The organism is Ensifer sp. LC163, from assembly GCF_001695855.1.
In the GTDB taxonomy this organism is placed as follows: domain Bacteria; phylum Pseudomonadota; class Alphaproteobacteria; order Rhizobiales; family Rhizobiaceae; genus Ensifer.
The window spans coordinates 168,415-222,059 of sequence record NZ_MBSS01000034.1; the positions used below are offsets into that span (position 1 = coordinate 168,415).

Consider the following 53,645-nt stretch of genomic DNA (forward strand, 5'->3'; position numbering starts at 1 on the left):
CGACAGCAATTCGTCCTGGCGTTCGCGCGGCGTCTGGTGACGGCTCTTCTCCACGCCGATATTGGTCTTGGCGCGCGACACCAGCTTGCGTGCGGCCGCCTCCTGCATGTCGAGCGTTTCGGCGACCTCCTCATAGGGCTGGCCGAAGATTTCGTGCAGCAGATAGGCGGCCCGCTCCTTCGGCGTCAGCCGCTCCAGCATCAAGAGGAAGGCGGTGGTGAGCGACGAGGTCAGCGCCAGCTTTTCCTCGGCATTGTCCTCGCTTGCCGTGTGGATCGGCTCCGGCAGCCAGGCGCCGACATAATCGACGCGCTTGCGGTGCGCCGCCTTCAACAGATCGAGGCAGCGGCGGGTGCAGGCGGTCGTCAGCCAGGCGGCCGGGCTTTCGATCACCCTCTGATCGGCCTCCTGCCACTTAACGAACGTGTCCTGCACCGCGTCTTCCGCGTCCGCGCGCGAACCAAGGATCCGGTAGGCGAGACCGAGAAGGCGGGGACGCGCCTCCTCGAAAATTGCCGTGCTGCGGACGCCTTTCGTATCGGTCATGTCTCGGCTCCATTGGGGTGTCGATCGTTGCTCATGACCATCTGACGATTGGCTTGCTGCACCTGTGACGCCGTCTTGAAATTTTTCTCAGATTTTTGGCGGGTAGGCGTGCTGCTCGCCGCGGAAGTCGGTGACCGTGTAGCAACCCCCGCCGTCCGCGGCGATCGATGCTGCGCTGATCACAGCCTTGCCGTGCCCGCCGGGAATGTCGAGGATATAGGCCGGCTGGCAGAGGCCGGAGACGCGGCCGCGCAACGATGCGACCAGCGCCTGACCTTCCTCGATCGACAGCCGGAAATGGCTGGTGCCCGGCGCCAGATCCGGGTGGTGCAGGTAGTAGGGCTTGATCCGGGTCTCGACGAAAGCGCGCATCAACGCGGCAAGCACGTCCGCATCGTCATTGATGCCTTTCAGCAGCACCGACTGGCTGACCATGACGACACCGGCATCGATCAGCCGGGCCGAGGCGTCGCGCGCTTCCGGGGTCAGTTCACGCGGATGGTTGGCATGCAGCGCCACATAGGTTGCCTTGCCGCTCGCCTTGAGGGCCGCGATCAGGTCGGCGTTGATGCGCTCGGGCTCGACCACCGGCACGCGCGTGTGAAAGCGCACGATCTTGACGTGAGCGATCGGTTTCAGCCGCTCCATGATTTCGGTGAGCCGGCGCGGCGACAGCACCAGCGGGTCGCCGCCGGTGAGGATGACCTCCCAGATCTCCTCATGTTCGGCGATATAGGCGATCGCCGCATCGAGTTCGGCAGGTGTCAGCGTGCCAAGGCCTTGCGGCCCGACCATTTCGCGGCGGAAGCAGAAGCGGCAATAGACCGGGCAGACATGCACGGCTTTCAGGAGCACCCGGTCGGGATAGCGGTGGACGATGCCTGTCACCGGGCTGTGCGGCCTGTCCCCGATCGGATCCTCGCGCTCTTCCGGCAACAACGTCAGCTCGGCCGCATCGGGCACGAACTGGCGGGCGATCGGATCGTTCGGATCGTTACGGTCGATAAGCTTTGCGATCGTCGGGCTGATGGCGACGGCATAGCGCTCGGCGACCCGCGAAACGGCGTCTTGCTGCGACGGTTTGATAAGGCCGGCCTCGACGAGGTCGCCGGCCGTCTTGATCGGGCGATGAACGTTCATAACTGCGTCTCCGCTACCGGTGCCCAGAGCACCTGGTCGATGCGCGATGCACCCGTTGCCAGCATCGCCAGCCGGTCGAAGCCAAGCGCGATGCCGCTGGCTTCCGGCATGATCGTCAGCGCCGCCAGAAAGTCCTCGTCCAGCGGGTAGGTCTCGCCGTAGACGCGGGCCTTTTCCGCCATTTCCATCTCGAAACGGCGGCGCTGCTCGGCGGCGTCGGTCAGTTCGCCGAAGGCATTGGCGAGTTCGACGCCGCAGGCATAGAGCTCGAAGCGTTCGGCAACGCGATGGTCGCGCGCCGTCGGCCGGGCAAGGGCAGCTTCGGCGGCCGGGTATTCGTCAAGGATTGTCGCGCGGCCAAAGCCGAGATGCGGTTCGATTTTTTCGACAAGCACGCGGCTGAACAGGTCGGCCCAGGTGTCGTCGGCGGCAACCCGCAACCCGACCGCTGCCATCGCGCTGGCAAGCGCGTTCCGGTCCGTTTCGCCGTTGGAGGCGATCGAGGCGAGCAGGTCGATGCCCGCAAAGCGCGCGAAGGCTTCGGCCACTGCCAGGCGTTCCGGCTCGGCGAAGGGGTCGCAGGTGCGGCCCTGGAAGGTGAACTGGCCGGTGCCGGTCGTCTGTGCCGCGAGTGCAAGGATATCGGCACAGTCGCGCATCAGCGTCTCATAGGTCTCGCCGGCGCGGTACCACTCGAGCATGGTGAATTCCGGATGATGCAGCGGCCCGCGCTCGCGGTTGCGGTAGACATGGGCGAAGCAGGCGATGCGTTTTTCGCCGGCAGCAACCAGCTTCTTGCAGGCAAATTCCGGTGAGGTGTGCAGATAGAGCGGGTGGGCGGAGCCGTCATGGTTGAGCGCCTCTGTGCCAAAGGCGTGCAGATGAGCCTCGTTGCCCGGCGAGACCTGCAGCGTCGCGGTATCGACCTCGATGAAGTCGCGCTCGTCGAAGAACCGGCGCAGCGCCGACTGGATCCGGTTGCGCCCGAGGAGAAACGGGCGCCGGTCGGCATGGACGTGCGGCGTCCACCAGGGTGAGGCATGCGACATGGTCGTTCGATCCAGGCTTTCTTCGCGCCCCAGGCTTTCTTCGCACCAATGCCGGCGCAGGCTGGCTATTTGCACGAAATTAGGGTAGTGGCGGCGCGATATCATAATTTTCGCGTCTTTCGGGGCCGGCTTTCCCGGCGCGCCGTGTCGCGCATACCTCTGTTACAAGGAAGACTAATGGTCAAGGTCATCGCTTCATCAGTCCGCAAGGGCAACGTTCTCGACGTTGACGGCAAGCTCTATGTCGTTCTTACCGCGCAGAACTTCCATCCGGGCAAGGGCACGCCGGTCACCCAGGTCGACATGCGCCGCATTGCCGACGGCGTGAAGGTCTCCGAACGCTACCGCACGACCGAGCAGGTCGAGCGCGCCTTCGTCGAAGACCGCGAGCACACTTTCCTTTATGAAGATGGCGAAGGCTTCCACTTCATGAACCCGGAAAGCTACGACCAGCTGGTCATGACCACCGACGACATCGGCGACCTCAAGGCCTACCTGCAGGAAGGCATGGCCTGCATTCTTTCGATCCACGAAGGCCTGGCGATCGCCATCGACCTGCCGCGCCACGTGACGCTCGAAATCACCGAGACCGAACCGGTCGTCAAGGGCCAGACGGCATCGTCGTCCTATAAGCCGGCTGTTCTGTCGAACGGCGTTCGCACGCTCGTTCCGCCGCATATCCAGGCCGGCACCCGAGTCGTCATCGCGACCGAAGACGGCTCCTATGTCGAGCGCGCCAAGGACTGACACGATCAGGGACTGGCACGATCGAGTGATCGCATCGAACGGGGACGGCGGGTTCAACCTGCCGTCCCCGTTGTCGTTTCTGCCGCATGTTTCCCTAGATCGGAATCGATTTAGGGACCAAATTATCCAGCAGATCGAAAATACGACAGCGTCCCTTGCGTGCCATGTTTGACGCTTGGCGTCGTACAGCCTGCAAGCGGCGGCTGCGGCTCGATCAGCAACCGCAAATTTAGGGGGAGCATTTCGAAAAACGGGTGCTAGGATGCCGGCGCCACGACGTTGCTGTCACGAGAGGGTCTGCATGTTTCCATTGTCGCACATGATGAAGTCGTTCATTCGCAAGGGTCGCCTGACGGTGATCGACGCCGATGGCAAAAGACACATTTTCTCCGGCGTGCCGGGACCCGAAGTCACGATGCGGCTCACCGACAAGAAGCTCTATCGCAGCCTTGTCTTCAATGCGGAGCTGGCGGCTGGCGAAGCCTACATGGACGGCACCATGCGGTTCGAGGAAGGCTCGACGCTCAAGGACTTCCTGACGCTGTTTTCGATCAACCGGCTCTCGCTCGGCTCCTATCCGATCCAGAAGGTGCTGCGCGCAGTGAAGATGCGCTTTCGCAAGCGCCAGCAGGCAAATCCCAAGGGCAAGGCGCAAGAGAACGTTGCGCATCACTACGACCTCGGCAACGACTTCTACAAGTTGTTCCTCGACGACAACATGCTCTATTCCTGCGCCTATTTCCGTGAGCCGAATGAGAGCCTGGAGAAGGCCCAGCGCAACAAGCTGCGGCTGCTCGCCTCCAAGCTTTGCCTGGAGCCGGGCATGAAGGTGCTCGATATCGGCTCCGGCTGGGGCGATCTGGCGATGTACCTGGCGAAGCTCGAAAATGTCGAAGTGCTGGGCGTGACGCTTTCGAAGGAGCAGCAGGCGCTGTCCTCGCAAAGGGCCGAGGCCGCCGGGCTCGCCGATCGCGTTCGCTTCGAGCTCAAGGATTATCGCGACGTGCAGGGGCCGTTCGACCGTATCGTTTCGGTCGGCATGTTCGAGCATGTCGGCGTGCATCACTACGATGAGTTTTTCAAGAAACTCAATGCGCTGATGCGGGATGACGGCCTTGCCGTGCTGCATTCGATCGGCCACATGAGCCCGCCCGGCATGGCGAGCGCATGGCTGCGGAAATACATCTTCCCCGGCGCCTATTCGCCGGCACTCTCGGAGGTCTTCGACGTCGTCGAGCGCAACAGTCTCTGGGTCACCGATCTGGAGTTCCTGCGCGTGCACTACGCCACGACGCTGGCGCATTGGGGCGAGCGGTTCGAGGCCAACCGCGACAAGGTGATCGCGATGTATGACGAGCGTTTCGCTCGCATGTGGGAGTTCTATCTGATCAGTGCCGAGATGATGTTCCGCACCGGCAGCCAGCTCGTCTTCCACATGCAGCTGTCGCGCTCACGTGACGCGGCGCCGATCGTGCGCGATTACATCACCGACCGGCAGCGCGACTTCATGGCCCGCGAGCACGCACTCGACCTCAATATCTGACCGGCCCCATCTGACCGGCCCCATCTGACCGGCTTCGTGCCGGTCAGTCTCCGTTCCAGCGCAGCCGCTTGTAGTCGAAGCCGAACTCGAGCGTCGGCTTGACGATCGAGAAGAACGGCGAAAGGTCGAAGTCGCGTGGCGTGTAGAGCGAATGGTGGCGGATATGCAGGATCTCTTCGCGTGAATAGGTGGAGGTGGCCGACGCGTGCCCGGGCGCGCGCGTGACCCCCGGCAGGATCGGATAGCGGATCTGCTGGAAGGCTTCGGCAATCAGCGTCGAGCAGATCGCCCGCGTCGGATCACCCGAGCCAAGCGCCAGCAGGCGCCGGCGCCAGCGTACCGGCACCGGCGGTGCCGGCATGAAATAGCGCAGCATGTCCAGAATGTTCTTCAGGTCGTATTTCATGCCGAGCCGGGAGATCATGAAGCCGACCAGCGCGGTGCGATCGTCGGGCGTCAGCGCCACCGGCCGGCAGATGCGCGTGTTGAACGATGCATATTTCTTTAAAGGCACGGCGATGCAGCCTTCGCCGATATTCACCTCGATCAGCTGTGGCCTTTCGATTACCGGCAGGGTCGCCTGGTCGAGCGTCAGCGGCATCTGGTCGCCGGCGAAAAATGCAGCATGCGACCAGGTCGATTGGGTCAAATATTTGATCGCAGCGGAAACCCTCTGGTTGCCTTCGATCAACAGGACGTCGCCCGGGCGCAGCGTGCGCGCCAGGGTTTCCTGATCGGATGGCGTGTAGGGTTCATAGCCAAGGGTCTGTGTCTGCAGCCTTGCGGCCATGCGGGCGCCGAGCCGGTCCAGAAATGTATCCTTGCTTTCGGAAAGCGGGTAGATGGTCTTCATGGAGGCGGCCGCTCCAACGACGGGAATGGGGATAAGCATGCGCCTGCATGGTGGCCGAGCCGCGACACTCTGTCGAGTGATTGTCTCGTGATTGCATGGCTTTGGCCTTGACGCACATTCCCAGGGTTTCTATTTTAGAATTATTCTAAAGAAGGTTTTCGCTGATGTTTTCCCGCCTCTTCTCCCGCTCCAAGCGTTCGTTTCTTTCTCTCACCGAACAGGAAATCCTGGCCCTGGCGATCTCGTCGGAGGAAGACGACGGCCGCATCTATCTCGCCTATGCGGATGCGCTGAGAGAAAAATATCCACACTCGGCAAAAGTGTTCGAGGAAATGGCGGAGGAGGAGAGCCACCACCGGCAGTGGCTGATCGACATGCATGTCCAGCGCTTCGGCAACCGGATCCCGCTGGTCCGCCGTGAGCATGTGCGCGACTTTCCCGATCGCAAGCCCGACTGGCTGATCGCTGAAATGCCGATCGAGAAGGCGCGCGCGGAGGCAGAGGCGATGGAGGAGACGGCGCACCGCTTCTATGTCGAGGCGGCAGCACGAACCCAGGATGCCGCGACGCGCAAGCTGCTGGGCGACCTGGCGATTGCGGAAAAATCGCATGAATCGCTTGCCCGCAGGCTCGGTGAAAAACACACGCCGGACGATGTCCGCGAGGAAGAGGATCAGACGGCGCGCCGACAGTTCATCCTGACTTACGTTCAGCCGGGACTGGCAGGGCTGATGGACGGCTCGGTGTCAACGCTGGCGCCGATCTTCGCGGCCGCCTTTGCGACGCAGGATACCTGGCAGACCTTCCTCGTCGGCCTTTCCGCTTCTGTCGGCGCCGGTATTTCCATGGGTTTCACCGAGGCTGCGCACGACGACGGCAAGCTTTCCGGGCGCGGCTCGCCGATCAAGCGTGGCCTCGCCTCGGGCATCATGACCGCCCTCGGCGGCCTCGGGCACGCGCTGCCCTATCTTATTCCGCATTTCTGGACGGCGACCATCACGGCCGCTGTCATCGTCTTCTTCGAGCTTTGGGCGATCGCGTTCATTCAGAATCGCTACATGGAAACGCCGTTCCTGCGTGCCGCATTCCAGGTTGTGCTCGGCGGCGGCCTCGTGTTGGCGGCGGGCATCCTGATCGGCAACGCCTGATCAGCCCCCCGCTTGAAACGAAAAATGGGCCGGTCTGACCGGCCCATTTTTGTAAAGCGATGATGTTGCGGTATCAGTTGCCGACCGAGCCGACGACCACTTCCGCGCCATTGTCGATGGTGACCCAGCGACCGCTGTTGAAAGACGCCTGACGCTTGAGGTAACGGTAGGGCGTCTGGGTCCAGAGCTTCACGCCGTTCTCAAGATTGTCGAGGACGAAATCGCCCTGGGCGGTGCGCACGGTCAGGACCGCATGGCCCTCGCCATCAGGCTTGCGCACAACGGTGACCAGGAGGTCGCTTGCCGGGAAGCCTTTGCGCATCAGGCGCTTGCGCTTCTCGAGAACGAAGTCTTCGCAATCGCCTGCATCCTGCGGATAGGTCCAGACTTCATCCCTGCCGAAGAGTTCCTGATCGGTCACCGGTGTGATTTCGCGGTTCACGGAAGCGTTGACCTGGCGGATCGTCGCCCAGCCGCGCTCGGTGACACGCGGCGCCACGCTCGTCTTCGATTTGACGCTGCATTCGCCCTTGTGCTTCTGACAGAACTCGTAATGTCCGATCGGCTGCGAGGTAACCGAGCCGGTCTGCATCCAAGGAGAGGATCCCGCCTGTGCGGGAATTGCCGTGTTCGCTGAAATGAAAAGTGCGCAAAACGCCGCGATACTTCCCTTAACCCCAGTCCAAGACGCCATACAAATCCCCTGCGTGACGCGGTATTCCGGGCTCTTGCCGTCCGGACGTATTCGCGCAATCTTGAGTTGAGGGCAGCTTGTTCAGGTCTTCCGCCTCACGCTGCTCTAATCGTTAACAAAGAGTTAATAGAGTTGGGACGGGAGAGTCAATCTACTGATTCGGGCATTGGACTTTATGGTTAAGGCCGATGTCGAAATGCAGCGCAAAGCCTTGCGTAGCAGGCGGTCTGCCGCGCATGGGGTCGAAAAATTGGGGTAGAAGGGGCTTCGAACGCAGGCTTATCGGCTTAGGCCGAAGGCAGCATATTTCCGATCGCCTGTTTCATTTTAGCAATGTCTTCCTCGCGCGAAAGACGATGGTCGCCGTCACGGATGAGCGTCATGACGACGTCGTCGGCGAGAAGGTGCTCCATCAGTTTCAGCGCGTGCGTGTAGGGCACATCCGGGTCACGCATGCCCTGGAGAATGTGAACCGGGCAGCCCGTAGTGATCGTGCCGACGAGCACGCGGTTGTCGCGGCCGTCCTCGATCAGGGCGCGCGTATAGATGTTGGGTTCGGGGCTGTATTCGGACGGTTCCTCGAAATAGCCGCGTTCCGCAAGCGAGCGCTGCTCGATCTCCGTCAGGTTGGGTTCGATCAGTTCGGCGGTAAAGTCGGGGGCGGGCGCGATCAGCACCAGCCCGGCGATGCGTTCGCCCATGCCGCGCAGGCGCAATTCCTGGATCAGCCGCAGCGCGATCCAGCCACCCATCGAAGAGCCGATCAGGATCAGGCGCTGCCCGGGGGCGGCATGCTCGATCACGGCAAGGCTTTCTTCCAGCCAACGCGAGATCGTGCCGTCCTTGAAGGCGCCGCCGGAGGCACCATGGCCGGAATAGTCGAACCGGATGCAGTCGGTTGCCCGCTCGCGGGCAAGGCGCTCGACCTCGATGGCCTTCGTGCCGGTCATGTCCGAGCGGTAGCCGCCGAGCCACGCAAGCGTCGGCCGATCGCAAGGCTTTTGCGCCCGCAGGATCTTCATGGCGATGCGGCGACGGGCGGCATCCTTGCCAACCTCGATGAAGGTTGTTTCGGTTTCGGCTGGCGTCGTTTGCATCTCAATTCTCTCCAAATGCCCGGATTGGCGGCGAATTTCTTTCTAAAACAGATTCGTCTTGGCTTCGACAGGTGGTGATTTTCCTTGTGAGCCATGCTATTGACTCTCCCGTCGCAATTCACACATTGCCGTCGGCGGCAGATTGAAGCATTTCGGCTGAGGCCGCGCCGACTATTAATTGAAACCGCATTTCGGAAACAGCTCGAGGAGAGTACGACCATTCGCAGACCGTTCAAAACGGACGCCCCCGTCAAGGAGGGACCGCGCTCAAACAAGGAAATCCGGGTTCCCCGGGTTCAGCTTATCGATGCCGAAGGCCAGAATATCGGTGCCGTCCCGATCGACCAGGCGCTCCGCATGGCGGAAGAGGCCGGTCTTGATCTGGTAGAGATCGCGCCGAACTCCGAACCGCCGGTGTGCAAGATCCTCGATCTCGGCAAGCTGAAGTACGCCAACCAGAAGAAGGCGGCCGAAGCGCGCAAGAAGCAGAAGATCGTCGAGATCAAAGAGATCAAGATGCGTCCCAACATCGACACGCATGATTATGAAGTGAAGATGCGGGCGATGAATCGCTTCTTCGAGGAAGGCGACAAGGTCAAGGTGACCCTGAAGTTCCGCGGTCGCGAAATGGCGCACCAGGAACTCGGCATGAAGCTCCTGCTTCAGGTCAAGGACGACACCCAGACGATCGCCAAGGTCGAAGCCGAGCCGAAGCTCGAAGGCCGCCAGATGATGATGGTCCTCGCTCCGCGTTGACCGCCGCTGACGGACGGGTCGTCCGTGCGACGTATCAGGTAGGAAGCCGCCCTCGGGGCGGCTTCTTGCGTTTGAGGGCGCCCCGACTTCCTCCGCAGCGCCTTTGCGCCTCTGCTGACAGAATGCTGACAGCCGGCCTCAGCGAGCTGTCAGTGGCGGCATGTCATTCTCCCGTGATCGAAATCAGGAGAAGGACGAAAGTCATGTACGTCACGCTTCGAAAAGCTTTGCTTGTTTCCACCATGGGTGTTTGTGGGCTCGTGTCCGCACCCGTTGGGTTCTCGCTGATCGCGACCGGTCCGGCGCATCCGTTCGCCACCGCCGCGCTTGCCGACGATGGCGACAGCAGCGGTCACGGCGGCAGCGATGATGGCGGCCATGACGACCGCGACAACGACGACCGGGATGATGATGACGATCGCGGCGATAACCGCGGCCCCGGCAACGATCACGATGACGACGACGATGATGATGACAACCGCGGTCCCGGCAACCGAGACGACGATGACGATGACGATGACGATGATGATCGCGTTGACAACCGCGGTCCAGGCAACCGGGACGACGTTGACCGGCCTGAGGTTGCGCTGAGTGTTTCTGAGGAGAGCCTGAGGGGTCTGCTCAACGGATCGCTGATCGCCGTTGACGATCTTGGCCGGGTTCTGGAGGTCGAGATCGAAATCGAGGATGGGGTTCGCGTCGTGACCGTGAAGCCGGGTGGTGGCGATGCCCGCCGCAATCCGGGTCCAATTACCAGCGTTTCGATCAGGCCCGCATCGGCGCTTTGATCCAAACTGATGTCCGGTGCATCCGCCCCCGTAGTGCACCGGAATGATGGGCTCATTCCGCTTAACGCCCGCCCAGCGGATTGGCCCAAGGAACGCATGACCCCCTGCGCCGGAACCGACGCAGGGGGTCATGTGCTTTTCCATGTCGGGCCCGGCGCGCGCGACCTCTTGCGCTTGACAGCGCGGGGGATCAATCTGCTGGGAGGCGGGCGAGAGGAATTTGCAAGCGCATGTCGGGTATGCGCCTTGGGGAAGCATGGCGCCGGACAATGTCGGGAATGACGCGGCGCCTTCGCAAGGCTTGAAAATGTGGAACTGGACGAAACCATGCCGATGACACGACGAAATCTGCTCGCACTGTTTTGCTGTTCTATGCTGCTTTCGCTTGCGCCGCAGGTGGGCGGCTTTTCCGCCTTTGCCAAGGACGGCGACGACGACAGCAGCAGCAGCAGCAGCAGCAGCAGCGGTAGCGGTAGCAGCGGGTCGAGTGGCCATGGCGGCGGCGATTCCGGTGACGACGACAACAGCGGTCGCGGCGGGGACGATGATGACGGCGACGACAATAGCGGCCCCGGCGGTGGCGATGATGACGGCAACTCCGGCAGCGGCCGCCGCAGCGATCAGGAGCGGGCCCGCGACGGCGTGGAGAAGGGACGCATCCTGGCGCTGAAGGATGTGCTTCGCCTCGTCGACGAGGACAAATATGGTGCGGTCATTGCCGTGGACCTGAGGCGATATGACGATGCCGAAGTCTACAGGCTGCGCACGCGTGACCAGCAGGGCACGATCCGAAATCTGCGCATCAACGCGCGCACTGGGAAATTCATGAACATCTTCGGATTCTGAGGGCAGAATGCGCATTCTTCTCGCCGAGGACGATCGTAACATTGCCACCCATGTGGTGACGAAGCTCGAGGCCGAAGGCTACGGCGTCGACACGCTGGCCCACGGCCCGGACGTCTGGGAGCAGGGCGAAAACGGTGCTTACGCCGCGATCATCCTCGATTTGGGCCTGCCCGGCATGGACGGCCTGTCGATCCTCAAGCGTTGGCGCCAGGCGGGGCTGGAAACGCCGGTGCTGGTGCTGACGGCGCGCGGCTCCTGGATGGAGCGCGTCGACGGTTTCGACGCCGGCGCCGACGACTATCTGCCAAAACCGTTTCGTGCCGAGGAACTGGTCGCAAGATTGCGTGCGCTGCTCCGGCGCGCAGGCCCGCGGCTGCAGTCTGTGCGCTCGGCGGGGCGCTTCACCATCGACGAAACGACGCGGCGCGTCACGTTCGATGGTCAGGTTCTTGAATTGAGCCCGCTCGAATATCGCATGATCGCGCTGTTCGTGGAGCGCAAGGGCCAGGTTCTGACGCAGCTCGAGCTGGCAAGCCATGTGCAGGGTCGTGAGGATGACGCCGCCAAGAATGCCGTCGAGGCGATGATTGCGCGACTGCGCAAGAAGACCGAGAGTTCGGCGATCGAGACGCGGCGCGGCTTCGGTTACCTGCTTCCGGACGATAGCAGATGATCCGTTCGCTTCGGCTGCGATTGGCGATTGGCGCGCTGATCGCCGTCGGCGTGGTGTTGCTGGTGGTCTGGTTCTCGCTGTCGCGGCTTTTTACCGATTACGTCGTCAGCCGTTATCGCGCCGAAATGGTGACCGTCGTCGACACGGTCGCCGCCCAGGTGGTCGTCAGGAACGGCGAACTTGCTCTGCCGCGCGAGCCGGCGGATCCTCGTTTTTCGCTGCCGGCCGGCGGTCGCTACTGGCAGCTCACGCCGAAAGCGGGCACGCCGATCCGATCCCGATCCCTTTGGGATACCGTCATCGATACCACGGCTCGATCCGCGCGCCGTTACGAAGGCTTTGTGGAACTCGAAGGTCCCGACGGCGCGCCGATGCTTGTTCATGCCCAGACGCTGGCGCTCGGTGACGGCCCCAACGCCGAGCGCTTTTCCGTTCAGGCCGGCTTCGCTCGCCAGGAGCTCGACGATGCGCTCTCTTCTTTTCACGGGCGGATGCGGCTGATGCTGCTTGCAACCGCCGCCGTGCTCGCCGGCGCTGCCTTCCTGCAGGGCGCTCTCGGCCTTGCGCCGCTTAGAAGGCTGCGCGAGCGGGCGGCGCTGGTGCGCGCCGGCAGCGAACGGGACTTCGGTTCGGCCGGCCCGAGCGAGGTCGGGCCTGTCATCAACGAGATCAACCTGCTTCTGGCCGAGCGCGAAACCGCCGTGGAGCGCGCCCGAGCCCGCGCCAGCGATCTCGCCCATGGCCTGAAGACGCCGTTGACCGTGCTCGCCCAGCTTGCCGAAAGCCTGCCCGATGCCGAGCGCCGGATGGCGCTGCAGCAGGTCGATCTTGTGCGCCAGCGTGCCGACCGCCAGCTCCAGGCCGCCCGAATGGGTGTCGAGCGCATGGCGACGACATCGGTTGCCAGCATGGCGGGCAAGCTCGTCAACGTGTTGCGGCCGGTCACCGCCGAGCGCGGCATCGTCTGGGAGAAGACGATCGATCCGTCCTTGTCTCTCGATATGGATCCGGCCGATCTGGCCGAATGCCTCGGCAATCTGCTCGACAACGCCGCCAAATGGGCGCGTTCGCGCATCCGCGTTTCCGCAGCGCGCAACGAGGATCGATTGCGCATCGTTGTCGGCGACGACGGTCCGGGCATTGCCGACGGAGATCGCGAAAGGGTGCTGCAACGGGGCGGCCGCGTCGCGGATGGCGAAGCGGGCCAGGTGCCGGGCACCGGGCTTGGACTTGCCATCAGCGCCGATATCGCCGATGCCTATGGCGCGACGCTGACCCTCGGCCAGTCGCCGCTCGGCGGGCTGGAGGCGGTTCTTACCTTCGAAACGGCCGGCGGGCGCAAGCGCCCGCGCGATCCGGTTTGAGGCTCCCTGTCGCTTCTGTGACGCTTCTTCGATTCCCCAGTTGCGCTTTTGGGGATGTCCGGGTATAAGCCCCCGTCCGAACGGTCCGGCAGGGCATGCCGTGGCCGTTCTTAACGCTGGAAATGGACCTCGTCTGTCCGTTTCGCATTCTTAAGAAAAATGGAGTAGCAAAATGCCCAAGATGAAGACGAAATCGTCTGCCAAGAAGCGGTTCAAGATCACCGCGACCGGCAAGGTTCGTGCAGCTGCTGCTGGCAAGCGCCACGGCATGATCAAGCGTTCCAACAAGTTCATCCGCGACGCACGTGGAACCATGGTTCTCGCGGAGCCCGATGGCAAGAAGGTCATCAAGAACTACCTGCCCAACGGTCTCTAAGACTTTCAGGCATTTTGGACACGTTAAGGAGATCATGACATGGCACGTGTAAAACGCGGCGTAACCGCTCACGCCAAGCACAAGAAGACACTCAAGGCAGCCAAGGGCTTCTACGGCCGCCGCAAGAACACCATCCGCGCTGCAAAGGCTGCGGTTGATCGTTCGAAGCAGTTCGCTTACCGCGACCGCAAGGTCAACAAGCGCAACTTCCGCGCTCTCTGGATCCAGCGCATCAACGCTGCCGTCCGCGAGTTCGGCCTGACCTACGGCCGCTTCATCGATGGTCTGAACAAGGCTGGCATCGAAGTCGACCGCAAGGTTCTGTCCGACATGGCTATCCATGAGCCGGCAGCCTTCGGCGCCCTCGTCGAAGCTTCCAAGAAGGCACTTGCCTACCTCAAGGAAGCCGGTACGGCCAACGAGTTTGAAAGCGCTGTTCGTTAAGCCAGCGTTTTCCCAAAACCGTTCTTGAATTTTGTTGGGAAACCCGCGCTGGCAGGGCTAGCGCGGGTTTTTCTTATTTGGCGAGACGAAAGTGCACGACGATCGAAGGGAACTGCTTGCGGTTCCGGGGCTTGACGACGAGGACATGGCGGCTCTGCTGGCAGCACTTGCCGGCGGATCGTCCCGCGTCGAACGGTGCCAGCTTAGGGATCGTATGGTCTGGATCAAGCGCTACCAGCGCCTCGGGGCGCGTCTCGGCCAGCGCCTGCAGTGGCTCGCTTCGCGCCTGACCGGCGTCACCATCCTCCGGCCGGCGCCTCTTCTCGACCCGCAAGGCATGCTCGACCGTGAAGTCCGGCAGATCACCGCTTTCTCCGCCGCCGGTTTCAAGACGCCGCAGATCCTCTATCGCGGCACGACCGCGCTGGTGCTTTCGCATCTGGGCCTGCCGGTCAGCAAGCAGATGAGCGCGTTGCGCGACAAAGACATCGACGGACACGACGCGCTCTTGGTGCGCTGCGCCGCCGAGCTCGGCCGACTGCACGCGGCGGGGCTCTGCCACGGGCGCCCGCATCCGCGCGATTTCGTCATCGACAAAGGCGAGTTCTGTTTCCTCGATTTCGAGGAGGAGCCGGCAGCGGTCATGCCGCTCGCGACCGCTCAGGCGCGCGACGTCTGGCTGCTCTTCCTGCAGATCGCAAGCCGAGCACTGAAACCCGAAACGCCGGACCGGGCCTTTGCTGCCTGGAAACTTGCCGCGCCGGCGCAAACCGCCGTCGCTCTTGCCGAGATCATGCCATTTTTCACGCGGCTCCTGCCGCTGGCGCGCTTCCTTCTGCGCATCCAGAACGGCCATGACCTTGTGCGCTTCGTGGCGGCGACGGACTACCTGGCGAGTGCGACGCAATCACAATCCTGAAGACAACAACCGATATAGAACCGAACCCATTCCCGCATCGAGGCAGGACAGAATGAGCGAACTGGAAACACTGGAACGGACACTGCTGGCGGATATCGATGCCGCCGGCGACGAAGGATCGATCGAGGCGGTGCGCGTCGGCGCGCTCGGCAAGAAGGGCTCGATCTCCGAGCTGCTGAAGACGCTCGGCACGATGACGCCGGAGGAACGCCAGACCCGTGGCGCCCAGATCAACGCGCTGAAGACCACGGTCGCCGACGCGATCACCGCCCGCAAGTCGGCGCTGAAGGACCGGGCGATCGCCGAGCGCCTCGCACGCGAAACGGTCGATATCAGCCTGCCGGTGCGCTCGTCGCCGGTCGAGCGCGGCCGCATCCACCCGATCAGCCAGATCGTCGACGAGATCACTGCGATCTTCGGAGACATGGGTTTTTCGATCGCCGAAGGTCCGGATATCGAGACCGACTACTACAACTTCACGGCTCTGAACTTCCCGGAAGGCCACCCGGCCCGCGAGATGCACGACACCTTCTTCTTCAATGAAGACGAAAAGGGCGAGCGCAAGGTGCTGCGCACGCATACCTCGCCGGTGCAGATACGCACGATGGAGGCGCAGGATCCGCCGATCCGCATCATCATCCCCGGCAAGACCTATCGCCAGGATTCCGACGCCACCCACTCGCCGATGTTCCATCAGGTCGAGGGCCTGGTCGTCGACAAGTCCGCGAACGTTGCCAACATGCGGTGGGTGCTGGAAGAGTTCTGCAAGGCCTTCTTCGAGGTCGACCAGGTGACGATGCGCTTCCGCCCGTCGTTCTTCCCGTTCACCGAGCCGTCCTTCGAGGTCGACATCCAGTGCGACCGTTCCGGCCCGATCGTCAAGTTCGGCGAGGGCACCGACTGGATGGAGATCCTCGGCTGCGGCATGGTTCACCCGAACGTGCTGCGCTCCGGCGGGCTCGACCCGGACGAGTATCAGGGCTTTGCCTGGGGCATGGGCCTCGACCGCATCGCCATGCTGAAATACGGCATGCCCGACCTGCGCGACTTCTTCAACGCCGATGTCCGCTGGATGAACCATTACGGCTTCCGCCCGCTCGACATGCCGACGCTGTTCGGCGGCCTCTCGGCCTGATCGCGCTGAAATTTGGAGCATTTCCAGGAAAAGTGCGAAGCGGTTTTCCGTCAGGCAATGCGTAAAAACAAAGGGATAGAGCGTTTCCGCAACCCGGTTTAAGCCGGAAACGCTCGAGGACACAGGTGAAATCATGAAATTCACGCTTTCCTGGCTCAAGGACCACCTTGAAACCGACGCCTCGCTGGACGAGATCTGCGCGCGCCTGACGATGATCGGGCTTGAAGTCGAAGATGTCGACGACAAGGCCGCCTTCAAGCCGTTCGTCATCGCCAAGGTCGTTTCCGCCGAGCAGCATCCGAATGCCGACAAGCTCAGGGTGCTGATGGTCGATACCGGCTCCGGCGCGCCGGTTCAGGTCGTCTGCGGCGCACCGAACGCCCGCGCCGGCCTCGTCGGTGCCTTTGCCGCACCGGGCACCTACGTGCCGGGGATCGACGTCACGCTCTCCGTCGGCAACATTCGCGGCGTCGAAAGCCGCGGCATGATGTGTTCGGAAAAGGAGCTTGAGATCTCCGACGACCACAACGGCATCATCGACCTGCCGGCGGATGCGCCGGTCGGCACGAGCTATGCCGCCTATGCCGGCCTCGACGACCCGATGATCGAGATCAACCTGACGCCGAACCGCCCGGATTGCACCAGCGTCTACGGCATCGCCCGCGACCTTGCAGCTTCCGGCCTCGGTACGCTGAAGGCCCGCGCTGCACCGTCCTTTACCGTCGAAGGCGAAACGACGGCCAAGCTGACGATCGATCTTGGCGAAGACCGTCACCTTTGCCCAGGCTTCAGCCTGCGCCTGGTGCGCGGCGTCAAGAACGGACCGTCGCCGAAGTGGATGCAGCAGCGGCTGCTGTCCATCGGTCTTCGTCCGATCAACGCGCTCGTCGACATCACCAACTACATGACCTTCGACCAGGGCCGGCCGATGCACGTCTTCGACGCTGCCAAGGTCAAGGGCAACCTGACCGTCCGCCGCGCCAAGGAAGGCGAAACCGTGCTGGCGCTTGACCAGCGCGAATATAAGCTCGGCCCGAACAACGTCGTCATCTCCGACGAAAAGAGCATCGAGTCGATCGGCGGCATCATGGGCGGAGAACACTCCGGCTGTGACGAGAACACCACCGACGTGCTGATCGAATCGGCGCTCTGGGACCCGATGAACATTGCCAAGTCCGGCCGCACGCTCGGCATCATCACCGACGCGCGCTACCGCTTCGAGCGCGGCGCCGATCCCGAATACATGGTGCCGGGTCTCGAGCGCACCACCGAGCTGGTTCTCGAACTCTGCGGCGGCAAGCCGGCCAAGGCAGAGGTTGTCGGCTATGCGGGCTATACACCGAAAATCGTCGATTTCCCGATGTCCGAGGTCAAGCGCCTGACGGGGCTTGAGGTTTCGTCAGAAGAGAGCGTGACGATCCTGAAGAAGCTCGGCTTCAGCGTCGAGGGCTCGGGAGATCGTGTCAATGTGTCGGTGCCGTCCTGGCGCCCGGATGTCGACGGCAAGGCCGATCTCGTCGAAGAGGTCATGCGCATTCACGGCGTCGACAACATCGTTGCAGCACCCTTGCCAAGCCATGGCACCGTCAACGGCAAGATCCTGACGACGCTGCAGATCCGCACCCGCCTTGCCAAGCGCGCGCTGGCAAGCCGCGGCATGCTTGAAGCCGTCACCTGGTCGTTCATTTCCGAAGATCATGCCAAGCTCTTCGGCGGCGGTGCGCCGGCCCTGAAGCTTGCCAACCCGATCGCCGCCGATATGTCGGACATGCGCCCGTCGCTGTTGCCGGGTCTTCTGACTGCGGCGCAGCGCAATGCCGACAAGGGCTTTGGCGACGTTGCACTCTTCGAAGTCTCCGGTACCTACGAGGGCGACGGCGCGGATCAGCAGCGCCGCGTTGCCGGTGGCGTGCGTCGTGGCACCGCATCGCTCAACGGCGCCGGACGGCTCTGGTCGAATGCGGCCAAGGGCGGCGGCAAGCCGGTCGACGTCTTCGACGCCAAGGCCGATGCGATCGCGGTGCTGGAAGCCTGCGGCGTGCCGATGGGCAATATCCAGTTCGAAGCCGGTGGCCCGGCCTGGTATCACCCCGGTCGCTCCGGCACGATCAAGCTCGGCCCGAAGATCGTGCTTGGCTCCTTCGGTGAATTCCACCCGAAGACGCTCGAGGCGCTCGACGTCTCCGGCGCACTCTGCGGCTTCGAGATCTATGTCGATGCCATGCCGGAACCGAAGAAGAAGGCGACCCGCACCAAGCCGGCGCTCGACCTTTCGCCCTTCCAGGCCGTCAAGCGCGACTTCGCCTTCGTCGTCGACAAGGGCGTCGAGGCAGGTGCCATCCTGCGCGCGGCGTCCGGCGCCGACCGCAAACTGGTGACCGGCGTTAGTGTCTTCGACGTGTTCGAGGGGGCTTCGCTGGGTGAAGACAAGAAGTCGATCGCCATCGAAGTGACGATCCAGCCGGTCGAGCGCACGCTCACCGACGAGGACTTCGAGGCTTTGACGGCCAAGATCGTCGCCAACGTCACCAAGACGACAGGCGGCGTGTTGCGCGCCTGAAAGCGGTTCGAACCGTAACCATCGTAAGGGCCGCTGCTCGCAGCGGCCTTTTTCATGCGGCGTCCGACTACTGCATAATTCCTTAAATCGGAATCGATTTAAGGAGAAAATTATGCAGCAAGTTTAGGGTGTTACAGCGTCCTTAGCGCGTCATATTTGACGCGCGGCGCTGTAGCGCTGTACTGGATCGAGGCCACCGCTCGATCCCGTCATCAGGCGTGAAGGTGGTAGATCTTGTTGACGATGACCCAGCGTCCGTCGATCTTGACCAGCGACAGATAGTCGGAAAAGCGCTCGCCGGCGAAGCTGTCGACCACCTTGACGGTCGCCGCGTCGCCGCTGATGTCGGTCATCTCCACATCCATATCCGGCTGGGTTCCGGGCGGCGCGCTCCCCTGGTCCAGAACCGCCTTGATGAAGCCGTCGCGCGTCATCCATTCCAGCGCGCCTCTGTAATTGCCGATGATCGCCGCGTCTGGGTGAAACGCCTTGCGCAACGCACCTTCGTTGGCAAAGGCCATGCCGTCGACATAGAGATGCACCACCGCGCTGATCGCCTGCTCGTCGGACATTCCCGATCCTCCGGAATTGTTGGTCACGACAGGAGAGGTAGTGCGGGCGGCGGAAAATTCGATGGGGAGATGCCCCGCCTCTGCAAAGGAGGCGGGGCATGTGCGTTCAACGATTAGTGAGCGCCAGCGACGCATCGGTATACCGCTTGCCGGCAACCAGGGCCGGCGACAGGGCATCGCCGAGCCGGGCGAGTTCCTTGGCGGTGAGCACGATATCGGCCGCGGCCGCATTCCGTTCCAGGTGGTTGAGCTTGCGCGCGCCCTATGCCGGCCCGTTTCTCTATTACCCCAGCCGACGCCAGATGCGTCCGGCGCTTCGCGCCTTCATCGATTTCTTCAAGCAGGTTGGCTAGGTCGATTGGCGGGCTTCATCGCCCGCCTGTTGGAGTTTGCATCGGACTTGCAATTGCCTGTCGGCCCGGCACAGTCGTGCTCACGCGGAATGTCATGAGGGGAAGCGCAGTGAAGAAACCCGGTTCGATGAAGGCGCTGGAAGATCTCGGGCGGGTGCGGCTGTCGAAAAACTTCTTCCTGCGCGAATTCCTGCATTCGGAGATTGCCGATTTCCATCGCATCCCGAACATACCCGATGATCCCGAACTCGCGATCGAGGCGGGTCGGCGATTATGTGAAGAGCTGCTGGAGCCGCTGGAGGCGACCTTCGGCCGTTTGACCATCCGCTCCGGTTACCGAAATCGAGCGGTCAACGGCTTTGGCAACGCCCATGGCCTCAACTGCTCGAGCAATGCCGCCTCGGCGGCCGATCACATCTGGGACATGCGCGATGCAGACGGCTGCATCGGTGCGTCCGCCTGCATCGTCATCCCCTGGGTCTGGGACCGTCGCGGAGAGATCGGCGGATGGCAGTCGATCGCCTGGTGGATCCACGACCATCTACCCTATTCGTCGCTCTGTTTCTTTCCGAAACTCTGGGCTTTCAACATCCAGTGGCACGAGCGCCCGGCGCGCCGCATCCGAAGCTTTGCCGAGCCGCGTGGCATGCTGACCAAGCCGGGCATGGCAAACCATCATGGTAGCCACAATGCGTTCTATGCGCTCTTCCCCGAGCCGGCGGGCGCGCCGAAATTCACCTTGTAACGCACGTGGTCGTCGGTCGCCGAGTAACGGTCATAGAGCCGCCGCGCCGCGGCATTGTCGCGTTCCGTATACCAATAGAGCCGGTCCCAGTCCGATGTCCGGCAGAGCGCGATCAGGTCGTCGATCATGGCGCGGGCGACACCCCGGCCGCGCGCCGACGGATCGACATAGAGATCCTCGATGTAGCAGATGGGACGCCGAAAGAAGGTTGCGAGCTGTTCCTGGCAGATGGCGAAACCGACCGGTTCGCCACCGAGGATCGCCAGCCGGGCAAAGAGCGGTGCTGCGGGGTCGATGAGGCGGCTCCAGGTCAGGCTGATGATATCCTCCGCCAGCTCCGTGCCGGAGAAGGCGACATAGCCGGCCCACAGGCGGCGCCAATGCGTTTCATCGCCGGCGGTCGCCGCCCGTATGCTCAATGCCATGGTCCTTGCCTTGCTCCTATTCGCTGACGTCGTTGAGCTGGCGCATCGCTTCGTCGCTCAAAGTCAGCCGGGTCGAACGAATGAGGCTTGCCAATTGGTCGAGATTGGTGGCGCTGGCGATGGGCGCGGTGATGCCCTTGCGGTTTCGCACCCAGGCGAGCGCAATCTCGGCCTGTGTCGCTCCGATTTCTTCGGCGATTTCATCGAGCACGCCGAGGATGCGCATGCCGCGGCCATCAAGATATTTTTCGACGCCCGAGCCGCGCGCCGATCCTTCCAGGTCCTTGTGGGTGCGGTACTTGCCCGAGAGGAAGCCACGCGCCAGCCCGAAATAGCTGATGACGCCGATCTCCTCGCCGATGCAGAGATCGCGCAACGGCCCGTCGAAGCTGTCGCGATCATAGAGATTGTATTCCGGCTGCAGTACCGCATAGCGCGGCAGGCCGCCATTGGCGGCGACATCGAGCGCTTCGCGCAGCTGCAGCGAGTTCAGGTTCGACGCGCCGACGGCGCGCACCTTGCCCTCAGACAGCAGCTGGTCGTAGGCGGCAAGCGTTTCTTCGTGAGGGGTTTCGGGATCGGGCCAGTGCGAGAGGTAAAGGTCGATATAATCAGTCTGCAGGCGCTTCAGCGAATCCTCGACCGCCTGCAGGATCCAGCGGCGCGACAGGCCCTTGCGGTCCGGCCCAAGCTCCGAGCCGACCTTGGTGACGATCACGGCCTGGTCGCGGCTGCGACCGGGCTGTTTCAGCCACTTGCCGATGATCGTCTCGGATTCGCCGCCCTGGTTTCCTGGCGCCCAGGAGGAGTAAACGTCGGCGGTATCGATGGCATTGAGGCCGGCTTCGAAGAAGGCGTCGAGCAGGGCGAAGGACGTCTTTTCGTCCGCCGTCCAGCCGAAGACATTGCCGCCGAAGACGAGCGGCGCGATTGAAAGGTCGGTGCGGCCAAGTCTGCGTTTTTCCATGGTTTCGCTCCATTGGACTGGATGAAAGCAAGTGCGCGATCGGGAGGATTGCCGGCAGGAACATAAGGCAAGCGAACAAAGATTGTCACCTGCCGCCTGGTTTTTTTATCGTCTGTCGCCGCTTGATAGGTACGTGCGCCGCTACAGCGCCACGCGTCAGATATGACGCGCCGGGCGCTGTAACGCCTAAATCTGCTGCATGGTTTTCTCCGTAATTCGATTCCGATTTAAGGAATCATGCAGTAGTCTCTGTCTCCAAATCAGGGAGCCCCGCCATGTTTCGTTTTGGAATTCTGTCCACGGCCAAGATCGGCCGCGATCTCGTCGTGCCCGCCATCCAGGACGCCGAGAACTGCGTCGTTTCGGCGGTCGCCAGCCGCGACCTTTCAAAGGCGCGCGCCATGGCCGACCGCTTTTCCGCGCCGCATGCCTTTGGCTCCTACGAGGAAATGCTCGCCTCCGACACGATCGATGCGGTCTATATCCCGCTGCCGACGTCGCAGCATGTGGAATGGACGATCAAGGCCGCCAATGCCGGCAAACATGTGCTCTGCGAGAAGCCGATTGCGCTTCGGGCATCCGAGATCGATACGCTGATTGCCGCGCGCGACCGCAACAAGGTGCTGATCGCCGAGGCCTTCATGGTCACTTACAGCCCCGTCTGGCGCAAGGTCCGTTCGTTGCTGGCCGATGGCGCGATCGGCCGCCTGCGGCATGTGCAGGGTGCCTTCACCTATTTCAACCGCGACCCTAGCAATATGCGCAATATTCCGGCGCTTGGCGGCGGCGGCCTGCCGGATATCGGCGTCTACCCGACGATCACCACGCGCTTCGTAACGGCCAAGGAGCCGGTGCGCGTGCAGGCGAGCACCGATCGCGACCCGGAATTCGGCACCGACATCTATTCGAGTGTGCGCGCCGACTTCGGTGATTTCGAACTCAGCTTCTACATCTCCACGCAGCTTGCCGCCCGCCAGGTCATGGTCTTCCACGGCGACAAGGGTTTCATTGAGGTGAAGTCGCCGTTCAATGCCGATCGCTACGGCCGCGAGGAAGTGGAACTGACCAACCAGAACCACGCCCAGTCACAACTCTTCCGGTTCCAGGATGCACGCCAATACAAGCTGCAGGCCGAAGCGTTTGCCCGTGCTGCCAAGGGCCAGCAGGAGGAAGTGGTGACGCTTGAAAATTCGCGGCTCAATCAGAAGCTCATCGACGCGATCTATCGCGCCAGCGACAAGGACGGCTGGGAAAAGATCTGATCCGGCTAAACGCATTTCCAGGAAAAGTGCAAAGCGGCTTCAGCGGCTAGATATCGTGACAAAACTGATCTCGCGGATCGCCCCCTTCGTCGTCATCCTCGGGCTCGACCCGAGGATCCAGCCCTGTCCCGATTGCGCAAGGGCTTGAGGGCGCTGTATGCTCGGGTCGAGCCCGAGCATGACGCAGAGAGTGGAGTTGTTGGCGACCAGCGTTGCCGCGAGCGGGATTGCGTCAACGGTCTATGCTCGTCGGCGCAAGCCGGTGGGCATTTCGTTTTCGCTGGATCAGGCGATGGCTGCCCGCTCCCTGGCAAAACCTTTCACCTTGAAGAACAGGAAGTCGGCGACGCCGATCATGCCGACGATCACCAGACCTGTGCCGATTGCCGTGAGCGAGCCATAGGCTGTCGCAAGCAGTGCGAGGCTTGCGACCTGCCAGAGGATGTCGCCGGCGATGCTGACGCGGGCGGCTGCCGACACCGGGCCACCATTGCGGGCCGCCGAGAGATGGAAGATCCCCCAGGCGAGAAGTCCGACGCCGAGCAGCTTCATCATCAGCGGTGTGGCAGCGGGGCTTATGAGGGCGGCGAGTGGGGCAGCATCGAGGATGAGGACGGCGCCGACGAAGAGGGAAAATGCGCCGTCGGCGAGGAAGGTCTTGTTGAGCAGGCTGCGGTCGGAAAGGGGCAACATTTTCGGCTCCGTTGGTTTGTCGATGGCCGGATGCTGCCGCCTTGGGATCATGAAGCCAATTACCTCCGGGGTAAGACATGCCTTACCCCCCCGGGGTAAGGGATGCCTTGCCCCGGGGGGTAAGGCATCCATTTACCCCGACATAACGGAAGCCATTATGTCTGAGGTAATGGATTTTATGCCGCGCCTGCATCAATGTGCCGGCACAATGGAGATCAGCATCGATGGAATTCGGCAATCACCTGAAGGAATGGCGCGGGCACCGCCGCATGAGCCAGCTCGACCTGGCGGTCGCTGCCGGCATCTCGACGCGGCATCTCTCCTTTCTCGAGACTGGCCGCTCGAAGCCATCCGAAGGCATGATCCTGCGTCTGGCCTCGGTGCTTGACGTTCCCGCCCGCGACCAGGGCGCCTTGTTTTCGGCCGCCGGATACCGCCCGCGCATGACGACGCGTCCGGCGTCGGGGCTTGATGCCATGCCGCCGGCTGTGGCCAATGCCATCCGGCTCATCCTTGCCCGACACGATCCCTATCCGGGCCTTGTGCTCGATCACGAATACACGCTGCTGATCGTCAATCCCGCGCTGGCGGCGCTGGCCGTTTCGACTGATGTGCCCTTCAACCCCGGTCAGAATTTTCTCGATGCCTTTCTCTCCTCAGGAAATGTCCGCTCCCTCGTTGTCAACTGGGAGGCCGCCGCCGCCGATCTCGTCCAGCGCGTTCGCACCGAAGCCTGGCTGCAGGGGCCAAGGAGCCGCCTTGGCAAGCGGCTGGAGAAACTCGCAGCCGATCCCGCCGTCAAGCGCGCGGTCGAAAATTATCCGGATACCGATCGGCTGCCGGTCTTGCCGGTCGAGCTGCGCGTCGGGTCTGTCAATCTGAGCTTCATCACCACGCTCCAGACCTTCGGCTCGACACAGGACGCTTTGGTGGAGGGCGTGCTGATCGAATCCTTCTTTCCGGCCAATGAGGAAACGAAAGCGTTCTTCGAACGAAAGGGCTGAACGAGCCTACAGCGCCGCGCGTCCTATCAGACGCGCAAAGGTCGCTGCAGTACTTTGAATTGCTCCATGTTTTCATCCTTAAATCGGATAGGATTTAAGGATAGGTGCAGTAGGCCCTGACCCTAGCGGCCGTTTGGCAGGCCGACAGCGATGGCGCCGCAAAGTGCGAGAGCGACACCCATGTTGTAACCACCGATCGCTGCCGCAATCTCCAGCGAATTGTCGGTTCCGGCGATCGAGCCGGACAGCGCGCCCGCTGCCGCCAGCACCACGGCAATGAGCACGCATGCAAGTGCGGAGCGCAGACAGCAGGCGGTGATGCCAAGAACGAAGGCGGCGATGACGATCATGGAATTCCGTTCCGGAAAGGATGCCGACCATCCTGTCGCAACGGCGCTAAATTTCGTTTAACCGGCGCGGCAAACTCTGGCCTTTTGCGTCCTCAGCCGTTCCGGAAGGGCAAAAGGTCTGTTGAGCGTGGCGCCAAAGGCTGGCCTTCGACAGGCGCTGGCGGCAAACTGGAATCATGAGCTCCATCTTCGACAACGATTCTCCGAGCAATCTCACCGAGTATTCGGTGTCCGAGCTTTCCGGTTCGATCAAGCGAACGGTCGAGCAGGCCTTCGATCAGGTCCGCGTGCGCGGCGAGATCTCGGGCTATCGTGGTCCGCACTCCTCCGGGCACGCCTATTTCGCGCTCAAGGACGACCGGGCGCGCATCGATGCGGTGATCTGGAAGGGCACGTTCTCGCGCCTGCGCTTCCGTCCCGAAGAGGGCATGGAAGTGATCGCCACCGGCAAGGTCACGACCTTCCCCGGTTCGTCGAAATACCAGATCGTCATCGAGACGCTGGAGCCGGCCGGTGCCGGCGCACTGATGGCGCTGCTGGAGGAACGCAAGCGCAAGCTTGCGGCCGAGGGACTGTTCGACGCCGGGCGCAAGCGGCCGCTGCCCTATATGCCCAGCGTGATCGGCGTGGTCACTTCGCCGACCGGCGCCGTCATTCGCGATATTCTCCACCGCATCGCCGACCGGTTCCCCGTGCATGTCGTCGTGTGGCCGGTGCGGGTTCAGGGTGAGGGTTCCGGAGACGAGGTGGCGGCGGCCATTCGCGGCTTCAACGAATGTGAACCCGGTGGGCCGATCGCCCGGCCCGACGTGTTGATCGTCGCGCGCGGCGGCGGCAGCCTCGAAGATCTCTGGGGCTTCAACGACGAGGCGGTCGTGCGCGCGGCGGCGGCCTCCGCTATCCCGCTGATTTCGGCTGTCGGTCATGAGACCGACTGGACGCTGATCGACTATGCCGCCGACCAGCGGGCGCCGACCCCGACTGGAGCGGCGGAAATGGCCGTGCCTGTTAAGGCCGATCTGGAAGCGGAAGTGTCGGGCCTTTCGGCGCGACTGAAAGCCGGCATGGCAAGGCAGATGGAAAATCGCCGCCAGGCCGTGCGGTCGCTGGCGCGCGCGCTGCCGTCGCTCGATCAGTTGCTGGCGCTGCCGCGCCGCCGTTTCGACGAGGCTGCCCTCGGTCTCGGCCGCGGCTTGATGATGAACACTGCGAACAAGCGCCGGCTGTTCGAGCGCGCCTCCGCCGAGCTGCGGCCGGATCTGCTCAAGGCAAGGCTCGGCGATCGCCGGCAACGGATAAACGATGCGATGAACCGGGCGGAGCGCGTCATCGAGCGACAGGTTCATCGCGGACAGTCGCGCGTATCGGCGGCGGATGCGTCGCTGCGCGCGCTGCCGTCACGTCTGCTCGCTCAGATCCACCGCTCGACGGATCGTGTTGCCGGTCTCGTCGCGCGCTCCGACGCGGCGATCCGCACGGATATCCGCCGCTTGACCGGTGTCATCGCAGCGCAGGACCGCGTCCTGCAATCGCTCTCCTATCGCAACGTCCTGCAGCGCGGCTTTGTGCTGGTGCGCGACGGGGAGGGCGGGCCCGTTCGCCAGGCCGCTGCCGTTGCGCCCGGCATGGCGTTGTCGCTGGAATTTGCCGACGGCAGCGTTTCGGCGATCGCCGGCGAGGGTGGGGAGCCGCCCGCCCAGGCGGCCGCCAGGAAGAAGCAGCCGAAAACCGGCGGTCCTGGCGGCGACCCGTCGAAGCAGGGGAGCCTGTTCTAGACGGGGTTTGCGACCTTCGATCACCAAAGCCGTTCAATACGAAGGGGGCCAAGCGGTTTCGGCAGTGCCAGTCTTCATTTCGTTGTCATAGAGGCGGCATAACGCCACCGGCAACGGCAATCTGCGGGATGGAAGTCAGACATGGTCGAACGAGCCAAGATTATCTTCATTGATGGCGCCTCCAGCAGTGGAACTCCACTTTTCGCTGCCAAACCTTGGTTTCGGGGCGAGCGCCGCGGCTCCAACGAATGTCATTGTAATGGATTGATTCCTTAGATCATTTTTTCCGTCGATCGATTTTGATTCCAAGTCTTCTGCAGTAGGAACAACGGATGCGTATTCTGCTCGTGCTTGCCCACCCGCTTGAGGACAGCTTTGCCGCCAGCGTCGCCCGCGAAGCGCAGCAGGCGCTTGTTGCCGGCGGCCATTCCGTCGACCTGCTCGATCTCTATCGCGAGGACTTCGATCCGAGATTGAGCAAGGCGGAGCGCGGCAGTTATTTTACCGACAGCTACGATGTCGCCTCAACGGCCGGGTTGATCGCTCGGCTGCAGGCGGCGGACGGGATCGTCCTGGTCTTTCCGCAATGGTGGTTCAATTTCCCGGCGATCCTCAAGGGCTTCTTCGATCGGGTCTTCGTGCCGGGCGTCGCCTTCGACAACGATCCGGCCGGTGGCCGGATCATCCCGCGGCTGAAGAACATCAGGCTCTTCTGGGCGCTGACGACAACGGGATCGCCGTGGTGGGTGGTCCATCTCTATATGGGCAACCCGGTGCGGCGACTGTTGAAGCGCGGCATCGCCGCCTTTTGCGCTAGAGACCTCGATTTCCGCATGCTCAGCCTGCACGATATGGACCGGGCCACCGACGGGAAGCGCAAGCGTCACCTGGCGCGCGTGCGGCAGCTGGTCGCGCGCATCTGAACGGTGGGCCTATTCATAGGCCTTCAGCAGCTTTCGCAGCAGCGCATCGAGCGCTTCGCGCTCGTCGGCCGCAAGGCTTGCAACGACGCGGTGCTGGTTGGCGACATGGGCCGTCGCAGCCTCATCCACGCGTTTCAAACCTTCCGGCGTCAGCGCTATGATCACGCCGCGGCGGTCGTCCGGGTTGTCGAGGCGCTGGACGAGCCCCTGCTTTTCCAGCTGGTCGATGCGGTTCGTCATCGTCCCGGAGCTGACCATGGTGGTCGCCAGCAGGTCGCCGGGCGAGAGCTGAAAGGGCGGTCCGGAGCGCCGCAGGGCCGCAAGCACGTCGAAGCTGGCCGACGTCAATCCGCGTTCGGCGAAGGTCTTTTCGATCTCGCGCCCGATATGGTTGCGCAGCCGCGTGAACCGGCCGAGAAGACCCATGGCCGAGACATCCAGGTCCGGCCTTTCGCGCTGCCACTGCGCCAGAATCCTGTCGACGTGATCCATCCCAACCTCCATCCGTTCGTTCGAAATCCCTAGGGCTACGATATCTTGACGTCAAGATAATATCGGCTATAACGGAGATATCTTGATGTAGAGATACTTGAGGAAGAGACATGATCGCCAACCGCAACGCCGACCTTGCCCTGACCGCGCTGGCGCCTGCCATCTGGGGCAGCACCTATCTGGTCACGACCGAACTGTTGCCTCCGGGCTATCCCTTGACGGTCGCCATGTTGCGCGCCCTGCCGGCGGGGCTCCTGCTCCTCCTCATCGTCCGCCGGCTGCCTTCAGGCATCTGGTGGCCGCGCACGATCCTGCTCGGCGCGCTCAATTTCTCGTTCTTCTGGGCGATGCTGTTCGTATCCGCCTACCGGTTGCCCGGAGGTGTCGCCGCCACCGTCGGCGCGATCCAGCCGCTGATCGTCATCCTGTTGTCGCGCGTCTTTCTCGGCTCGCCGATCCGCGCGCTCAGCATCGTCGCCGGCGTCGCCGGCATCGTGGGCGTCGGCCTGCTCGTGCTGACGCCGGGTGCAACGCTCGATCCGCTCGGCGTCGTCGCCGGTCTTGCCGGTGCCGTTTCCATGGCCTTCGGCACGGTTCTGAGCCGTCATTGGGCGCCGCCGGTGCCGCCATTGACCTTCACCGCCTGGCAGCTCGCCGCCGGCGGGTTGCTGCTGGTGCCCGTGGCTCTGTTCTTCGAGCCGGCCTTGACGACCCTGACGGCGGCGAACGTCGCGGGCTTCGCCTATCTCGGTCTGATCGGCGCCGCCTTCACCTATCTGCTGTGGTTCCGGGGTCTGTCGCGTCTCGAGCCCTCGGCCGTGGCGCCGCTCGGCTTCCTGAGCCCGGTCGTCGCGATCCTGCTCGGCTGGGGTGTGCTCGATGAGCGCCTGACACCGGTCCAGGCCATGGGCATTCTCGTCGTGCTCGTCAGCGTCTGGCTGAGTCAGCGGGCGCAATTGGCGCCCCGGGTTCGGCCGGCCCGTGCGTAAACGGTGAGCCTGCAGTTCGCTCCACCTGTCCAGGCAAGCGCTGAGGTTGGGCAAGGCAGGCGACCTGCGGAAAGACCTACCCGAGGTCTCGGTCGCCGGGACCAGCCGCCGCCCTTGCCGCGGCGGCCGCCAAACCCCGGGCGATCGGCGTGCGGATATCGGCCGCAGCCATTGCCTTGAGCCCGGATGCGGTCGTGCCGGCGTAGTCTAGAAAGGTTTGCACGATTTCGGCGGGCGTCTGCCCGCTCTCGAAGAGCAAGCTGCTGCCGCCGAGGAAGAGTTGGCGGACGGCGCGCTCGGCGATGCCTCGCTCGATGCCTTTCGTCACGGCATCGCAGATCATTGCATCGGCAAAGGCGGCAAGAAAGGCGGGGCCGGAGCCGGTCAGCCCCGTGAAATAGTCGAGCTCCGCTTCCGTCGCGATCCTTTGCGCCTTGCCGGACGCTTGGAAAAGTCGTTCGGCGAAAGCGCAGTCCGCATCCGTGGCATCGGGGCTCGCAAGCCATGGCGTGAAGGACAGCCGCCTTTCGGCGGCAGCGTTCGGCATCGCCCTGATGATGCGACGGGCGTTGAAGCGGTCGGCAAGGTCGGCAAGCGAAACCATCGCCATCACCGAAATGACCAGCTTGCCCGAGAGATCGAGCGCGATGGCGTCGAGATCCTGGGGGCGCACGGACAGCATCACCACATCCGCATCGGCCGCGAGCGCTGTGTTGCTTTTCGTCTGGCGGACACGCGGCCAGGGCTCGAAGCCCGGCACAGCGCCGCTGCGCGAGGAGACGGTCACCGCCTCCTCGGCGATCACGCCATCGGCAAGCGCCGGCAGCAGCAGGGCCTTGCCCAGCCAGCCGCCGCCACCGATGACACCAAGCTGCGTCAAGCCCACTCGCCCTGACGCATGACCGGCACGCGGCTGCCGTCGGCGCGCAGGCCGTCGATATCGACCTGGCCAGAGCCGATCATCCAGTCGATGTGGATCAGGCTGGAATTGCCGCCTTGGGCGCGGATCTGTTCCGGCGTCAGGCTGGTGTCGTCGACGAAGCAGCCCGAGTAGCACTGGCCGAGCGCGATGTGGCACGAGGCGTTTTCGTCGAACAGGGTGTTGTAGAACAGGATGCCGCTCGCCGAGATCGGCGAGGAATGCGGCACAAGCGCCACTTCGCCGAGCCGTCGCGCGCCTTCGTCGGTGTCGAGCACCTTGTTCAGCACTTCCTCGCCGCGCGATGCCTTCGCCTCGACGATACGCCCACCTTCGAACCGCACCTGGATGTTGTCGATCAGCGTACCCTGATGCGACAGCGGCTTGGTGCTGGAGACGTATCCCTCGACGCGCAGTGCATGTGGGGTGGTGAAGACCTCTTCGGTCGGGATGTTGGGATTGCAGATGATGCCGTTTTTCGCTTCCGACGCGCCGCCGCACCAGAGATGTCCGTCGGCCAGCCCAACGACGAGGTCGGTGCCGGGGCCGGTGAAATGCAGCGAGGCGAAACGTTCGCCGTTGAGCCACGCGGAGCGTCGCGCCAGGTTGGCATTGTGCGCGTTCCACGCGGCGACGGGATCGTCGAGATCGACGCGCGACGCTGCAAAGATGGCGTTGGCCAGCTTTTCCACAGCGATCGGCTCGGGATCGTTCGGGAACACCAGCCGCGCCCAGGAGGGGTTGGGATAGGAGACGATGTTCCAGTTGATGTCGAAGTTCGAGATCTTTTCGAGCGCCGGCTTGTAGGCGATGGAATTGGCCTTGTTGGCTCGCGCGACCTTGCTCGGGTCCTGGGCGGACAGCATCATCGGGTTGTCGCCGGAGATGGCGAGACGAGCAGCGCCGCCGGCAAAGGCCTTGGCCATGCCTTCGTAGAGCCAGTCGCTGGCTCGATCGAAGCTCTCGTCGGGGGCATAGGCATAACGCGCAAGCGTCGTTTCCTCGTCGGAATAGAAGGTCGTCACCAGACCCGCGCCGGCCTTATAGGCATGCTTGGTGATATCGCGCACGAGCGGCATGGCGGCGATCGGCGCCGTCATCACCAGGTCCTGGCCCTTCTGCAACTGCAGGCCGACCTTGATGGCGACTTCCGCGAGCTTGTCGAGTTTGACCGGGTCGATCGGGGTGGGGGTGTTGGCGGGATATGTCATGATCTGCCTGTCTTTATGAATTCGATGTGAGAAGGTTTAATGCTGTTTGCGGCGAAAATGAAGGCTGGTGATGGCAAAGGTCAGATGCGTCTGGCTGCCGCGCGCATTCTGCCGACATTGCTGTCGTGGACCTCTTCATAGGGTTCGAAATAAAGGATCGAGCCGGCGGCGATCTCATCGGCGGCGAAGTCCTTGAGCGACCCGATCGGCGTTCCGCCTGCGGCCGCGTCCATCAAACGTTCGAGATAGCGTCGGTTCGCGTCGATCAAAGCCCTGTCATAGCCGCCACCGGCAATGCGATCGCGATCGCCATGGCTTGGCAGGATGCGGGCGATCGGCCAGTCGCGCAGGCGCTTCAGTTCGGCGATATGCGTGGCGACCTGTTCGGCTTCGGCGATAAAGGTGGCGCAGTCTTCCACCGTGTCCCCGGCCAGCAGCAGCTGTTCTTCAGGCAGCCAGAGGACATTGCCATCGGCGCTGTGAATGACGAAATGATGCAGTTCCACCTTCCGCTGCCCGACCTTCAGGTCAAGCCGGCCCTCAAACAGGCGGTTGGGCATGACGAGGGGATGGATCGGCGGCGTCGCCGTTTCAATCTTTTCGCGGTTTTCCGCCAGCCGTGCTGCCGTCAACGCCAATGCGATGATCTCGCAATCGGCAAAAGCGGCGTTTCCGGCCACGTGGTCCTTGTGCCAATGGCTGAGCACGACCCGGATCGAGGTCACGCCGAGGCCTTCGAGGTGGCCCCGAATGGCCTCGGCGTGAGGCACGGAGATGTGGGTGTCGTAGACGAGCGCCTCGCCGCCATCGACGATGGCATAGGAAGCGACGCCGAGTACATAGGCACCGTCGTCAAGCCAGTTTGGCCCTTCGGAGTGCAGCCGGGTCCCGGCAATCCGCCCGTCGTAATAGGCGAAGATGCCGGGATAGGGCTGCAATATCGTCAGGCTCGACGTCTCTGGCATGGCGCGCTTGCTCCTCCCGCAGGTTCGCCACCGTCATAGGACGGCGCGTGCCGAAAAAGAAGGGCCGGCACGATGCTCTATTGCGCGCGCAGCAGATAGGCGTCGTGCTGCTTCAGGAAAGTCATCAGGCGCTCGCCGTAATCAGCGGCCACCGCTTTCCTGACGCTCGGCCGTTCCGCCAGCGCCTGCCGCCAGGCGGAAACGCGGTCAAGGCCGTTGAAGATCCCGTGGTCGACCAGCGTGTCGAAGAGGTCGAAATAGCGGAAGATCGGCGCAAAGACGGCGTCGACCAGAGAGAAGTCCGTTCCAGCGAAATACGGGCCATCGCCGAGCGCGGTTTCGACCGTTGCGAATTTTGCGGCGACCGCCTGGCGCTTCTGCTCGAAGGTTTCGGCATCCCCGGTGGTCTCAAAACCCCAGAGGTCCGAGAGGATTGATGAGCCGTATTCCATCCAGCCGCGGTGGCGCGCCCGTTCCAGGGCATCGGTCGGATGCAGCCTGACACCGGCCTGCGTCTCTTCGAGGTACTCGCAGATCACCGAGCTTTCGAACAGGACAGCCTCGCCCGTCTCGTGCGGGATCTGCAGCAACGGCACCTTGCCGAGCGGCGAGATTTTCAGGAACCAGTCCGGCTTGGCGGCCAGATCGATGTTGACGCGGTCGAAGGCGGCGCCTTTTTCGGCAAGCGCGATCGCGGCCCGCTGCACATAGGGGCAGAGATGATGGCTGATCAAGGTGAGGGTATTGCTCATGGGCGATCTCCTGGGTTGGCTGAAGTATATGCATTTGCATGTATGTGCGCTTGCCAATAGTTTCAAGATCGATGTAATTGCATCTATGAGCGATGTTCCAAAAAACACAGCGCCGCGGCCGACACCGGCCGTCACGCAGGCCTGGGTCGGCCTCATGCGCGCGCAGCGGCGCGTGCTTTGGGCGATCGAAGTCGACTTCAAGAGGGCCGACCTGCCGCCGCTCGGCTGGTATGACGTGCTCTGGGAACTGGTGCAGGCGGAAGGCGGCAAGCTGCGCCCCTTCGAGATCGAGTCCCGCACCTTGCTTGCCCAATACAATCTCTCGCGGTTGATTGATCGCCTGGAGCGGGAAGGGCTTGTCCGTCGCGAGGCTTTCGATGCCGATGGGCGCGGACACTGGGTGGTCGTCACCGACGAGGGGCGCGCGATGCGCGCGCGCATGTGGCAGATCTACTCCGGCTCGATAGAAGCCCATGTCGGCGCGAAACTGAGTGCGGACGAAGCGCTGCAACTGGCGAGCCTACTCACCAAACTCCGGTAGAACTCTAAGGCATGTCGCGCAAAAGTGTGCAGCGGTTTTGCGATAACGACATGCGCAAAAACAAGAGCTTAAAGCGCAGTAGGCGAGTCTGAAGGATCGCTACGCGCTTTAACTGTCGAGGCCGAAGGATTTCTCCAGCGCCTCCCAGGTTTCATCCATGGCGAAGGTCGAGGAGAGATAGGGCAGCGCCACATGGCCGTAGATCGGCGATAGCTGCCATTCGGCCGTTTCTTCATCCACACCGGCGATCTGCTGCAGGTAGATCGTCGAGACCAGGCCCGTCCGGTCCGCACCGGCCTTGCAATGGATCAGGAGCGGTTTCGGCGCATCGCGCAGGATCGCCATCAGCGTCTCTGTCTCGGCAAGGCTGATGGCGGACGACGACGACATCGGGAAATTGATGAGGCGGATGCCGTTGCGCTCGGCGGCCGCCGCTTCGTCGCGGTACCAGCGTGCATTGCTTTCGCCGCGCAGGTTGAGAATGGTGCGGATGCCGTAGCTCTTGGAATAGGCGGCAATCGAACTCGAACTCGGCTGGGCCGACCGGTAGACTTCGCCGGCAACGAGCGTATGGAAGTTGCCCGTCCATTGCAGCGCGACCAGATAAAGCACGGTGGCTGTCGCGACGACCGCGATCGCAATGGTGAGGCGGCGGGCGAAACGCTTTGGGCGCAGGATCAATCCGGACAGCATGGACGGGCTTTCAAGGACTTCGAGGATCTGAGGTCTAGCCGGCGTCCATGATGTTTTGATGGCGAGCGTCAGGCGATCAGCGACGCCGCCACGGCCTTCAGCGCGGCCCTTGCGTCGCCGGGCGCAAGCCGCACCTGAAGGCCGCGCTGACCGCCGTTGATGTAGACCCGCGTTTCAGAAAGGGCAGCCTCTTCGATCGCGGTCGGCACCAGCTTCTTCTGTCCGAACGGACTGATGCCGCCGACATGATACCCGGTCAGACGTTCGGCATCGGCCGGCTTCATCATCGCTGCCGACTTGCCGCCGAAGGCTGCGGCCAGCTTCTTCATGCTGACTTCGCGATCGGACGGCACGACACAGCAGACCGGCTTGCCGTCGACCTCGGCCATCAGCGTCTTCAACACCCGGCTCGGATCCTCGCCGAGCGCTTCCGCCGCCTGCAGGCCGACGCGTTCGGCGTTCGGGTCGTAGTCGTAGGTGTGGACGGTGAAGGCAACGCCGGCCTTGGCAAGCGTCTGCGTCGCGCGGGTGGTCTTGGACATCGTGCCTCTCCAGGCGTCAGGCGTTCGCCCTGTCGAGCAGGGTTTCGTAGAGCTCCGGCTTGAAGCCGATCAGCAGATTGCCGTTGGCTTCGAGCACCGGGCGCTTGATCATCGACGGTTGCGCCAGCATCAGCGCGATTGCCCTGTCGGCATCGAGGTTCTGTTTGTCGGCATCGGCCAGGTTGCGGAAAGTGGTGCCGGCGCGGTTGAGCACGATCTCCCAGCCTGCCTCCGTGCACCAGCGCTCGAGACGGGCGCGATCGATCCCTTCGGCCTTGTAATCGTGGAAGCGATAGGCAATGCCCTGGCCGTCGAGCCAGGTGCGCGCCTTTTTCATCGTGTCGCAGTTCTTGATGCCGTAGATCGTGACCGTCATTCCCATGCCTTTCCTGCCTTGCGGCAAATCCGTGCCGGGAGTGATAGCCTCCCTCTCGGACAGAGGGAAGAGCTTGTGGTGTCTCAGGTCACGCCGGCGTAGCGGCCCGGCTTGTGGTTGATGGCGAGCGTCATGTTGACGACGGCCGCACCCACCACCGACAGAACCAGGTTGGCCGGCGGCAGCACGAAGAAGGCCGCGGCAAGGATTGCAAGGTCCACGGCAAGCTGGAAATAGCCGGCGCGGATGCCGAACTGCTCCTGCAGATAGATCGCCAGAATATTGATGCCACCGAGCCCGGTGCGATGGCGAAAGAGGATCAGCAGGCCGGTGCCCATCAGCCCGCCGCCGACAATGGTAGCATAGATCGGATCCAGCCTGGCGAACTCCACCCAACCCGCCGTCAACTTCGAAAACAGCGCCACGAGGGTGACGGCAAGGAATGTGCGCAGCGCAAACATCCAGCCGAGCCGTTTGATCGCCAGGATGTAGAACGGCAGATTGATGAGCGAGAACACCAGCCAGAACTGCGCGCCGGTCGCATATTGCAAGAGAAGCGCGAGGCCCGAGGTACTGCCCGTCAGCAGCATCGCCTTGCTGTAGATGATGACGCCGAGCGACATGATCAGTGTGCCCGTCAGGATCGCCAGCGCATCCTCGTAGAGGCGGTGGCGCTCGGCGGGCACCTCGTTTGCATCGATCATTCGCTCGGCCTTCATCGTCTTCGTCAGTCCTTAGAGGTTCTTGAACTTGCCGATGACGTCATCGACTTCGGCCGTCTTCAGCCCGGCAATGTTGATGCGACCGGAGCCCGGCATGTAGATGCCGTGCTCGTTCCTGAGCCGCATGACATCCGCTTCCATAAGCGGCAGCAGCGAGAACATGCCCTCCTGGCCGGCAATGGCGCCGAGCGCCTGCCAGCGGTCGCGCAGGCCTTCGGCAAGCGACCGGCGAATGCCTGTAATGCGCTGGCGCATGGTTTCGAGCTCTTCTCTCCAGTCGCGCGCGAGGTCAGCGTCCGACAGGATGGTGCGCACGATGGCAGCACCATGATCCGGCGGCATCGAGTAGCTGGTGCGGGCCAGACCGGCGAGGTTGGAGCGAACCGTGTCGGCCGACGAAGGCGAGGTGGTCACGGCAAAGATGGCGCCGGTGCGCTCGCGGTAGAGCCCGAACGACTTCGAGCAGGAGACGGCGATAAGGGTTTCCGGCACGATGCCGATGAGGTGGCGAAGGCCGACAACGTCCTCGTTCAGTCCGCGGCCGAAGCCCTGATAGGCAAGGTCGATCAGCGGCAGCAGGCCGCGCTCGGCGGCAACCGCCGCGATCTCCAGCCACTGCGCCTCGGTGATCACGCCGCCCGTCGGATTGTGGCAGCCGGCATGCAGCAGCACGGCGTCGCCGGCCGAGGCACCCTCGAGCGCGCTCATCAGATTGTCGAAGAGCACGGTCTGGGACGGCACGTCGAAGAACGGATAGCCGGCTGTCTCGAGGCCTGCTGCCTTGAAGATGCTGGCATGGTTCGGCCAGCTCGGCAGGCCGATCCAGATGCGCTTGCCGCCCATTTGGCGGATGAGGTCGGCCGCAAGCCGGAGCGCGCCGGAGCCGCCCGGCGTCTGCACGCCGGCAAGATGGCTTCGGTTGACCGTGTCGCCGCCGACCAGCGTCCAGAGATGATCGACGAAGACGAGATCGCCTTCGGGACCGACATAGGCCTTGCTGTCCTGCGTTTCGAGAAGCCGCTTTTCCGCTTCCTTGACCGCGCGGAAGATCGGCGTGTGGCCGGTTTCGTCGCGATAGACGCCGACGCCGAGATCGACCTTTCCGGGGCGCTCATCCCTGCGATAGAGCCCGATCAGGGCCAGCAACGGATCGTCGGGTTGGCGGGTCAGAGCGTCGAACATGCCGGAATTCCCCCTTGGCAGTGACAGAATAGCGATGAGCGGTCGAGAAGGTCGTGCGGGTAGCCGCACTCCGGCTGCTCGACAGACTTCTTCATTAAGGCAATGATCGCGCAAAATCGACGCCGGATTTGCCGCAGGGACAATATTCGCCTAGATCGAATTGCGTAGATCGGCGCATTTCTTTTGCTGATTTGCGCAGACCCTGGAAAATGTGAGGAAAGGGCTGGCCGATGGCGGAGCGTGGTACGACCGAACTCGACGCGATCGACAGGCGGATCATCCGGTTGCTTGTCGAGGATGCGTCGCGAAGCAACAACGAGCTTGCGGCGCGCGTCGGCCTATCGCCGGCACCGCTTTCGCGCCGGTTGGCGCGGCTTTATTCGGCAGGTGTTATCCGGCAAACGGTCGTCGTCGACCCCAAGGCGGCAGGGGTGGGCTTTCAGGCTTTTCTGGAAGTGACGCTGGAGCGAACCGCAAGCAAGGTCGGGCAACGCTTTATCGAATTGGTGTCGCGCATGCCCGAAGTGGTGGAGTGCCACACGGTTGCCGGCGATTTCGACTTCCTGCTGAAGATCGCCGTGCGCGATGTCGCCGACTACAAGCGGCTGCTGTGGAGCGAGTTCGAGCAGATCGGCGAGATCAAGACGCTGCGCTCGACCATCCTTCTCGACAGTCCGAAGATGACCGCCACGATGGCGCCGTGAACACCGGAACGCCCTGCGGGCGTTCCGGATAAAAGCCACGGTGCGGCGTTTCCTTTAAGCTTCCAGCGGCCCCGGCTTGCGTGCGGCGCTGGAGGCGGTTGCGCAGGCAATCTTCATCAGGTCCGAGCGCCGACGGGCGAGCCTTGTCGATACCCGGGTAACGATCAACCCGTCCTGCGGGGCGCGGACTTCGATGGCGCCGTCCGGCCGGCCGGGACGATTAAGGATCGTCACGAGCAGATCGCCGGCCTTCACCTTGTCGCCAATGTCGCGGTGGAAGAGAATGGCGCCGGATTCCGGGGCGCGGATCATTTCGATGTTGTCGAGCGGTGCGATGATGCCACTGAACGCGGGAAGTGCTGCCCTGTCGCCGGCGACAACGCCGCGCGCAACGAGGAAGCGCAAGACGCCCTCGGCGTCCTTGCGTGCCATCTCAGGATAGACGTCGCGTGTGCCGCGAAGCTCGACCGTGACGGAAAGCCGCCCGGGCAGGCTCGTCTTCTTCTGACCCGCCGTCTCATATTTCCAGGCGTAGGCGACAGCCTCTTCGAAGGCGGAGCTTTCGCCATCGGAAAGAAACACCGCTTCCATGTCGAGCGCCGTGGCGAGGTCGGCGGCTTCCGGCCAGAAGGCGTCATCGATATAGGCATATTGCAGCGCTTCGTCGTCGCAGTGCAGGTCGAGCATCAGCTCGGCGCCGAGCGCCATGTGCAGCAATTGCCGTTTCAGGCGATCCGTCGCCGAGTGGCGCTCGAGATCGCTCAGAAGGCTGTCGCGCTCGCCGAGCGCGATCAGCGGGAAATCACGGTTGAAATTGGTGCGCGAACCGAGATCGAACCGGCCCTGCAACTCGCCGAAATGCGATTGCGCGGTACCGATCGGATTGGCCTGCGGCACGACGGTGATGTCGCCGAGAATGGCGCCGTTCTTCTCTGCCTCGGCAAGCATCTGCAGGAGGAAATGAGCGAGTGCCGTCCCCGGCAGTTCGTTGGCGTGCAGCGCCGCTTGAATATAGGTTTTCGGCGCGTCGGGGTTCTTGCCCTTGAAACGGAAGACCGGCAGGCGCCATTCGATGCCTGCGGTGTCGCCGGCGATGATGATTTCCGAGATGTCCATGGTCTCCCCCGCTTGTCTCGTTTCGTAGGCTTATCGGCATTCCCGATATGCTCTGCAAGTGGCTAGAAACGGGGGGCGCAGACCTTGGCGGCGGCGGAGCAAGGCTTTGACTTTTACCGTGCGGTCGGTGTCTTCTGGTGGCGCTCGCACCAGACGGGAACCCGCACATGATCGTGATCGGCCAATAGGATTCCCCCCTTTGTCCGCCGTGTCGGCATCGCGCTGACCCTCTACGACGTGGATTTCGAGCACCGCCCCTGGTCCTCCTTCGGCGATGCGGACAGAGCGAGCGCCGGGACGGCGAAGGCGATTGTTGCGCCGGTGATGAGGAAACGAAGCATTGGTCTCTCCTGTTTGTCGGCGTGTGCCGAAAGGTGTTTCGATGGAGAGAAGATGACAGTCGCCTGCTGTTCGCACTAGCCGCCGGAAGGCGGACTTACGGTTCGGCAATTCCGAACACGTCTCAACCGTACTGGTTCATGTCCGCCTCGAAAGCGGCCAGCGTCGGAGAACCTTGGTTTCGCTGAGGCCCTTGCGGGTGTGGACCAGTGCAAAGTCGAGCGCCGTCCAGGTGATGGGCGTTCCCAAGTCGGTGTAGGGCGCGAAGCGATCGCCGTAATAGAGCGTCATATGCGGGACGACCTCGCCTCCCGGAGCCTTGCCATCGGAAAGCTGGTTCACCAGCTCATCGAGCAGCTGGCTTCCGCTTCCGCACGTCAATATCCTTGGGTATCGGCGACCCTGGTCGATACTGACGAGCCGATCGAACCGGATGTCGAAAGATGCCGCATCGACACGTGCGCCGAGGCGCGTGGCGTAGTGGACGGCCTCATTCGGCAATCCGAGCCCTTTCCAGACCCGGTGGAGCGAGACGTGCAGCCGGTCGGGATCGTAGATCTCGCCCGCAGCCCCGTGCCTCTCCTGATCGTCTCGCGCCAAGTGCAAAGCCGTGTCGGCGGCGGCAGCGCCAGGGAGTATGGCGAAATAAAGCAGGTCGAGGGACCGTCGTGGTGACGGCGGCCCCAGGTCCAGGGAAAACTGGTCGATCGGCATGCGACCCTCCATCAACGGCAAGTCGATTGGTCATGTCCCGTCGTTTCTTTTGGTCGGTCGCTAGCAGATGGGGATGGAGGCGGGGCATGCCAAGGCACGCCCGCGAAAACTTCGATACCCTTTTCCCCGGCACACTACATCGGCGGCATCTTCTCGAATTTCGGCAGCGCCGGGTCAAGTTGATCCCAGGCGTAGCCGCGGCTGCTGTAAAACACCACCTGCGGCTTGTACCGGGCAGGATCGTCGAGGCTCGCCGCGCGGATGACGAAGAACTCGGGCTTTGCCGCCAGGGTCATGTAAACAGGCGAGCCGCAGGTGGGGCAGAAGGCCCTGGTCTTCACATTGCCGCTGTCGGCGACCATGTCCCACTGTGCCGCTTCGCCTTCAAGTTTCACCCCTTCGCGGCGAAAGGTCAGGTGCGAGCCATGGCCGGTGCCGCTCTCGCGCTGGCAGTCGCGGCATTGGCAGTCGCTGGAGACGACGGGTTCGCCGGAGATTTCATAGCGGATCGCGCCGCAGGCGCATCCACCGGTGTAGGGTTTGCTCATGTCATTGCTCCTTGCGCTCTGGGGTCGGGAATGCGCGCGCGGCATCGAGCGCGCTCGATGGTCGGGCATCGCAGACGGTTGTTTCGCTGCTGTTCAGACGGGCGCCGCAGCGCCCCGCGCCGAATAGGACGCGTCCGGACGCGGGCACGGCGCCCGCGTCAGGCTTTGGGCGTGGTCTCAGTCCTGCCCTTCGGTCACGGCACCGATCTGCCGCAGAACCTTCTTCCAGCCTTCGCTCATGTTCCTGTAGGCCGTGTCGTTTCTCGGCGTCACAAAGCCGGAATGGACGAGGCGAAGGTGCGTTCCGTTGTCGACCCTGGCTAGCGTCCAGGTGACGACGGTGTTCAGCCGCGAGCCATAGCCGGCGTTGCCTTCGTGTCCGCCCTTCCAGGCGTAGACGAACCGTTCGTTTGGCAGCACCTCCAACACCTGGCAGTGGATGACACCATCCCAGGCGCCGGCCGGCGTCGTCTGAAAGGTGAAACGACTGCCCTCGACCGGCTCGAAGCCTGTCGGAACCATCATCCAGCGGCTCATCAACGCACCGCTTGTTAGCGTTTTCCAGATCGTCTCCGGGGCGTGGGGGAAGACCTCGTCGACCACGATGTCCTGCGTGTGGGGCTGCAACGCTACTTCATTCATGGATCGATCTCCTTCAAGAGAGTGCGCAGGTTTGCAAACCGTTCCCGCCAGAAGACGCCGTAATGGCTCATCCAGTCGACCAGCGGCTCGAGGCCCTCGGGTTGGGCGCGATAGTAGACGTTGCGGCCTTCGGGGCGCTCGGTGACGAGACCCGCCTGCTTCAACGATTTGAGGTGCTGCGAAATGGCGCCTTGCGTCACGCCGCTGCCGCGCGTCAGTTCGACCACCGTGATTTCGTCGGCATTGGTGATGCGCTCGAACACGGCGCGCCGGGTCGGATCAGCAAGGGCGCGCATGATGGTGGTGATGGGTGCGGCTTCAATCATGGTAAAATGATTAGTGCATACTGATTGATTAGTAAATACTATTGTTTTCGAGAGCTTTTGTTGCAGGAGCCAAAGCGGCATGCCGAAAGGAGGGTCGCCCCTTATAGGAGCGACCAAAGCGCCGATCGGGCTTGGATGTAGTTGCTTCGCTATCGGAAACGCAAAAAGGGCGCCGTGGCACGCCCTTTCAAATGCTCTTGCCTGATGCAGATCAGGTCCTGCGCGACGGGCCTATTCCCACTCGATTGTTCTAAATCTAGTTAGGCCATTGATATAGCTAGGTTTTTTATTCGTTGCCGCGCAAGAAGCCGACCCATGGGCCGTCAAAACGTTACAGTCTTGATTTCAAAGGGAAAAATAGCACGAAAATTTTTTGTGCGGTTTCGGCATCTATCGAAGTCGATCGCTTTTCCGGACCCACTTTGGGCAACTCAGGTGGATTTCACAGCGAACGAAGAAAGTACCGTCACTAACTTTCATAGCACAGCGCGCGCCACAACGCGACCCGCCGCGGCAGCGTCATCCAAGCGCCATCCCTCTCCGTTTGTAGGTGAACTGGATACCGCTGACAGTGCAAACTGGACACTCCCGGTAGCATAAACTGGACACCTCAAGACCCACCCGCTCCAAGGGCGCGACAGCACGGTTCAAGGTGCAATGTCGCGCCCTCACTTGCTGAACTTCTTCCCGGAGGGGGGCCGGGGGAGGTTGAATAACCTGTGGAAAGCCTGTGGGTCTTTTGGGACCGTTTGCGGACCGGCCTGAGCCTAGGAATCGTTTTGCTCAACTGCCCCTTCGAGACGGCTGACCGGCCAAAGACGCCCCTCAGGGGAGAGGGGGCCCGCGTTCCGTGGCACCGGCCCGCAACCTTCAGAATATGATAGCCCGCGGCAACCGGAGAAGGGAATCTGTGCTTTCAAACCAGCATCGACTGCTGGGCGAAGATACCCGCCATCGCGCCGTGCGATGATGCCGTGGTGACCGAGGGCATGAGGGGGTTGGCGAGGTCGCCCGCGGCGTAAATGCCGGGCATGCTGGTTTCGCGGCGCTCGTCGACCTTGAGGGCGATGCCGAGGGGCGTATTGACCGTGGCGAGGCCCAGTGATTCATGCAGGCTTGCGGACGGCTTGTTGCGCGGATGCGCGAACAGGATGTCAACCGCAACATTGGCGCCGGTATCGAGCTTGACGTTGGCGGTATGGCCCCCGTGATGGGCGATCTCGATGATCCGGCCATCGACGACAGGTGTGTTGCGGCGCGCCAGATCCTCCCGGATATCGGGCGGAATGTCGTGACCATCGGCGAAGAGCGTCAACGTTTCGGTCCAATCGTGGAAGAGCCTGACATGATTGTGCGACTGCGGGCCGGACCAGACGAGGCCCCAATGCTGGCCGGCGACTTCAAAACCGTCGCAATAGGGGCACGGCACGATGGAGGTGCCCCAGCCTTCGGCAAAGCCCGGAACATCAGGCATCTGGTCGGCGACGCCATAGCTCAGGATCAGGCGGCGCGCCCCAAGGCTTTCGCCATCGGCAGTGAGGACAGAGAAATCGTCGATGGTGCCGGAGATGCTGTCGGCCCGAGCATTGACCAGCCTGACCGTGGGATAACGCGCCAGTTGCTGCCGCGCCTCGGCCAGGATGTCCAGCGGTGGCTTGTGATCGTGACCGAGCAGGCCATGCGAGTGGCCGGCGAAGCGATTGCGCGGCAGGCCGGTATCGAGAACGGTGACCTTGCGGCGGGCACGGCCGAGCTGCAGGGCGCCGGCGAGACCGGCAAAGCTGCCGCCGATGATGATGACGTCATCCATGGTGATAAGCTCCGTGTTGTGGATGGAGGGGATTGGGCTGGGCCTAGCGCGAAATATCGTCCAGCGATACGCGCTCGAGACGGGCAGCGAGCAGGGCTTCGGCATCGGCGAGAAAGTCGCACATCACTGTGTTGACCGACCGGACGATGCCGCATTCGATATCGCCGGGCGGCCCGGATTTGGAGGACATCGTTGAAACCTACCCAATGGCTTGCACATTTTAGAAACTGTATGGTATCGTAATTCAAGAATTAGGATACTGTCAAGGACTGGAATTGTCGTGACCGAAAACAGCCAGGGCCGACGCGGCCGGCCCGCCAACCAGGCGCTCGGCCAAACGATTGTCGACGCAGCATACGAACTCTTTGTGGAATTGGGTTTTCAAGCGGCGACATTGGACAAGGTCGCCCAGCGAGCGAAGATATCCAAGCTCAGCATCTATCGGCACTTCGAGAACAAGGAGGCGCTGTTCAGCGCGGCCATCGCGGCCCGCTGCCATCAGTTTGCACCACAGGCCCTTTTTGAAGGCGTCGAGGGATCGGCCGAAGAGCAGCTCATGGTGGCGGGATCATCCCTGCTTCGCACGCTGTTGAGCCCGGACGTCCGCAGTGTCGAAGCCATGGTTATGGCCGACAAGACGAATCAAAAGTCGTTAAGCAAGCTCCATTACGAAGCCGGCCCCGCCCATGTCATCGCCCAAATCGAGGCCCTCTTGCGTCAGTTGCACGCGAAGGCGGTTCTGAACGTGCCCGATCCTCTTCGGTCCGCCCGCTTGTTTGCCGCGCTTTTCAAAGGATCCGATCTCCTGATTATCGCACGCTTCGATGAGGCGAGAGCAGAGGACGACAACGAAATCGAATCCTATTGCCGGTCGGCCGTCACCATGTTCATCGCCGCGCACGGTGGCAACGACCACGCGGGCGGATAAGCATTTGATTGCTCCGGGCAGCTTGGGCCGGCGCGCGCGGCCGAGCTTGCACAGATCGCGGCACCTCATCTTTCTCCCAACGATAAAAAGACGCTCGCATCTACCGCGGTCCAAGCTCCGGCCTGGATGCGGTCGACGCTTCTCTCCATCGCAGATCCGGCAGCAGTCGGGACAACATTTGATAGATGATGCGACGGTGCCATCCGACGATATGCGATCGGGTCCGGAACATCATCGGTACCGCAGCCAAAGCTGAAACTATGTATGTCGATAACTAAAGTACCGTCAGCGCGGAAATGTCATGCTACGGGCAATTTTCGTTATATATTTCAAAGCGTTGACACACAGAAAAGTGCCGTCAAACCCTAAAAACGAATGACGGTACTTTTTAGAATGCTCTGTCGGATACGAAAAGCACCGTCAAAAGTACCGTCAGAGTGATCTGCTACAAGCTGCGAGCTGCGCCAGGCGCTCCGATAAACTTAACGATTTCAATGACTTGATAGGTTTGTCAATTCCATTGATAATGTGCCCTGGCTAGCAGCCGGCCCTGCCCGCAAATCATTGTATTTTCTGCGAAATTCTACGCTAGAGCCGCCTATCATCGCCGTTTCCCTCACTCCCACTCGATCGTGCCAGGCGGCTTCGAGGTCACGTCGTAGACCACGCGGTTGATGCCACGGACCTCGTTGATGATGCGCGTTGCCGCGCGGCCGAGGAATTCCATGTCGTAGTGGTAGAAGTCCGCCGTCATGCCGTCGACCGAGGTGACGGCGCGCAGCGCACAGACGAACTCGTAGGTGCGGCCGTCGCCCATCACGCCGACCGTCTGGACCGGCAGCAGCACGGCGAACGCCTGCCAGATGGCGTCGTAAAGGCCGGCCTTGCGGATCTCATCGAGATAGATCGCGTCGGCTTCGCGCAGGATCTCGAGCTTCTCGCGGCTGATGCCGCCCGGGCAGCGGATGGCGAGGCCCGGTCCCGGGAAGGGATGGCGGCCGATGAAGCTGTCGGGCAGGCCGAGTTCGCGGCCGAGCACGCGGACTTCGTCCTTGAACAGCTCGCGCAGCGGCTCGACCAGCTGCATGTTCATGCGTTCCGGCAGGCCGCCGACATTGTGGTGCGACTTAATCGTCACCGACGGACCGCCGGTGAAGGAAACGCTTTCGATAACGTCGGGGTAGAGCGTGCCCTGGGCAAGGAAATCCGCGCCGCCGAGCTTCTTTGCCTCTTCCTCGAACACCTCGATGAACAGCCGGCCGATGATCTTGCGCTTGGTTTCCGGATCGCTGACGCCTTCCAATTCGCCGATGAAGCGGTCGGAGGCATCGACGTGCAGGAGGTGCAGGTTGTAGTGCTCCTGGAACATCGAAACGACGTTCTTCGCCTCGTCCTTGCGCATCAGGCCATGGTCGACGAGGATGCAGGTCAGTTGGTCGCCGACCGCCTCGTGGATCAGGAGGGCCGCGACCGAGCTGTCGACGCCGCCCGAAAGCGCGCAGATCACCTTCTTGTCGCCGACCTGTTTGCGGATCGCGTCCACCGCCTTGGCGCGGTAGGCCGACATCGACCAGTCGCCCTTGATGCCGGCGATCTTGTGGACGAAGTTGGCGATCAGCTTGGCGCCGTCGGGCGTGTGCACCACTTCCGGGTGGAACTGCACGGCGTAGTATTTGCGCTTCTCGTCGGCGATAAAGGCAAAGGGGGCGTTGGCGGAGGTCGCCACGACCTCAAAGTCCTCGGGGATCGCCGTCACGCGGTCGCCATGCGACATCCAGACCTGGTGGCGCGAGCCAAGGGACCAGACGCCGTCGAACAGTGCGCAGTCCTTTTCGACCTCGAGGAAGGCGCGGCCGAATTCGCGGTGGTGGCCGCTTTCGACCTTGCCGCCGAGCTGGGCGCACATGGTCTGCTGGCCGTAACAGATGCCGAAGACCGGCAGGCCGGAATCGAAGATCACCGACGGAGCGCGTGGCGAGCCGATGTCGAGGGTGGAGGCCGGGCTGCCGGAGAGGATGACGGCCTTCGGCTTCAGCCGCTGAAAACCTTCTTCCGCCGACTGGAACGGCACGATTTCGCAATAGACACCGGATTCGCGCACGCGCCGGGCGATGAGCTGCGTCACCTGGCTGCCGAAATCGACGATGAGAACGGTGTCGGGATGGGCTGTCTGGGTCATGTCGGGCCTTCAAACAAGCTTGATCATGGCGAGCCTTTAATGAAAGCCCGTCTTCTGCGCAACGATTAGATTGCACCCGGACAATCCCGGGCTTTCAGAGCCGGACTTCTCCAGTGCCGATCGCGGTCTCAAGGCTGTCGATGACGCCAGCAAGCTTCTCGTCGATGACGTGAAGATACTCCGTCCAGTCGTTGACGTGCTTGAGCTCCGCCTTGCCGTCGGAAATACCGCGAAGCGCAATGAGCGGTACGCCAAAGGATTGGCAGGCGCGCAACACCGCATAGGTCTCCATCTCGACCATGTCGGCGTCGATGCCGTCATAGGCGGGGCCCGAGACAATGTTGGCGCCGGTCGAGAGCTTGGCCTCCTTGATGCCGGGAATGCGGTGCGGCAGCGAAACGACGGCGGGAAGATCGAGAAACGGCGTTGCTCCCTTCTCGAAGCCGAGCGCCGAGGCGTCCATGTCGCGGTAGCCGACCGATATCGCCTGATAGACTTCGGTCTGCTCGAGTTTGGCGGCACCCGCCGAGCCGAGCGAGACGACGAGATCGGGAAGGCTGTCCTTGGCGGCAAGGCCGGCCAGCGCCTTCGTCAGGGTGACGGCGGCCTCGACCGGTCCGACGCCGGTCATCAACGGTGCGATCCGCGCCTTCAGATGAGGGCCGTATTCGGCATCGACCGCCATGACATAGAGAACCTTGCGGCCGGCGACGTCCTTCATTTCAAAATTCATCCTTCGATACCCTCGCGTCCGCGGATGACCATCATCGTGCCGGTCATCGAGGCGATCAGCTTGGCCGGCCCGTCGGAGCGGATCGCGTAGCCGCGCCCGTCGGAGACGATGATGGTCGTGCCCGGCTTGGTGACCTCGCCGCGAAACAGGAAGCGCTCGCCGCGCCCCGGCGACAAAAGGTTGACCTTGAATTCGATCGTCAGGATCGAGGCGTCGGGATCGATGACGGAATAGGCGGCGTAGGTGCCGGCCGAATCGAGCGCTGCGGAGATCACGCCCGCATGCAGGAAACCGTGCTGCTGCGTCAGCTTCTCGTCGAAGGGCAGTTCGATCTCGACCGTGCCCTGCTCGACCAGCGTCAATTCCGCGCCGATCGTTTCCATGGCCGCCTGTCGTGCGAAGCTTTCCCTTATGCGTCTGCGGAAATCTGGGGGATCGCTCTCGTCCATCAGTCAACACGGCCTTGGTTGTCGTGGGAGGCCCATTGCCTCCCCTATCGATCGACGGACAGTGGCACGGCCGCACCGGTGCGACAAGCTCAATTCATGAGGAAAATCGAGCCGTTGAGCACCGTCGCGAACGCCACCCAGGCGAGATATGGCAGGAACAGCAGAGCCGAAGCGCGGTCCCTGCGCCAGCTTGCGGCGATGACGCCGGCGATCGCGATCAGCAGCGCGATGATGACGATCAATGCCGACGAGATGTCCTGCATGCCGAAGAACAGCGGCGACCACAGGAAGTTGAGGATCATCTGTGCGAGCCACAATCACATCGCGGCGGTGCGGCGGTGGTCAAGAAACAGGCGGCGCCGACAATGCCGATCATCACGTAGAGGATCGACCAGACCGGGGCGAAGACCCAGTTGGGCGGATTGAAGGCCGGTTTTGCCAGCGACCGATACCATTCGCCGGGGATGTTGTTGTAGCCGATGAGAAGGCCCAGACCGAGAACGGCTACGACGAAGACCGCGTATACGATGGTTTTGTTCTTGGCATCGGCAGATAGAGCGCCCGTGAGTGCTTTCCAGCGGGGATGGCTGTTTCGAAGCGCCCATGCGCCACCTATATCTCTGCCATGAAAAGCTTTCGCCGCATCGACATCCGGCCAGCCGAACCGGACGACATCATGATGATCGCCTCCGTCATCGTCGAAACCTGGCGATCGACCTTTCGCGGGCTGATCTCCGATGCCTATCTCGATGCCATGAGCATCGAGGAACAGGCGCTGCGCCATGCCAGGCGCATGCGCGTTGCCGACGTCTTCCATCTGGTTGCCGTCGACATGGGCACCAACAGGGTGATCGGCTTTGCCAATTATGGAAAAGCCCGCTCGATGCCGCCGCGTTTCGACCGCGAGCTCTATGCGCTCTATATCCTCAAGGACTTTCAAGGCGCGGGCATCGGCTCGGCGCTCGTGCGGAGCGTCGCGGCCCATTGCCGGGAGCTGGGCGGGGCGTCGCTGTTTGCCTGGGTGCTTTCCACCAACCCGAACAGGGCGTTTTACGAGCGTCTGGGCGCCGTCGCGGTCGGCCAGGGGCAGGTGAGCCTCGGCGGGGAGAACCACGACCAGACCGCCTATCGATGGGACAATCTGGCAAAGCTCGCCGGCGAGGGCCGGTTTTCAGCCTGAGACCCATTGTCAGCTGCGAGCGAGCCGGACGATATGCTGGTCCCAGGCGACCCGGTTCGGGTGATCCTTGAAGCGGCCGTCATAGGACGACACGGCAAAACCGTGATCGGCGGCGGCGACGCCGGCAGCATCGGCAACGCGCTGTTCCTTTAGCACTGCGCCGGTGCGGGCATCGAGTGTCACGGCGATGCCGCCCTTGGGCGAGGTGAGGCCGATCAGTCCTTCGTGGCGGTTGACGGCGATGGCGCCGACATAGTTGGCGAGCGCCTCCGTCGTGCTTTCTGGCAGCGACACGAAGGCGAGATCTTCGCCATGCGAGAAATGACCGACGAGCGGCGGCAGGTCGTCGCGCGCCCCCTCGTACTGGCAGGCAAACCAGATCTCGCCTTTCGGGCCGATATCGACGTGGCGGGTGGAAAGCCGGCTGAGCTCGCCAGGCAGCGTGTGCTTCTGGATCAGGGCGCCGGTCTCGGTATCGACCAGCGTCAGGCTCGGTTCCATATGGTCGAGATTGAGCTTGGTACGGCCGAAATCCGGATGGGTCTCGATGCCGCCATTGGCGATGACGAGCATCCGTCCATTGGCGGAAAGCGTCATGTCGTGCGGGCCGATGCCGTAGGTCGGAAATTCGCCGATGCGGGCAAAGCGCCTGGTGCCGTCGTAGATGCCGATCATGCCTCGATTGGCGGCAAAGTCGTTTTCGGTTGCGTAGAGCAGGCGGCCGTCGGCGGAAAAGCAGCCATGGCCATAGAAGTGCCGGCCGTCGGCGGCGGCAATGACCACCGGCTCGGCGCGGCCGTCGGTCGCTAGGATCATCGCATAGGTGCCGGGGCGGCGGGCGAAGGCCACCATCCGTTTGCTGGCCGCGGAATACGCCATGCCGTGCGCGCGTGCCGGCAGCGCCGTGCGCTCGACGATCTCGCCGGCCTCCGTCAGCGTCGCAACGCCATAGCTTCCGTCCGGCGCCATGAAAGCGGAGGCAAAGACCGCGTCGGCGCGCTCAAGGGCAAAGGCGCCGCGAGCGCCGAGCGTCGCCACCCAGGCGGCGCCGGCCATCTTGATGAAATTGCGTCGGTCGATCAGACCCGTGGTGGCGCGCATGCCATTCTCGCCTGCCATTTTGTCGGACCGGCAGCAGAATTCCGCCGCCGGTCCTTGTCGCTACGATGTAGCAGATTGCTCTTTCAGAGCCAGCCCCGCCGCTTGAAGTAGAGGAAAGGCACGATCGCCGAAAGCACCATCAGTGCCAGGGCATAGGGGTATCCGAACCGCCATTGCAGCTCGGGCATGATCTCGAAGTTCATGCCGTAGATCGAGGCGACCAGCGTCGGCGGCAGGAACACCACGGCGGCGACCGAGAAGATCTTGATGATCTGGTTCTGCTCCAGATTGATCAGGCCGAGCGTCGCGTCGAGCAGGAAGTTGATCTTGTTCGACAGGAACAGCGCGTGGTCGCCGAGCGACGTCGCATCGCGCTGGATCAGCTTGATCCGCTGCCGGCTTTCCTTTGCCGCTTTGCGCGGGCCGATGCCTTCGAGCGCCACATGATAGGCGACGAGCCGACCGATGCTGACCAGGCTTTCGCGGATGATCGTCAGAAGGTCGCCCTTCTGGCCGATCTGCTCGATCAGCGACTGCAGGTCGCGCGTCTTCTTCGTGGCGCTGGCATTGGTCTTGCGGAACACTTCGCGCGAAATGCCGTCGACCTCGCTGCCGGCCCGCTCCAGCGCGTCGGCGGTGCGGTCGATCATCGCTTCGAGAAGCCCCAGCATGGCCAGTTCACCCGTTTCACAGCCCTGGCCGTTGGCCTTCTGCAGCCGGTTGGCATAGGTCTGGAACGGCTTCGGGTCGGCATGGCGAACGGTCACGAGCGTCACGCCCTTGACGATGAAGGTCACGGGGACCTTGACCGGATAGTCGCTGTCGAGCTTGGCGACGGCCGTCATGGTCATGAACTGCGCGCCGTCTTCCTGATAGAGCCGGTCGGACAGCTCGATTTCCTGCATCTCGTCGCGGGTCGGGATTTCGATGCCGAGTTGGCCCTCGACCAGTCGGGTCTCCTCAACGGAGGGATTGAGCAGATCGAACCAGATAACCGGCGTCGGAGAGGCAAGGCTGTCGAGCATATCGACGAGCACGAGGTGGCTGTTCTGGCTTTTGTAGATGCGCAGCATTTTGGGCTCCATAGGGCGAGTCATCCGACCGCCACGAAGCCCTGATCAATCAGGACCGAGCGGTCGTGAGCATGAAGGCTCGACTTCGACTGTCGGGGTTCATTGCAAGTTGATCCTTGTGGTGAAACGTGCCCGCGAGAGCGGACACGAGAGCGCTTTGCGCCCAAACGGAGGGATTGTCAACACCTTGGCTGGTGGCTGCCTGTTCAGTCGCCGTCGGCAAAGGAGAAGCCGGCGCCAAGGCCGATGGCACCGCCGAAATCCTTGTTCAGCCGGTCAAGAAGATCGGCGGTGTTGAGCGTGAGGAAGTCGAGCTTGGCGCGGCTCTTATCGTCGGCAATCGCCTCGCCGATCGGGCCGTCGATGTTCTGCGAGATGGCGATGACCGACTTGAAGACGAAGTCTGCCGATCCGGCGACGGAGCGGCTGTCTTCCGGAAGCAGGCTTTCCATGTCCGCCACCTTGAACAGGGTCTGCAGGCCGCGGAAGTTGGCGGCGATCGAGGGCATGGTGTTTTCCGATCGCCAGTAGATCGCCAGCTTCGGATGCCCCTTGTCCTGCCTGCCGTCGACCGTTCCGGCATAGAACGGCTTTAGCCGCTGGTCTTTCACCATCTCGACGCCGTGCACGAAAATGCCGAGCAGCTCGGTTGCCGCTTCCTTGCTATCGCGAAACTGAGGATTTCCAGGGCCGGGCTTCTTCCAGGCGGATTGGATGCCGTCGGGCTTTTGCCACTCCGCCAGGAATTCGTTAGCGATGGTGTCGAGGTTCTGCGAGATCGCCACGCCATAGCGGCAACGGAAGTCGCCCTCCTTGCTCGCAAGCGCCTCGGAACCGTTGCCATAGAGCACGTATTCCAGCGCGCCCAGCCCTTGCGCGGCGACGCTCTTGCCCTTGAGCGATGCGACGTCGATCGCCGTCTCATCGCCCTTGGCAAGAATGGCCTGCACCTGCTTCAGGCCGGTGCTCTTGCGGTCGGGGTAGAACAGGAACCGTTCGAAGCGGTTCTGCTCGAGCGCCGGCCCAAGACGGATGATTTCGACCGTCGACCAGGCCCGCACCAGCTCGGAAAATGCGGTTCGCGCATTGTCCTGCGACGCCGCCGAAGGGGTTTCGCAAAGGGCTGCCGAAGCCTTGGTCAGGAGTGCCGTCTTATCTGACAGATTGCGATAGCCGGGGATGATGAAATCGTCGACCGCCTTTGCCATCACGGCCGGCACGGCCGCTTCATTGACGATGCGGGGCGACAAGGGGCTTCCCTCCTGCGCCATGGCAGGCGGCGCTATCGCCGCCAGGAAAAGGCCTAGGGCGAGCGTGGGCATGTGAGGCATCAAAGGGACTCCAGAAATGCGATGAGGTCACGGCGGTCGCGCGTGGAAAGACGGGCGAAGGCATCGCGGGCAGCCTGGCCTTCGCCGCCGTGCCATAGAATGGCTTCCGTCAAATTGCGGGCGCGCCCGTCATGAAGCAGATATGTGTGAGCGCTGATGGTTTTCGTCAGGCCGATGCCCCAGAGCGGCGGCGTGCGCCACTCGCTGCCGTTCGCGCTGCCCACGGCCTGGCCATCGGCAAGGCCTTCGCCCATATCGTGCAACAGGAAATCGGAATAGGGCCAGATCAACTGAAACGCCTGGGCCTTGCGGGCGGCATCCCGGCGGGTCACGAATTTCGGCGTATGGCAGGCCGTGCAGCCGATTTCGTAGAACACCTGCTTGCCGCGCAGTGTCTTCGGAAAGCTCGCCTGGCGGCGGGCAGGGACGGCGAGGTTGGCGGTGTAGAAGGCCACGAGACCAAGCACCGGATCGGGCGCCTCGACCGCGCCAAGGCGCGCCTGCACGCCGGTGGGCATTGCAAGGCAGGCGGCCTGGGCTTGGGTACAGTCACCGTAGCTGCGATCGGCATCCGGCGTCGACAGGCCGATGTCGGCAGCGAAGGCATCCGCTGTCTGCTGTCGGACCGTCGGGTTTTGGGCCTTCCAGCCGAAGCGTCCGAGCACGATGTTGGCGGTTTTGCGGTCGCGGGCAAGGGCCGCGCGTCCGCTGATGTCATCGCCGTCGCGATCGTCGGGATCGGCGCCCGCGAGAATGTCGGCCTCGTGAATGGCTTCGATCAGCCCGAGACCGATCATCTGCGGTGCTACGCGAGGAGAGAGCGTCGTTGTCGGGTCGAGATCGCCATAACCGAGGTCGGTGACGGTGTAGGATGGCTTGCGCAGGAACACGAGTTCGCCGTCGGCCAATGTGACCGGCAGCTCGGAGTAGGTCATCTTCATATGACCTTCCGCAGCAAGTCCTGGAACGGCGCTATCCTGCAACTGACCACCGTACACAGGATCGGGAAAGTTCAGCAGATCGTAGTTGGCCAGCATCTCGCGCTCGCGATCATTGTGCGGCGCGCGCGCCAGACGGTAGAGCATCGATGTGGCGTCAGGCGAGCCTTCCGGCGGGCGGCCGCGCCCATCGCGCGGATGACAGCTTTCGCAGGCCCGGGCGTTGTAGAGCGGTCCCAATCCATCCGACGCCTGGGTCGAGGAGGGCGACGACACCCAGAGTTTCTCGAAGAGCGCATCGCCCAGCTTGAAGGCCTCCTCGTCCGAGAAGGCAAGATTGGCGGAAAACAGCGTGAAGCTGTCCTGGTCGACAGGGGCGATCGAGGTCCCGGCGCCACCGGAC

Annotated in this window: 59 protein-coding genes and 3 pseudogenes (2 of these 62 only partly in view); 23 read left to right on the forward strand and 39 right to left on the reverse strand. The window is 62.8% G+C overall.

Annotated elements, in window-relative coordinates; translation table 11 throughout:
• The 3 genes from sigJ to epmA form a co-directional block, all read right to left on the reverse strand.
• On the reverse strand, window positions 1-546 hold the 5' portion of the coding sequence (sigJ, locus tag BC360_RS23405) for an RNA polymerase sigma factor SigJ (RefSeq protein WP_065797071.1). It extends 357 nt beyond the left edge of the window; the window shows 546 of its 903 coding nt (coding positions 1-546); it begins with the start codon at window positions 544-546; its stop codon lies off the left edge, out of view.
• 87 nt (window positions 547-633) lie between these two features.
• Window positions 634-1,686 carry a lysine-2,3-aminomutase-like protein gene (locus BC360_RS23410; protein ID WP_065797072.1) on the reverse strand — a complete coding sequence of 351 codons (1,053 nt, stop codon included), beginning with the start codon at window positions 1,684-1,686 and terminating at the stop codon, window positions 634-636.
• The gene (epmA, locus tag BC360_RS23415) at window positions 1,683-2,735 is read right to left on the reverse strand and encodes an EF-P lysine aminoacylase EpmA (protein WP_065797187.1); all 1,053 of its coding nucleotides are present in this window, start codon (window positions 2,733-2,735) and stop codon (window positions 1,683-1,685) included. Before epmA ends, BC360_RS23410 begins: the two co-directional genes overlap by 4 nt.
• Window positions 2,736-2,912: 177 nt before the next feature.
• Between epmA and efp the strand changes: the two genes are divergently transcribed.
• Window positions 2,913-3,482 carry an elongation factor P gene (gene efp / locus BC360_RS23420; protein WP_065797073.1) on the forward strand — a complete coding sequence of 190 codons (570 nt, stop codon included), beginning with the start codon at window positions 2,913-2,915 and terminating at the stop codon, window positions 3,480-3,482.
• A 301-nt stretch (window positions 3,483-3,783) separates the two neighbouring features.
• Complete coding sequence (locus BC360_RS23425) at window positions 3,784-5,025, forward strand: SAM-dependent methyltransferase (protein WP_065784588.1); 1,242 nt, start codon at window positions 3,784-3,786, stop codon at window positions 5,023-5,025.
• 43 nt (window positions 5,026-5,068) lie between these two features.
• Here the strand turns inward: BC360_RS23425 and BC360_RS23430 are convergent, their stop codons facing one another.
• A complete protein-coding gene (locus BC360_RS23430) occupies window positions 5,069-5,878 on the reverse strand; it encodes a lipo-like protein (RefSeq protein WP_065784587.1) in 810 nt (269 codons plus the stop codon).
• 164 nt (window positions 5,879-6,042) lie between these two features.
• Here BC360_RS23430 and mbfA point away from each other — a divergent pair, with 164 nt between their 5' ends.
• The gene (mbfA, locus tag BC360_RS23435) at window positions 6,043-7,026 is read left to right on the forward strand and encodes an iron exporter MbfA (RefSeq protein WP_065784586.1); all 984 of its coding nucleotides are present in this window, start codon (window positions 6,043-6,045) and stop codon (window positions 7,024-7,026) included.
• Window positions 7,027-7,099: 73 nt separating this feature from the next.
• Here the strand turns inward: mbfA and BC360_RS23440 are convergent, their stop codons facing one another.
• Both BC360_RS23440 and BC360_RS23445 read right to left on the reverse strand, forming a co-directional pair.
• Window positions 7,100-7,720, reverse strand: a complete 621-nt coding sequence (locus BC360_RS23440) for a transglutaminase-like cysteine peptidase (protein WP_065784585.1) — start codon at window positions 7,718-7,720, stop codon at window positions 7,100-7,102.
• 287 nt (window positions 7,721-8,007) lie between these two features.
• Window positions 8,008-8,817 carry an alpha/beta hydrolase gene (locus BC360_RS23445; RefSeq protein WP_065797074.1) on the reverse strand — a complete coding sequence of 270 codons (810 nt, stop codon included), beginning with the start codon at window positions 8,815-8,817 and terminating at the stop codon, window positions 8,008-8,010.
• Between the two features lie 219 nt (window positions 8,818-9,036).
• Between BC360_RS23445 and infC the strand changes: the two genes are divergently transcribed.
• Window positions 9,037-9,573 carry a translation initiation factor IF-3 gene (gene infC / locus BC360_RS23450; protein WP_077503129.1) on the forward strand — a complete coding sequence of 179 codons (537 nt, stop codon included), beginning with the start codon at window positions 9,037-9,039 and terminating at the stop codon, window positions 9,571-9,573.
• Between the two features lie 149 nt (window positions 9,574-9,722).
• Here infC and BC360_RS32225 read toward each other — a convergent pair whose 3' ends face one another.
• The gene (locus BC360_RS32225) at window positions 9,723-11,222 is read right to left on the reverse strand and encodes a hypothetical protein (RefSeq protein ID WP_161491389.1); all 1,500 of its coding nucleotides are present in this window, start codon (window positions 11,220-11,222) and stop codon (window positions 9,723-9,725) included.
• Between BC360_RS32225 and BC360_RS23465 the strand changes: the two genes are divergently transcribed.
• The 7 genes from BC360_RS23465 (at window position 11,215) to pheT (ending at window position 18,678) form a co-directional block, all read left to right on the forward strand.
• Window positions 11,215-11,880 (forward strand): response regulator transcription factor, encoded by a 666-nt coding sequence (locus BC360_RS23465; RefSeq protein ID WP_065784578.1) that lies wholly within the window; start codon window positions 11,215-11,217, stop codon window positions 11,878-11,880. The two genes, BC360_RS32225 and BC360_RS23465, sit on opposite strands and share 8 nt — an antisense overlap.
• Window positions 11,877-13,244: a sensor histidine kinase gene (locus tag BC360_RS23470; RefSeq protein WP_065797076.1), complete on the forward strand. Its 1,368-nt coding sequence runs from the start codon at window positions 11,877-11,879 to the stop codon at window positions 13,242-13,244. Before BC360_RS23465 ends, BC360_RS23470 begins: the two co-directional genes overlap by 4 nt.
• Window positions 13,245-13,416: 172 nt before the next feature.
• The gene (gene rpmI / locus BC360_RS23475; RefSeq protein ID WP_025425550.1) at window positions 13,417-13,620 is read left to right on the forward strand and encodes a 50S ribosomal protein L35; all 204 of its coding nucleotides are present in this window, start codon (window positions 13,417-13,419) and stop codon (window positions 13,618-13,620) included.
• Window positions 13,621-13,659: 39 nt separating this feature from the next.
• Window positions 13,660-14,064, forward strand: a complete 405-nt coding sequence (rplT, locus tag BC360_RS23480) for a 50S ribosomal protein L20 (protein WP_029742440.1) — start codon at window positions 13,660-13,662, stop codon at window positions 14,062-14,064.
• A gap of 91 nt (window positions 14,065-14,155) precedes the next feature.
• Window positions 14,156-14,983 (forward strand): hypothetical protein, encoded by an 828-nt coding sequence (locus BC360_RS23485; RefSeq protein ID WP_083222704.1) that lies wholly within the window; start codon window positions 14,156-14,158, stop codon window positions 14,981-14,983.
• Window positions 14,984-15,035: 52 nt separating this feature from the next.
• Window positions 15,036-16,118: a phenylalanine--tRNA ligase subunit alpha gene (pheS, locus tag BC360_RS23490; protein ID WP_065784574.1), complete on the forward strand. Its 1,083-nt coding sequence runs from the start codon at window positions 15,036-15,038 to the stop codon at window positions 16,116-16,118.
• A 133-nt stretch (window positions 16,119-16,251) separates the two neighbouring features.
• Complete coding sequence (gene pheT / locus BC360_RS23495; RefSeq protein WP_065797077.1) at window positions 16,252-18,678, forward strand: phenylalanine--tRNA ligase subunit beta; 2,427 nt, start codon at window positions 16,252-16,254, stop codon at window positions 18,676-18,678.
• A gap of 212 nt (window positions 18,679-18,890) precedes the next feature.
• Here pheT and BC360_RS23500 read toward each other — a convergent pair whose 3' ends face one another.
• Window positions 18,891-19,250, reverse strand: a complete 360-nt coding sequence (locus BC360_RS23500; protein ID WP_065783153.1) for a nuclear transport factor 2 family protein — start codon at window positions 19,248-19,250, stop codon at window positions 18,891-18,893.
• A gap of 106 nt (window positions 19,251-19,356) precedes the next feature.
• Window positions 19,357-19,512: pseudogene (locus tag BC360_RS31850) on the reverse strand (aldo/keto reductase); the annotation flags it as partial.
• Here BC360_RS31850 and BC360_RS31855 point away from each other — a divergent pair.
• A pseudogene (locus tag BC360_RS31855) lies at window positions 19,508-19,603 on the forward strand (LysR family transcriptional regulator); the annotation flags it as partial. The pseudogenes BC360_RS31850 and BC360_RS31855 sit on opposite strands and share 5 nt — an antisense overlap.
• Window positions 19,604-19,712: 109 nt before the next feature.
• Window positions 19,713-20,348, forward strand: a complete 636-nt coding sequence (locus BC360_RS23505; RefSeq protein WP_065797078.1) for a hypothetical protein — start codon at window positions 19,713-19,715, stop codon at window positions 20,346-20,348.
• On the opposite strand, the gene BC360_RS23510 is transcribed toward BC360_RS23505, so the two are convergent.
• Complete coding sequence (locus tag BC360_RS23510) at window positions 20,300-20,773, reverse strand: GNAT family N-acetyltransferase (RefSeq protein WP_065783155.1); 474 nt, start codon at window positions 20,771-20,773, stop codon at window positions 20,300-20,302. The genes BC360_RS23505 and BC360_RS23510 overlap by 49 nt on opposite strands.
• 16 nt (window positions 20,774-20,789) lie before the next feature.
• Window positions 20,790-21,740: an aldo/keto reductase gene (locus tag BC360_RS23515; protein ID WP_065797079.1), complete on the reverse strand. Its 951-nt coding sequence runs from the start codon at window positions 21,738-21,740 to the stop codon at window positions 20,790-20,792.
• A gap of 275 nt (window positions 21,741-22,015) precedes the next feature.
• Here BC360_RS23515 and BC360_RS23520 point away from each other — a divergent pair, with 275 nt between their 5' ends.
• Complete coding sequence (locus tag BC360_RS23520; RefSeq protein ID WP_065797080.1) at window positions 22,016-23,002, forward strand: Gfo/Idh/MocA family protein; 987 nt, start codon at window positions 22,016-22,018, stop codon at window positions 23,000-23,002.
• A gap of 285 nt (window positions 23,003-23,287) precedes the next feature.
• Here BC360_RS23520 and BC360_RS23525 read toward each other — a convergent pair whose 3' ends face one another.
• The gene (locus tag BC360_RS23525) at window positions 23,288-23,695 is read right to left on the reverse strand and encodes a hypothetical protein (protein WP_065797191.1); all 408 of its coding nucleotides are present in this window, start codon (window positions 23,693-23,695) and stop codon (window positions 23,288-23,290) included.
• A 224-nt stretch (window positions 23,696-23,919) separates the two neighbouring features.
• Here BC360_RS23525 and BC360_RS23530 point away from each other — a divergent pair, with 224 nt between their 5' ends.
• Complete coding sequence (locus tag BC360_RS23530) at window positions 23,920-24,699, forward strand: helix-turn-helix domain-containing protein (protein ID WP_065797081.1); 780 nt, start codon at window positions 23,920-23,922, stop codon at window positions 24,697-24,699.
• Window positions 24,700-24,821: 122 nt separating this feature from the next.
• Here BC360_RS23530 and BC360_RS23535 read toward each other — a convergent pair whose 3' ends face one another.
• Complete coding sequence (locus tag BC360_RS23535) at window positions 24,822-25,049, reverse strand: hypothetical protein (protein WP_065783159.1); 228 nt, start codon at window positions 25,047-25,049, stop codon at window positions 24,822-24,824.
• A gap of 176 nt (window positions 25,050-25,225) precedes the next feature.
• Between BC360_RS23535 and xseA the strand changes: the two genes are divergently transcribed.
• A complete protein-coding gene (gene xseA / locus BC360_RS23540; RefSeq protein ID WP_065783160.1) occupies window positions 25,226-26,824 on the forward strand; it encodes an exodeoxyribonuclease VII large subunit in 1,599 nt (532 codons plus the stop codon).
• Window positions 26,825-27,156: 332 nt separating this feature from the next.
• Complete coding sequence (locus BC360_RS23545; protein WP_065797082.1) at window positions 27,157-27,747, forward strand: NAD(P)H-dependent oxidoreductase; 591 nt, start codon at window positions 27,157-27,159, stop codon at window positions 27,745-27,747.
• Window positions 27,748-27,756: 9 nt separating this feature from the next.
• Here BC360_RS23545 and BC360_RS23550 read toward each other — a convergent pair whose 3' ends face one another.
• Window positions 27,757-28,251: a MarR family winged helix-turn-helix transcriptional regulator gene (locus BC360_RS23550; protein ID WP_065797083.1), complete on the reverse strand. Its 495-nt coding sequence runs from the start codon at window positions 28,249-28,251 to the stop codon at window positions 27,757-27,759.
• 98 nt (window positions 28,252-28,349) lie between these two features.
• On the opposite strand from BC360_RS23550, the gene BC360_RS23555 reads away from it, so the two are divergent.
• Window positions 28,350-29,228 carry an EamA family transporter gene (locus BC360_RS23555; protein WP_065797084.1) on the forward strand — a complete coding sequence of 293 codons (879 nt, stop codon included), beginning with the start codon at window positions 28,350-28,352 and terminating at the stop codon, window positions 29,226-29,228.
• 76 nt (window positions 29,229-29,304) lie between these two features.
• On the opposite strand, the gene BC360_RS23560 is transcribed toward BC360_RS23555, so the two are convergent.
• The 4 genes from BC360_RS23560 to BC360_RS23575 all read right to left on the reverse strand — a co-directional run bounded on the left by BC360_RS23560 (window position 29,305) and on the right by BC360_RS23575 (window position 33,075).
• Window positions 29,305-30,108, reverse strand: a complete 804-nt coding sequence (locus BC360_RS23560) for a pyrroline-5-carboxylate reductase family protein (protein ID WP_161491390.1) — start codon at window positions 30,106-30,108, stop codon at window positions 29,305-29,307.
• Window positions 30,105-31,358 carry an aminopeptidase gene (locus BC360_RS23565; RefSeq protein WP_065797086.1) on the reverse strand — a complete coding sequence of 418 codons (1,254 nt, stop codon included), beginning with the start codon at window positions 31,356-31,358 and terminating at the stop codon, window positions 30,105-30,107. The genes BC360_RS23560 and BC360_RS23565 overlap by 4 nt, the downstream gene beginning before the upstream one ends.
• A gap of 80 nt (window positions 31,359-31,438) precedes the next feature.
• On the reverse strand, window positions 31,439-32,323 hold the full coding sequence (locus BC360_RS23570) for an MBL fold metallo-hydrolase (RefSeq protein WP_065797087.1): 885 nt from the start codon (window positions 32,321-32,323) through the stop codon (window positions 31,439-31,441).
• A gap of 77 nt (window positions 32,324-32,400) precedes the next feature.
• Window positions 32,401-33,075, reverse strand: a complete 675-nt coding sequence (locus tag BC360_RS23575; RefSeq protein WP_065797088.1) for a glutathione S-transferase family protein — start codon at window positions 33,073-33,075, stop codon at window positions 32,401-32,403.
• A gap of 85 nt (window positions 33,076-33,160) precedes the next feature.
• Between BC360_RS23575 and BC360_RS23580 the strand changes: the two genes are divergently transcribed.
• Window positions 33,161-33,616, forward strand: coding sequence for a MarR family winged helix-turn-helix transcriptional regulator (locus BC360_RS23580; protein WP_065783327.1), 456 nt, complete (start codon window positions 33,161-33,163; stop codon window positions 33,614-33,616).
• A gap of 108 nt (window positions 33,617-33,724) precedes the next feature.
• Here the strand turns inward: BC360_RS23580 and BC360_RS23585 are convergent, their stop codons facing one another.
• From BC360_RS23585 to tatA, 5 genes are all read right to left on the reverse strand, one after another.
• Window positions 33,725-34,309 (reverse strand): dual specificity protein phosphatase family protein, encoded by a 585-nt coding sequence (locus BC360_RS23585; protein WP_208858213.1) that lies wholly within the window; start codon window positions 34,307-34,309, stop codon window positions 33,725-33,727.
• Between the two features lie 68 nt (window positions 34,310-34,377).
• Window positions 34,378-34,851 (reverse strand): Cys-tRNA(Pro) deacylase, encoded by a 474-nt coding sequence (gene ybaK, locus BC360_RS23590; protein ID WP_065783168.1) that lies wholly within the window; start codon window positions 34,849-34,851, stop codon window positions 34,378-34,380.
• A gap of 16 nt (window positions 34,852-34,867) precedes the next feature.
• Window positions 34,868-35,227: an ArsC family reductase gene (locus BC360_RS23595; RefSeq protein ID WP_065797089.1), complete on the reverse strand. Its 360-nt coding sequence runs from the start codon at window positions 35,225-35,227 to the stop codon at window positions 34,868-34,870.
• 83 nt (window positions 35,228-35,310) lie between these two features.
• The gene (locus BC360_RS23600; RefSeq protein ID WP_139110170.1) at window positions 35,311-35,931 is read right to left on the reverse strand and encodes a YitT family protein; all 621 of its coding nucleotides are present in this window, start codon (window positions 35,929-35,931) and stop codon (window positions 35,311-35,313) included.
• Between the two features lie 30 nt (window positions 35,932-35,961).
• A complete protein-coding gene (gene tatA / locus BC360_RS23605) occupies window positions 35,962-37,131 on the reverse strand; it encodes a tyrosine aminotransferase (RefSeq protein WP_065797091.1) in 1,170 nt (389 codons plus the stop codon).
• Window positions 37,132-37,361: 230 nt separating this feature from the next.
• On the opposite strand from tatA, the gene BC360_RS23610 reads away from it, so the two are divergent.
• Window positions 37,362-37,835 carry an Lrp/AsnC family transcriptional regulator gene (locus BC360_RS23610; protein ID WP_065783172.1) on the forward strand — a complete coding sequence of 158 codons (474 nt, stop codon included), beginning with the start codon at window positions 37,362-37,364 and terminating at the stop codon, window positions 37,833-37,835.
• Window positions 37,836-37,889: 54 nt separating this feature from the next.
• Here BC360_RS23610 and BC360_RS23615 read toward each other — a convergent pair whose 3' ends face one another.
• The gene (locus BC360_RS23615) at window positions 37,890-38,951 is read right to left on the reverse strand and encodes a succinylglutamate desuccinylase/aspartoacylase family protein (RefSeq protein ID WP_065797092.1); all 1,062 of its coding nucleotides are present in this window, start codon (window positions 38,949-38,951) and stop codon (window positions 37,890-37,892) included.
• Window positions 38,952-39,118: 167 nt separating this feature from the next.
• On the opposite strand from BC360_RS23615, the pseudogene BC360_RS32845 reads away from it, so the two are divergent.
• Window positions 39,119-39,236: pseudogene (locus tag BC360_RS32845) on the forward strand (glutathione S-transferase family protein); the annotation flags it as partial.
• Window positions 39,237-39,428: 192 nt separating this feature from the next.
• Here BC360_RS32845 and BC360_RS23620 read toward each other — a convergent pair.
• From BC360_RS23620 to BC360_RS32230, 6 genes are all read right to left on the reverse strand, one after another.
• Window positions 39,429-40,004 carry a 2'-5' RNA ligase family protein gene (locus tag BC360_RS23620; protein WP_065797093.1) on the reverse strand — a complete coding sequence of 192 codons (576 nt, stop codon included), beginning with the start codon at window positions 40,002-40,004 and terminating at the stop codon, window positions 39,429-39,431.
• A 134-nt stretch (window positions 40,005-40,138) separates the two neighbouring features.
• Window positions 40,139-40,552, reverse strand: coding sequence for a GFA family protein (locus tag BC360_RS23625; RefSeq protein WP_065783175.1), 414 nt, complete (start codon window positions 40,550-40,552; stop codon window positions 40,139-40,141).
• A gap of 177 nt (window positions 40,553-40,729) precedes the next feature.
• Window positions 40,730-41,194 carry an SRPBCC family protein gene (locus BC360_RS23630; RefSeq protein WP_065797094.1) on the reverse strand — a complete coding sequence of 155 codons (465 nt, stop codon included), beginning with the start codon at window positions 41,192-41,194 and terminating at the stop codon, window positions 40,730-40,732.
• Entirely contained in the window at window positions 41,191-41,520 is a 330-nt protein-coding gene (locus tag BC360_RS23635; RefSeq protein ID WP_065797095.1) for an ArsR/SmtB family transcription factor, read from the reverse strand. Before BC360_RS23635 ends, BC360_RS23630 begins: the two co-directional genes overlap by 4 nt.
• A 916-nt stretch (window positions 41,521-42,436) precedes the next feature.
• Entirely contained in the window at window positions 42,437-43,330 is an 894-nt protein-coding gene (locus BC360_RS23640; RefSeq protein WP_065797096.1) for an NAD(P)/FAD-dependent oxidoreductase, read from the reverse strand.
• Window positions 43,331-43,373: 43 nt separating this feature from the next.
• Window positions 43,374-43,520 (reverse strand): hypothetical protein, encoded by a 147-nt coding sequence (locus BC360_RS32230; RefSeq protein ID WP_161491391.1) that lies wholly within the window; start codon window positions 43,518-43,520, stop codon window positions 43,374-43,376.
• Window positions 43,521-43,610: 90 nt separating this feature from the next.
• Here BC360_RS32230 and BC360_RS23645 point away from each other — a divergent pair, with 90 nt between their 5' ends.
• Window positions 43,611-44,258, forward strand: coding sequence for a TetR/AcrR family transcriptional regulator (locus BC360_RS23645; protein ID WP_065797097.1), 648 nt, complete (start codon window positions 43,611-43,613; stop codon window positions 44,256-44,258).
• Window positions 44,259-44,874: 616 nt separating this feature from the next.
• On the opposite strand, the gene guaA is transcribed toward BC360_RS23645, so the two are convergent.
• The 5 genes from guaA to BC360_RS33070 all read right to left on the reverse strand — a co-directional run bounded on the left by guaA (window position 44,875) and on the right by BC360_RS33070 (window position 48,403).
• A complete protein-coding gene (gene guaA, locus BC360_RS23650) occupies window positions 44,875-46,437 on the reverse strand; it encodes a glutamine-hydrolyzing GMP synthase (RefSeq protein ID WP_065797098.1) in 1,563 nt (520 codons plus the stop codon).
• Between the two features lie 94 nt (window positions 46,438-46,531).
• On the reverse strand, window positions 46,532-47,170 hold the full coding sequence (locus BC360_RS23655; RefSeq protein WP_065797099.1) for a 5'-methylthioadenosine/S-adenosylhomocysteine nucleosidase: 639 nt from the start codon (window positions 47,168-47,170) through the stop codon (window positions 46,532-46,534).
• The gene (locus tag BC360_RS23660) at window positions 47,167-47,619 is read right to left on the reverse strand and encodes a PaaI family thioesterase (protein WP_065783184.1); all 453 of its coding nucleotides are present in this window, start codon (window positions 47,617-47,619) and stop codon (window positions 47,167-47,169) included. Before BC360_RS23660 ends, BC360_RS23655 begins: the two co-directional genes overlap by 4 nt.
• Window positions 47,620-47,708: 89 nt before the next feature.
• Entirely contained in the window at window positions 47,709-47,921 is a 213-nt protein-coding gene (locus BC360_RS33065; protein WP_320416833.1) for a TspO/MBR family protein, read from the reverse strand.
• The gene (locus BC360_RS33070; protein ID WP_320416834.1) at window positions 47,918-48,403 is read right to left on the reverse strand and encodes a TspO/MBR family protein; all 486 of its coding nucleotides are present in this window, start codon (window positions 48,401-48,403) and stop codon (window positions 47,918-47,920) included. The genes BC360_RS33065 and BC360_RS33070 overlap by 4 nt, the downstream gene beginning before the upstream one ends.
• Between BC360_RS33070 and BC360_RS23670 the strand changes: the two genes are divergently transcribed.
• Window positions 48,296-48,799: a GNAT family N-acetyltransferase gene (locus BC360_RS23670; protein WP_320416835.1), complete on the forward strand. Its 504-nt coding sequence runs from the start codon at window positions 48,296-48,298 to the stop codon at window positions 48,797-48,799. The genes BC360_RS33070 and BC360_RS23670 overlap by 108 nt on opposite strands.
• A gap of 9 nt (window positions 48,800-48,808) precedes the next feature.
• Here the strand turns inward: BC360_RS23670 and BC360_RS23675 are convergent, their stop codons facing one another.
• The 4 genes from BC360_RS23675 to BC360_RS23690 form a co-directional block, all read right to left on the reverse strand.
• Window positions 48,809-49,900, reverse strand: a complete 1,092-nt coding sequence (locus BC360_RS23675; protein ID WP_065797193.1) for a DUF1513 domain-containing protein — start codon at window positions 49,898-49,900, stop codon at window positions 48,809-48,811.
• 83 nt (window positions 49,901-49,983) lie between these two features.
• Window positions 49,984-50,973, reverse strand: coding sequence for a magnesium transporter CorA family protein (locus BC360_RS23680; RefSeq protein ID WP_065783332.1), 990 nt, complete (start codon window positions 50,971-50,973; stop codon window positions 49,984-49,986).
• 206 nt (window positions 50,974-51,179) lie between these two features.
• A complete protein-coding gene (locus BC360_RS23685) occupies window positions 51,180-52,304 on the reverse strand; it encodes an imelysin family protein (protein WP_065797100.1) in 1,125 nt (374 codons plus the stop codon).
• On the reverse strand, window positions 52,304-53,645 hold the 3' portion of the coding sequence (locus BC360_RS23690; RefSeq protein ID WP_065797101.1) for a di-heme oxidoredictase family protein. It continues 200 nt past the right edge of the window; 1,342 of the gene's 1,542 nt are visible here — the last part of the coding sequence; the start codon falls outside the window, past its right edge; it ends in the stop codon at window positions 52,304-52,306. The genes BC360_RS23685 and BC360_RS23690 overlap by 1 nt, the downstream gene beginning before the upstream one ends.

What these genes read in the sequence shown, in the direction of transcription:
- BC360_RS23575 (WP_065797088.1), bottom strand. Translation starts at nt 33,075, where the DNA reads ATGAGCAATACCCTCACCTTGATCAGCCATCATCTCTGCCCCTATGTG.
- BC360_RS23600 (WP_139110170.1), bottom strand. Translation starts at nt 35,931, where the DNA reads ATGATCGATGCAAACGAGGTGCCCGCCGAGCGCCACCGCCTCTACGAG.
- BC360_RS23545 (WP_065797082.1), top strand. Translation starts at nt 27,157, where the DNA reads ATGCGTATTCTGCTCGTGCTTGCCCACCCGCTTGAGGACAGCTTTGCC.
- BC360_RS23440 (WP_065784585.1), bottom strand. Translation starts at nt 7,720, where the DNA reads ATGGCGTCTTGGACTGGGGTTAAGGGAAGTATCGCGGCGTTTTGCGCA.
- BC360_RS23520 (WP_065797080.1), top strand. Translation starts at nt 22,016, where the DNA reads ATGTTTCGTTTTGGAATTCTGTCCACGGCCAAGATCGGCCGCGATCTC.
- BC360_RS23615 (WP_065797092.1), bottom strand. Translation starts at nt 38,951, where the DNA reads ATGGACATCTCGGAAATCATCATCGCCGGCGACACCGCAGGCATCGAA.
- ybaK (WP_065783168.1), bottom strand. Translation starts at nt 34,851, where the DNA reads ATGTCCAAGACCACCCGCGCGACGCAGACGCTTGCCAAGGCCGGCGTT.
- BC360_RS23425 (WP_065784588.1), top strand. Translation starts at nt 3,784, where the DNA reads ATGTTTCCATTGTCGCACATGATGAAGTCGTTCATTCGCAAGGGTCGC.
- BC360_RS23570 (WP_065797087.1), bottom strand. Translation starts at nt 32,323, where the DNA reads ATGCCAGAGACGTCGAGCCTGACGATATTGCAGCCCTATCCCGGCATC.
- BC360_RS32225 (WP_161491389.1), bottom strand. Translation starts at nt 11,222, where the DNA reads ATGCGCATTCTGCCCTCAGAATCCGAAGATGTTCATGAATTTCCCAGT.
- BC360_RS23430 (WP_065784587.1), bottom strand. Translation starts at nt 5,878, where the DNA reads ATGAAGACCATCTACCCGCTTTCCGAAAGCAAGGATACATTTCTGGAC.
- mbfA (WP_065784586.1), top strand. Translation starts at nt 6,043, where the DNA reads ATGTTTTCCCGCCTCTTCTCCCGCTCCAAGCGTTCGTTTCTTTCTCTC.
- BC360_RS23610 (WP_065783172.1), top strand. Translation starts at nt 37,362, where the DNA reads ATGGCGGAGCGTGGTACGACCGAACTCGACGCGATCGACAGGCGGATC.
- efp (WP_065797073.1), top strand. Translation starts at nt 2,913, where the DNA reads ATGGTCAAGGTCATCGCTTCATCAGTCCGCAAGGGCAACGTTCTCGAC.
- rpmI (WP_025425550.1), top strand. Translation starts at nt 13,417, where the DNA reads ATGCCCAAGATGAAGACGAAATCGTCTGCCAAGAAGCGGTTCAAGATC.
- xseA (WP_065783160.1), top strand. Translation starts at nt 25,226, where the DNA reads ATGAGCTCCATCTTCGACAACGATTCTCCGAGCAATCTCACCGAGTAT.
- BC360_RS23595 (WP_065797089.1), bottom strand. Translation starts at nt 35,227, where the DNA reads ATGACGGTCACGATCTACGGCATCAAGAACTGCGACACGATGAAAAAG.
- BC360_RS23555 (WP_065797084.1), top strand. Translation starts at nt 28,350, where the DNA reads ATGATCGCCAACCGCAACGCCGACCTTGCCCTGACCGCGCTGGCGCCT.
- BC360_RS23660 (WP_065783184.1), bottom strand. Translation starts at nt 47,619, where the DNA reads ATGGACGAGAGCGATCCCCCAGATTTCCGCAGACGCATAAGGGAAAGC.
- BC360_RS23445 (WP_065797074.1), bottom strand. Translation starts at nt 8,817, where the DNA reads ATGCAAACGACGCCAGCCGAAACCGAAACAACCTTCATCGAGGTTGGC.
- BC360_RS23670 (WP_320416835.1), top strand. Translation starts at nt 48,296, where the DNA reads ATGATGATCGCCTCCGTCATCGTCGAAACCTGGCGATCGACCTTTCGC.
- BC360_RS23680 (WP_065783332.1), bottom strand. Translation starts at nt 50,973, where the DNA reads ATGCTGCGCATCTACAAAAGCCAGAACAGCCACCTCGTGCTCGTCGAT.
- BC360_RS23625 (WP_065783175.1), bottom strand. Translation starts at nt 40,552, where the DNA reads ATGAGCAAACCCTACACCGGTGGATGCGCCTGCGGCGCGATCCGCTAT.
- rplT (WP_029742440.1), top strand. Translation starts at nt 13,660, where the DNA reads ATGGCACGTGTAAAACGCGGCGTAACCGCTCACGCCAAGCACAAGAAG.
- epmA (WP_065797187.1), bottom strand. Translation starts at nt 2,735, where the DNA reads ATGTCGCATGCCTCACCCTGGTGGACGCCGCACGTCCATGCCGACCGG.
- BC360_RS23620 (WP_065797093.1), bottom strand. Translation starts at nt 40,004, where the DNA reads ATGCCGATCGACCAGTTTTCCCTGGACCTGGGGCCGCCGTCACCACGA.
- BC360_RS23635 (WP_065797095.1), bottom strand. Translation starts at nt 41,520, where the DNA reads ATGATTGAAGCCGCACCCATCACCACCATCATGCGCGCCCTTGCTGAT.
- BC360_RS23530 (WP_065797081.1), top strand. Translation starts at nt 23,920, where the DNA reads ATGGAATTCGGCAATCACCTGAAGGAATGGCGCGGGCACCGCCGCATG.
- BC360_RS23580 (WP_065783327.1), top strand. Translation starts at nt 33,161, where the DNA reads ATGAGCGATGTTCCAAAAAACACAGCGCCGCGGCCGACACCGGCCGTC.
- BC360_RS23685 (WP_065797100.1), bottom strand. Translation starts at nt 52,304, where the DNA reads ATGCCTCACATGCCCACGCTCGCCCTAGGCCTTTTCCTGGCGGCGATA.
- BC360_RS23525 (WP_065797191.1), bottom strand. Translation starts at nt 23,695, where the DNA reads ATGTTGCCCCTTTCCGACCGCAGCCTGCTCAACAAGACCTTCCTCGCC.
- BC360_RS23465 (WP_065784578.1), top strand. Translation starts at nt 11,215, where the DNA reads ATGCGCATTCTTCTCGCCGAGGACGATCGTAACATTGCCACCCATGTG.
- BC360_RS33070 (WP_320416834.1), bottom strand. Translation starts at nt 48,403, where the DNA reads ATGGCGCAGCGCCTGTTCCTCGATGCTCATGGCATCGAGATAGGCATC.
- pheT (WP_065797077.1), top strand. Translation starts at nt 16,252, where the DNA reads ATGAAATTCACGCTTTCCTGGCTCAAGGACCACCTTGAAACCGACGCC.
- BC360_RS23655 (WP_065797099.1), bottom strand. Translation starts at nt 47,170, where the DNA reads ATGAATTTTGAAATGAAGGACGTCGCCGGCCGCAAGGTTCTCTATGTC.
- tatA (WP_065797091.1), bottom strand. Translation starts at nt 37,131, where the DNA reads ATGTTCGACGCTCTGACCCGCCAACCCGACGATCCGTTGCTGGCCCTG.
- BC360_RS23630 (WP_065797094.1), bottom strand. Translation starts at nt 41,194, where the DNA reads ATGAATGAAGTAGCGTTGCAGCCCCACACGCAGGACATCGTGGTCGAC.
- BC360_RS23535 (WP_065783159.1), bottom strand. Translation starts at nt 25,049, where the DNA reads ATGATCGTCATCGCCGCCTTCGTTCTTGGCATCACCGCCTGCTGTCTG.
- BC360_RS32230 (WP_161491391.1), bottom strand. Translation starts at nt 43,520, where the DNA reads ATGTCCTCCAAATCCGGGCCGCCCGGCGATATCGAATGCGGCATCGTC.
- BC360_RS23675 (WP_065797193.1), bottom strand. Translation starts at nt 49,900, where the DNA reads ATGCGCGCCACCACGGGTCTGATCGACCGACGCAATTTCATCAAGATG.
- BC360_RS23410 (WP_065797072.1), bottom strand. Translation starts at nt 1,686, where the DNA reads ATGAACGTTCATCGCCCGATCAAGACGGCCGGCGACCTCGTCGAGGCC.
- BC360_RS23640 (WP_065797096.1), bottom strand. Translation starts at nt 43,330, where the DNA reads ATGGATGACGTCATCATCATCGGCGGCAGCTTTGCCGGTCTCGCCGGC.
- BC360_RS23550 (WP_065797083.1), bottom strand. Translation starts at nt 28,251, where the DNA reads ATGGAGGTTGGGATGGATCACGTCGACAGGATTCTGGCGCAGTGGCAG.
- BC360_RS23585 (WP_208858213.1), bottom strand. Translation starts at nt 34,309, where the DNA reads ATGCTGTCCGGATTGATCCTGCGCCCAAAGCGTTTCGCCCGCCGCCTC.
- BC360_RS23510 (WP_065783155.1), bottom strand. Translation starts at nt 20,773, where the DNA reads ATGGCATTGAGCATACGGGCGGCGACCGCCGGCGATGAAACGCATTGG.
- BC360_RS33065 (WP_320416833.1), bottom strand. Translation starts at nt 47,921, where the DNA reads ATGATCCTCAACTTCCTGTGGTCGCCGCTGTTCTTCGGCATGCAGGAC.
- BC360_RS23500 (WP_065783153.1), bottom strand. Translation starts at nt 19,250, where the DNA reads ATGTCCGACGAGCAGGCGATCAGCGCGGTGGTGCATCTCTATGTCGAC.
- BC360_RS23470 (WP_065797076.1), top strand. Translation starts at nt 11,877, where the DNA reads ATGATCCGTTCGCTTCGGCTGCGATTGGCGATTGGCGCGCTGATCGCC.
- pheS (WP_065784574.1), top strand. Translation starts at nt 15,036, where the DNA reads ATGAGCGAACTGGAAACACTGGAACGGACACTGCTGGCGGATATCGAT.
- BC360_RS23515 (WP_065797079.1), bottom strand. Translation starts at nt 21,740, where the DNA reads ATGGAAAAACGCAGACTTGGCCGCACCGACCTTTCAATCGCGCCGCTC.
- BC360_RS23565 (WP_065797086.1), bottom strand. Translation starts at nt 31,358, where the DNA reads ATGACATATCCCGCCAACACCCCCACCCCGATCGACCCGGTCAAACTC.
- guaA (WP_065797098.1), bottom strand. Translation starts at nt 46,437, where the DNA reads ATGACCCAGACAGCCCATCCCGACACCGTTCTCATCGTCGATTTCGGC.